Annotated in this window: 50 protein-coding genes (1 of these 50 running past the window's edge); 21 read left to right on the top strand and 29 right to left on the bottom strand. The window is 67.9% G+C overall.

The genetic code is table 11. The annotated features are described in order from the left end of the window. Positions 1–540 carry the 3' portion of a carbohydrate ABC transporter permease gene (locus tag E1261_RS06230; RefSeq protein ID WP_132403236.1) on the top strand. The gene continues 312 nt to the left of window position 1, outside the view, so the window shows 540 of its 852 coding nt (coding positions 313–852); its start codon lies beyond the left edge, outside the window; its stop codon occupies positions 538–540. Positions 541–600: 60 nt separating this feature from the next. Continuing rightward, positions 601–1,656: a GDSL-type esterase/lipase family protein gene (locus tag E1261_RS06225; protein WP_132403233.1), complete on the top strand. Its 1,056-nt coding sequence runs from the start codon at positions 601–603 to the stop codon at positions 1,654–1,656. Here E1261_RS06225 and E1261_RS06220 read toward each other — a convergent pair. Next, a complete protein-coding gene (locus E1261_RS06220) occupies positions 1,646–2,272 on the bottom strand; it encodes a class I SAM-dependent methyltransferase (RefSeq protein WP_238176034.1) in 627 nt (208 codons plus the stop codon). The two genes, E1261_RS06225 and E1261_RS06220, sit on opposite strands and share 11 nt — an antisense overlap. Continuing rightward, entirely contained in the window at positions 2,269–3,396 is a 1,128-nt protein-coding gene (locus tag E1261_RS06215; RefSeq protein ID WP_238176033.1) for an aminotransferase class V-fold PLP-dependent enzyme, read from the bottom strand. Before E1261_RS06215 ends, E1261_RS06220 begins: the two co-directional genes overlap by 4 nt. A 26-nt stretch (positions 3,397–3,422) precedes the next feature. Here E1261_RS06215 and E1261_RS06210 point away from each other — a divergent pair, with 26 nt between their 5' ends. From E1261_RS06210 to E1261_RS06190, 5 genes are all read left to right on the top strand, one after another. Then, the gene (locus E1261_RS06210) at positions 3,423–4,175 is read left to right on the top strand and encodes a glycerophosphodiester phosphodiesterase family protein (protein WP_202874348.1); all 753 of its coding nucleotides are present in this window, start codon (positions 3,423–3,425) and stop codon (positions 4,173–4,175) included. A 278-nt stretch (positions 4,176–4,453) separates the two neighbouring features. Further along, positions 4,454–5,131, top strand: coding sequence for a hypothetical protein (locus E1261_RS06205; protein ID WP_132403227.1), 678 nt, complete (start codon positions 4,454–4,456; stop codon positions 5,129–5,131). A 43-nt stretch (positions 5,132–5,174) separates the two neighbouring features. Beyond that, positions 5,175–6,548 (top strand): MFS transporter, encoded by a 1,374-nt coding sequence (locus tag E1261_RS06200; RefSeq protein WP_132403224.1) that lies wholly within the window; start codon positions 5,175–5,177, stop codon positions 6,546–6,548. 578 nt (positions 6,549–7,126) lie between these two features. Next, a complete protein-coding gene (locus tag E1261_RS06195; protein WP_132403221.1) occupies positions 7,127–7,531 on the top strand; it encodes a hypothetical protein in 405 nt (134 codons plus the stop codon). Positions 7,532–7,650: 119 nt separating this feature from the next. Continuing rightward, entirely contained in the window at positions 7,651–8,574 is a 924-nt protein-coding gene (locus E1261_RS06190; protein ID WP_132403218.1) for a DDE-type integrase/transposase/recombinase, read from the top strand. Between the two features lie 78 nt (positions 8,575–8,652). Here E1261_RS06190 and E1261_RS06185 read toward each other — a convergent pair whose 3' ends face one another. The 10 genes from E1261_RS06185 to E1261_RS06140 form a co-directional block, all read right to left on the bottom strand. Further along, positions 8,653–10,086 carry a polysaccharide lyase 6 family protein gene (locus E1261_RS06185; protein ID WP_132403215.1) on the bottom strand — a complete coding sequence of 478 codons (1,434 nt, stop codon included), beginning with the start codon at positions 10,084–10,086 and terminating at the stop codon, positions 8,653–8,655. Positions 10,087–10,097: 11 nt separating this feature from the next. Next, positions 10,098–10,976, bottom strand: coding sequence for an AraC family transcriptional regulator (locus E1261_RS06180; RefSeq protein ID WP_132403212.1), 879 nt, complete (start codon positions 10,974–10,976; stop codon positions 10,098–10,100). After that, positions 10,973–12,385: a polysaccharide lyase 6 family protein gene (locus tag E1261_RS06175; RefSeq protein ID WP_238176032.1), complete on the bottom strand. Its 1,413-nt coding sequence runs from the start codon at positions 12,383–12,385 to the stop codon at positions 10,973–10,975. Before E1261_RS06175 ends, E1261_RS06180 begins: the two co-directional genes overlap by 4 nt. 52 nt (positions 12,386–12,437) lie before the next feature. After that, positions 12,438–13,304: a carbohydrate ABC transporter permease gene (locus tag E1261_RS06170; protein WP_132403206.1), complete on the bottom strand. Its 867-nt coding sequence runs from the start codon at positions 13,302–13,304 to the stop codon at positions 12,438–12,440. Continuing rightward, positions 13,301–14,269, bottom strand: a complete 969-nt coding sequence (locus E1261_RS06165) for a carbohydrate ABC transporter permease (protein WP_132403203.1) — start codon at positions 14,267–14,269, stop codon at positions 13,301–13,303. Before E1261_RS06165 ends, E1261_RS06170 begins: the two co-directional genes overlap by 4 nt. Further along, entirely contained in the window at positions 14,266–15,630 is a 1,365-nt protein-coding gene (locus E1261_RS06160; protein WP_238176031.1) for a sugar ABC transporter substrate-binding protein, read from the bottom strand. Before E1261_RS06160 ends, E1261_RS06165 begins: the two co-directional genes overlap by 4 nt. Before the next feature lie 129 nt (positions 15,631–15,759). After that, a complete protein-coding gene (locus E1261_RS06155) occupies positions 15,760–16,296 on the bottom strand; it encodes a hypothetical protein (RefSeq protein WP_132403200.1) in 537 nt (178 codons plus the stop codon). Positions 16,297–16,309: 13 nt separating this feature from the next. Continuing rightward, a complete protein-coding gene (locus E1261_RS06150; protein ID WP_132403197.1) occupies positions 16,310–17,539 on the bottom strand; it encodes an ABC transporter permease in 1,230 nt (409 codons plus the stop codon). Beyond that, complete coding sequence (locus E1261_RS06145; protein WP_132403194.1) at positions 17,539–18,231, bottom strand: ABC transporter ATP-binding protein; 693 nt, start codon at positions 18,229–18,231, stop codon at positions 17,539–17,541. Before E1261_RS06145 ends, E1261_RS06150 begins: the two co-directional genes overlap by 1 nt. Then, a complete protein-coding gene (locus E1261_RS06140; RefSeq protein WP_132403191.1) occupies positions 18,228–19,565 on the bottom strand; it encodes an efflux RND transporter periplasmic adaptor subunit in 1,338 nt (445 codons plus the stop codon). Before E1261_RS06140 ends, E1261_RS06145 begins: the two co-directional genes overlap by 4 nt. A 246-nt stretch (positions 19,566–19,811) precedes the next feature. Between E1261_RS06140 and E1261_RS06135 the strand changes: the two genes are divergently transcribed. From E1261_RS06135 to E1261_RS06120, 4 genes are all read left to right on the top strand, one after another. Further along, positions 19,812–20,183 carry an RNA polymerase-binding protein RbpA gene (locus tag E1261_RS06135; protein WP_132403188.1) on the top strand — a complete coding sequence of 124 codons (372 nt, stop codon included), beginning with the start codon at positions 19,812–19,814 and terminating at the stop codon, positions 20,181–20,183. Between the two features lie 92 nt (positions 20,184–20,275). Continuing rightward, entirely contained in the window at positions 20,276–20,845 is a 570-nt protein-coding gene (locus E1261_RS06130) for a TetR/AcrR family transcriptional regulator (protein ID WP_132403185.1), read from the top strand. Next, the gene (locus tag E1261_RS06125) at positions 20,842–22,020 is read left to right on the top strand and encodes a GDSL-type esterase/lipase family protein (protein WP_132403182.1); all 1,179 of its coding nucleotides are present in this window, start codon (positions 20,842–20,844) and stop codon (positions 22,018–22,020) included. The genes E1261_RS06130 and E1261_RS06125 overlap by 4 nt, the downstream gene beginning before the upstream one ends. Positions 22,021–22,064: 44 nt before the next feature. After that, positions 22,065–22,631, top strand: a complete 567-nt coding sequence (locus E1261_RS06120; protein ID WP_132403179.1) for a Uma2 family endonuclease — start codon at positions 22,065–22,067, stop codon at positions 22,629–22,631. A 242-nt stretch (positions 22,632–22,873) separates the two neighbouring features. Here E1261_RS06120 and E1261_RS06115 read toward each other — a convergent pair whose 3' ends face one another. The 7 genes from E1261_RS06115 to kdd form a co-directional block, all read right to left on the bottom strand. Then, a complete protein-coding gene (locus E1261_RS06115) occupies positions 22,874–23,428 on the bottom strand; it encodes an FxsA family protein (protein ID WP_132403176.1) in 555 nt (184 codons plus the stop codon). Positions 23,429–23,473: 45 nt separating this feature from the next. Then, the gene (gene lnt / locus E1261_RS06110; RefSeq protein WP_132403173.1) at positions 23,474–25,036 is read right to left on the bottom strand and encodes an apolipoprotein N-acyltransferase; all 1,563 of its coding nucleotides are present in this window, start codon (positions 25,034–25,036) and stop codon (positions 23,474–23,476) included. Positions 25,037–25,475: 439 nt separating this feature from the next. Then, positions 25,476–25,865, bottom strand: a complete 390-nt coding sequence (kal, locus tag E1261_RS06105; protein ID WP_132403170.1) for a 3-aminobutyryl-CoA ammonia lyase — start codon at positions 25,863–25,865, stop codon at positions 25,476–25,478. 2 nt (positions 25,866–25,867) lie between these two features. After that, positions 25,868–26,620 (bottom strand): lysine 5,6-aminomutase subunit beta, encoded by a 753-nt coding sequence (gene kamE / locus E1261_RS06100; RefSeq protein WP_132403167.1) that lies wholly within the window; start codon positions 26,618–26,620, stop codon positions 25,868–25,870. Continuing rightward, complete coding sequence (gene kamD, locus E1261_RS06095) at positions 26,617–28,194, bottom strand: lysine 5,6-aminomutase subunit alpha (protein WP_238176030.1); 1,578 nt, start codon at positions 28,192–28,194, stop codon at positions 26,617–26,619. Before kamD ends, kamE begins: the two co-directional genes overlap by 4 nt. Then, on the bottom strand, positions 28,182–29,801 hold the full coding sequence (locus tag E1261_RS06090; protein WP_132403161.1) for an amidohydrolase: 1,620 nt from the start codon (positions 29,799–29,801) through the stop codon (positions 28,182–28,184). The genes kamD and E1261_RS06090 overlap by 13 nt, the downstream gene beginning before the upstream one ends. Positions 29,802–29,804: 3 nt before the next feature. Continuing rightward, positions 29,805–30,818: an L-erythro-3,5-diaminohexanoate dehydrogenase gene (kdd, locus tag E1261_RS06085; RefSeq protein ID WP_238176029.1), complete on the bottom strand. Its 1,014-nt coding sequence runs from the start codon at positions 30,816–30,818 to the stop codon at positions 29,805–29,807. 172 nt (positions 30,819–30,990) lie between these two features. Here kdd and E1261_RS06080 point away from each other — a divergent pair, with 172 nt between their 5' ends. Both E1261_RS06080 and E1261_RS06075 read left to right on the top strand, forming a co-directional pair. Beyond that, complete coding sequence (locus tag E1261_RS06080) at positions 30,991–32,469, top strand: KamA family radical SAM protein (RefSeq protein ID WP_420813959.1); 1,479 nt, start codon at positions 30,991–30,993, stop codon at positions 32,467–32,469. Positions 32,470–32,656: 187 nt separating this feature from the next. Beyond that, complete coding sequence (locus E1261_RS06075) at positions 32,657–34,285, top strand: DUF8094 domain-containing protein (RefSeq protein WP_132403156.1); 1,629 nt, start codon at positions 32,657–32,659, stop codon at positions 34,283–34,285. Here E1261_RS06075 and E1261_RS06070 read toward each other — a convergent pair. From E1261_RS06070 to E1261_RS06060, 3 genes are read right to left on the bottom strand one after another with little or no spacing between them, the layout of a single operon-like run. After that, positions 34,282–35,337, bottom strand: a complete 1,056-nt coding sequence (locus E1261_RS06070; protein ID WP_132403153.1) for a Gfo/Idh/MocA family protein — start codon at positions 35,335–35,337, stop codon at positions 34,282–34,284. The genes E1261_RS06075 and E1261_RS06070 overlap by 4 nt on opposite strands. Before the next feature lies 1 nt (position 35,338). After that, positions 35,339–36,184, bottom strand: coding sequence for a sugar phosphate isomerase/epimerase family protein (locus E1261_RS06065; RefSeq protein ID WP_132403151.1), 846 nt, complete (start codon positions 36,182–36,184; stop codon positions 35,339–35,341). Beyond that, positions 36,181–37,356: an ROK family transcriptional regulator gene (locus E1261_RS06060; RefSeq protein ID WP_132403148.1), complete on the bottom strand. Its 1,176-nt coding sequence runs from the start codon at positions 37,354–37,356 to the stop codon at positions 36,181–36,183. Before E1261_RS06060 ends, E1261_RS06065 begins: the two co-directional genes overlap by 4 nt. 319 nt (positions 37,357–37,675) lie before the next feature. Between E1261_RS06060 and E1261_RS06055 the strand changes: the two genes are divergently transcribed. Then, a complete protein-coding gene (locus E1261_RS06055) occupies positions 37,676–40,102 on the top strand; it encodes a YfhO family protein (RefSeq protein WP_165952393.1) in 2,427 nt (808 codons plus the stop codon). Positions 40,103–40,217: 115 nt separating this feature from the next. On the opposite strand, the gene E1261_RS06050 is transcribed toward E1261_RS06055, so the two are convergent. Next, on the bottom strand, positions 40,218–40,880 hold the full coding sequence (locus E1261_RS06050) for an HAD family hydrolase (RefSeq protein ID WP_132403142.1): 663 nt from the start codon (positions 40,878–40,880) through the stop codon (positions 40,218–40,220). An 86-nt stretch (positions 40,881–40,966) separates the two neighbouring features. On the opposite strand from E1261_RS06050, the gene E1261_RS06045 reads away from it, so the two are divergent. Continuing rightward, positions 40,967–41,875 (top strand): phosphotransferase family protein, encoded by a 909-nt coding sequence (locus E1261_RS06045; RefSeq protein ID WP_132403139.1) that lies wholly within the window; start codon positions 40,967–40,969, stop codon positions 41,873–41,875. 225 nt (positions 41,876–42,100) lie between these two features. Here the strand turns inward: E1261_RS06045 and E1261_RS06040 are convergent, their stop codons facing one another. Further along, complete coding sequence (locus E1261_RS06040; protein ID WP_132403136.1) at positions 42,101–42,541, bottom strand: Lrp/AsnC family transcriptional regulator; 441 nt, start codon at positions 42,539–42,541, stop codon at positions 42,101–42,103. An 83-nt stretch (positions 42,542–42,624) separates the two neighbouring features. Between E1261_RS06040 and E1261_RS06035 the strand changes: the two genes are divergently transcribed. From E1261_RS06035 to E1261_RS06025, 3 genes are read left to right on the top strand one after another with little or no spacing between them, the layout of a single operon-like run. Then, on the top strand, positions 42,625–43,545 hold the full coding sequence (locus E1261_RS06035) for a 5'-3' exonuclease (RefSeq protein ID WP_132403263.1): 921 nt from the start codon (positions 42,625–42,627) through the stop codon (positions 43,543–43,545). After that, positions 43,542–44,741, top strand: coding sequence for a M20 metallopeptidase family protein (locus E1261_RS06030; protein WP_132403133.1), 1,200 nt, complete (start codon positions 43,542–43,544; stop codon positions 44,739–44,741). The genes E1261_RS06035 and E1261_RS06030 overlap by 4 nt, the downstream gene beginning before the upstream one ends. Before the next feature lie 49 nt (positions 44,742–44,790). Next, entirely contained in the window at positions 44,791–45,621 is an 831-nt protein-coding gene (locus E1261_RS06025) for an alpha/beta fold hydrolase (protein WP_132403130.1), read from the top strand. Here E1261_RS06025 and E1261_RS06020 read toward each other — a convergent pair. From E1261_RS06020 to E1261_RS06000, 5 genes are all read right to left on the bottom strand, one after another. Continuing rightward, a complete protein-coding gene (locus E1261_RS06020; protein WP_132403127.1) occupies positions 45,612–46,454 on the bottom strand; it encodes a DUF4232 domain-containing protein in 843 nt (280 codons plus the stop codon). The genes E1261_RS06025 and E1261_RS06020 overlap by 10 nt on opposite strands. A 100-nt stretch (positions 46,455–46,554) precedes the next feature. Beyond that, positions 46,555–48,585: an ABC transporter ATP-binding protein gene (locus E1261_RS06015; RefSeq protein WP_132403124.1), complete on the bottom strand. Its 2,031-nt coding sequence runs from the start codon at positions 48,583–48,585 to the stop codon at positions 46,555–46,557. After that, positions 48,582–50,315, bottom strand: coding sequence for an ABC transporter ATP-binding protein (locus tag E1261_RS06010; protein ID WP_132403121.1), 1,734 nt, complete (start codon positions 50,313–50,315; stop codon positions 48,582–48,584). The genes E1261_RS06015 and E1261_RS06010 overlap by 4 nt, the downstream gene beginning before the upstream one ends. Beyond that, positions 50,315–50,917, bottom strand: a complete 603-nt coding sequence (locus tag E1261_RS06005) for a TetR/AcrR family transcriptional regulator (RefSeq protein ID WP_132403118.1) — start codon at positions 50,915–50,917, stop codon at positions 50,315–50,317. The genes E1261_RS06010 and E1261_RS06005 overlap by 1 nt, the downstream gene beginning before the upstream one ends. A 36-nt stretch (positions 50,918–50,953) precedes the next feature. Beyond that, the gene (locus E1261_RS06000) at positions 50,954–51,718 is read right to left on the bottom strand and encodes a TetR/AcrR family transcriptional regulator (RefSeq protein ID WP_132403115.1); all 765 of its coding nucleotides are present in this window, start codon (positions 51,716–51,718) and stop codon (positions 50,954–50,956) included. Between the two features lie 165 nt (positions 51,719–51,883). Here E1261_RS06000 and E1261_RS05995 point away from each other — a divergent pair, with 165 nt between their 5' ends. The 3 genes from E1261_RS05995 to E1261_RS05985 all read left to right on the top strand — a co-directional run. Further along, positions 51,884–53,770 (top strand): ABC transporter ATP-binding protein, encoded by a 1,887-nt coding sequence (locus tag E1261_RS05995; RefSeq protein WP_202874352.1) that lies wholly within the window; start codon positions 51,884–51,886, stop codon positions 53,768–53,770. A 44-nt stretch (positions 53,771–53,814) separates the two neighbouring features. Next, positions 53,815–56,559 (top strand): DEAD/DEAH box helicase, encoded by a 2,745-nt coding sequence (locus tag E1261_RS05990; protein WP_238176028.1) that lies wholly within the window; start codon positions 53,815–53,817, stop codon positions 56,557–56,559. Next, positions 56,556–57,671 (top strand): SWIM zinc finger family protein (locus E1261_RS05985; RefSeq protein ID WP_132403106.1); only part of this gene is annotated, 1,116 nt, incomplete at its 3' end. The genes E1261_RS05990 and E1261_RS05985, both read left to right, overlap by 4 nt.

Genomic DNA, 57,671 nt, shown 5'->3' with positions numbered 1-57,671 from the left:
CAGCGCCGGAAGAGCCGGTGGAACCCGTTCATCAACTTCCTGGTGCTGGCCGGACTCATCATCCCGCCGGCCGTCGTACCGACGATCTGGGTACTGCAGCAGTTCGGGCTGTTCCGGACCATGCCGGGGCTGATCCTGATCGAGATCGCGTACGGGTTGTCGTTCTGCATCCTGCTGTTCCGGGCGTTCGTGTCGACCATCCCGCGGGAGCTCGACGAGGCCGCGATCATCGACGGCGCCGGACCGTTGCGGCTGTTCTTCGGGGTGATCTTCCCGTTGCTGCGATCGGTCGTGGTGACGGTCGTGGTGGTTCAGTCGGTGGCGGTGTTCAACGACTTCGTGAACCCGCTGTACTTCCTGCCCGGCGACAAGAACGCGACCGTGCAGCTGACGCTCTACAACTTCTCCAGTCAGTACTCCACGCAGTACAACCTGCTCTTCATGAACATCCTGCTGATCACGATTCCGCCGCTGATCATGTTCCTCTTCTTCAACCGGCAGATCGTCGCCGGGATGACGTCCGGGGCGGTCAAGGGCTGACTCCCTTCGACGTCGATCGAAGGTGTACCGAGACCAGCGCCCGGCTGGGACAGTGCTCGCATGCGACGCTTCCTGGCCGGGCTGCTGATGCTGCCCGCACTCCTCCCGTTCACTGCCGCCGCTCCGCAGACTGCCGCCGCGGCTGACCCAGTCAAGGTGATGCCGATGGGGTCGTCGACGACCGCGGGCAGCATCCCGGGCGGCTACCGGACCGACCTGTACTGGATGCTCACGAGTTCGGGGCAGCCGGTCGACTTCGTCGGCTCGGTCACCGACAGCACGCCCGTGAATCTGCCGGACCGCAACCACGAGGGTCACGGCGGTTGGGTGATCGACCAGCTCACCCAGGTCGCGACCGAGCGGATGCAGACCTTCCAGCCGGACACCGTGCTGCTGCACGCCGGCGCCAACGACGTGCTGCAGAACCTCAACCTCGCGAGCGCACCGGCGCGGCTGGAGAACCTGATCCGGACCATGTACGCCGTACGGCCGGATCTGGCCGTCTACGTGTCGACCGTCGGGCCGATGGCTGATGCCGCGGCGAACGCGCGGGCGGCCTCGTTCAACAACCAGCTCCCGTTCGTGGTCGGCAAGCTCGCGGCCGAGGGCAAGAAGGTCCGGTTCGTCGACAGCCGCACGGCGCTCGCCGCGACCGACGTGATGACTGACGGGATCCACCTCACGCATAGCGGCAACACCAAGCTGGCTGCGCAGTGGTACGCCGCTCTGCAGGGCTCACCGATTGTCCGGTTCGAGGCGGAGACGGCCGTGTTCGCCGGGAAGGCGCACAGTGCGGTCACGCCGCAGGCGTCGAACAACGGGAAGGCTGGGTGGATCGACGACGCGACCAGTTCGGCGACCATCACCGTCAACGCTCCGTACGCCGGCAACTTCCGGGTGCTCGTTCGGGGTGGGAACGGGTCCGGCGCACTGTCCTCACACACGCTCACCGTGAACGGCGGAGCCGCGCGCGTGATCGAATACCCGGCGTACGGGTGGGAGGCGTGGACTCAGCAGGCGCTCGACGTCAGTTTGAAGGCAGGTGCGAACACCTTCAAGTTCAGCTTCCGGACAGGCTTCGCCGAACTCGACTCGATCGACCTGGTCACGGCGTGAGCGGTTTGCGGACGAGGGCGTAGGCCTGCGGCTGTTTCTCACCCCACTCCGGTGCGTGAGTCAGGGCGGCGACCTCCTCGAAACCAGCATCTGCAAGTAGGCCGGCCACTTCTGTGGGTTCCTGCAGATAGACGTCGAGGTTGATGTCATGCCCGTAGCCGGTGTCGAGGTGGTACGTGCCGGTCCCCGCTTTGTAGCCGTAGATGAGGTGGCCGCCGGGTTGGAGGACGCGGTGGACCTCGGCGAAGGCGGCCGGCAGTTGCTCTCGGGGTGTGTGGACGAGGGAGTACCAGAGCAGGGCGCCGGCCAGCTCGCCGTCTTTCAGGTCGAGGTCGAAGATCGAGCCGACCTCGAAACGCACACGGGGGTAGGCCTCGCGCGCGACGTCGATCATGCCGGGCGTGAGGTCGATGCCGAACACGTCCAGACCGGCCGCGGCCAGGTACGCCGTGATGCGACCAGTACCGCAGCCGAGGTCGCCGATCGGCCCGGGTTGGACCACCTCGGTGAAGTAGTTGAGCATCATCCGCTCGGCGACGCCTTGGCCGACCAGGTCCTTCAGCATGGCGTGGTAGTCGGCCGCGGCGGTGTTGTAGGAGCCCTCGATATCGTTCACGCCAGGACTCTAGGCAGGCCCTCCGACAGTTTCTCGTAGTCCGACGGCTGGTTGTAGGCGTGCGCCGACAGCCGGATGTAGCTGCGGCCCTCGAAACCCGTCAGCGTGATCTCGATCTGCAGCTCGTTGGACACGTGTTCCTTGAAGGGCTCTGCGTCAGCAACGACCATCGGCAGCTCGACCAGCCGCAGAGTCGGGGCCGGGTTCGCCACCTCACCGACCGAGGTACCGAGAGCCTTGGCCACCAGACGAGCACCCTCTTCGAGCATCGCGGTGACCTGCGGCCGCCGTACCGACCACTCGAGATCCGCTAGCACCCGGAGCGATTCCGGCGCCGCGATCCAGGTCGCGTAGTCCTGCGTGCCCTGCATGTCGAACCGCTCCGGCAGGCGTTCGTCATACTCCGACCACGAAGTGATCAGCGGGTACGACGCCTGCCGCCACCGCTCGGCCACCACCAGCCCGGCCGTCGCCCGCGGGGCCGCCGGCCATTTGTGGAAGTTGCCGGTCCAGAAGTCGGCGCCATCACCGGTCGGTGCATCGATCAGCGCGGGCGCGTGGGCACCGTCCACGATGACCGGTACGTCGCGATCGTGCGCGAGCTCGACCAGTCGTGCGATCGGCAGGATCGTGCCGGTCGCGGCGCTGATGTGGTCGAGGAGCAGCACCGAAGCGCCCACCAGGGCGGGTTCGATCAGCGCGACCACGGTGTCGTCGTCCGCCTGCATCGGCAGCTCGACCACCAGTAGCTCCGCACCCCGGGCCCGCGCCACGCGCTCCGCGGCGAACCGGGAGGCGCCGTACACATGGTTGGTCGTGACGATCCGGCTGCCGCTCGGGATGGGCACCGTGGCGAAGGCGGCGGTGATGCCCGCACTCGCGTTCGGTACCAGGGCGAAGCCTTCCGGATCGGCTTCCAGGAACGCGGCGAGTTCCAGGCGGGCGGCGGTCAGCCGGGCCGGGACGGAGCGGAACCACACCATCGGGTTCGCCTCGGCCTCGGCGCGCAGTGCGCTCAGGACCTCTTGGGTACGGCGCGGAACTGCACCCCACGAGCCGTGGTTGAGGTGCACCACATCCGGATCGAGGGTCCACAGGTCTGGGCGGGGGCTGAGTACCGTCACCAGCCAAACGGTACATAATTCCTGACGTGTACCCCTACCTCGACCACGACGGTCCGATCGCGATGGCCCACCGTGGCGGCGCGCTGCACCCGGACCTGATCGGCTACGAGAACTCGCTGTACGCCTTCGAGCACGCGGTCGGCCTCGGCTACCGCTACCTCGAAACCGACCTGCACGCCACCAGCGACGGCGTCGTGATCGCGTTCCACGACCACGTCCTCGACCGGGTCACCGACCGGACCGGCGTGATCGCCGAGCTGCCGTGGTCGGAAGTCAGCCAGGCCAAGATCAACGGTCACGAACCGATCCCGCGCCTCGACGACCTGCTCGAACATTTCCCCGACACCCGGTTCAACCTGGACATCAAAGCGGAGAACGGTCTCATCCCGGCGGCCGACGTACTGCGCGCCGCGAACGCGATCGACCGCGTCTGTGTGTCCTCGTTCTCCCAGTCCCGCGTCCGCCGGATCCGCAAGCTGCTGGGTCCGAGGCTGTGCACCGGGTACGGCGACCTCGAGATCGCGCTCCTCCGTTTCCTGCCGATCGCCCTCCCCTCAGCAGGCGCATGCCTCCAGATCCCCGAGAAGTACCGGTCCCTCCGAGTCCTCACCCCCGGCCTGATCGACCGCGCCCAGTCCGCCGGCAAACAGGTCCACGTCTGGACCGTCGACGACCCCACCACCATGCACCGCCTCCTCGACGCCGGCATCAACGGCATCATCACCGACCGCACCGACCACCTCCGCGACGTACTCACCGAACGCGGCCAATGGCCCTAACGTCCGAACGATCGGAGGGCCCGCCTCCGGTTCTTCGGACGTTGCGTCCGCCTCCCCGCTAACGTCCGAACGATCGGAGGGCCCGCCTCCGGTTCTTCGGACGTTGCGTCCGCCTCCCCGCTAACGTCCGAACGATCGGAGGGCCCGCCTCCGGTTCTTCGGACGTTGCGTCCGCCTCCCCGCTAACGTCCGAACGATCGGAGGCGGGCCCTCCGGTTCTTCGGACGTTGTGAAAACGGACGGCGGCATGCGGGGGTGGGTGGGTAGGGTCCGGCGGTATGACGCTGGACGAGGTCGACGCGCTGCTGGGGCCTGAGGCGGATCATCGGGTGGCTGAGCGGGTGTTCCTTGCCGAGGGGTGGACGCCCTGCGGGGCTGGTGATTGGGCGTCGGCGTTACGGTCGCCGGGCGGGGATCTCGCCGTACGGATCAGTCCGTTCGATCCGGCGGGGCCGTATGTGGCGGAGATCTATCGGGAGGCCGCGCACACTCGGCAGGTGCCGCGGTTGTTCGTCCATCGGCGGTTGGCCGGTGGTGGGGATTTGTCGGTGATGGAGTGGCTGGCCGCCGTACCGGAGGTGGAGGCGGTTGCGTTCCACCGGGCGATCGCCGAAGCCGCGCCCGAGGTTGCCGAGCTCGCGGACGTGATCCGCCGAGTCCACGAGCGCGCGCAGGTGGAGTTGCCGTGGTGCGGACCGATCGACGTGAACCCGGACAACGTGATGCGAGCTGCCGACGGCCGGCTCGTGATCGCAGACCTGTTCTCGGCGGCCGGACCCGAGCTGTACCGGACCGCCGCCGACGATCCCGCGCTCGTGGCAGCTCGGATCCCGGAGTGGGAGCGACGGTTCATGGTGGAGATTCCGTTGACGTCTTCGGGGCCGTGGGAACCCGGAGCGCAGGAGAAGCTGCGGGCCGGGCTCGCCGCGGCGGACGCGGCACGGTCACGTTCCTGACAAGACGCGCTTCTTGGTCCCGCGGAACTGACACACTCTGCGCATGGGACTTCTCTCCGCCCCCGCCGGTGTCGACAAGCGGGAGTACTGGGGCTTCAGCCTCTACGACTGGGCCAACTCCGGTTACGTCACCACGGTCGGCACGGTGCTGTTCGCGCCGTACCTGACGTCGGTCGCGGAAACCGCGGCGTGCGGGTACGTCGGTACGGCGGACAAGCCGTGTCACACCAATCTCGACGTACTCGGGCTCGGTATCTCCCCCGGATCACTCGCCTTCTACGTGGTCACGGTCGCGACACTGATCTCGGCGTTGTTCCTGCCGGTGGTCGGCGCGATCGCGGACCGGCTCGAGCGCAAGAAGCTGCTGATGTGCGGATTCGCGTGGGCGGGCGCGCTGGCGGCGTGCTGCATGGTCTTCGTCGACGGTGGTCGCTGGCAGCTCGGCGCGCTGCTGCTGTTCATCGGCAATCTGTGTCTGGGGTCGTCGATGGTGGTGTACGACTCGATCCTGATCGACATCGCGCCGCCGGACGATCGTGACGACGTCTCGTCGCGGGCCTGGGCGTTTGGGTACCTCGGTGGCTTCATCCTGCTCGCCATCAACCTCGGCGTCGTCACCGCCCACGAGGCGCTCGGCCTCAGCCAGGGCACAGCGGTCCGGCTCAGTCTGCTGAGTGCCGGCCTGTGGTGGGGCGCGTTCACGTTCTTCCCGTTCCTCAAGCTGCGCAACCGGCCGCCGACGAACGTCGTACCGGTTCGTAGCGGCAGCCTGATGAAGCAGAGCTTCGGACAGCTCGCCGCGACGATCACGCACATGCGCGCCTATCCGATGACGCTGCTGTTCCTGGTCGCCTACCTGTTCTTCAACGACGGCATCCAGACCGTCATCTCGGTCTCCTCGACGTACGGCGAGAAGCAGTTGGGGTTCGAGACGCAGATCCTGATCATGACCATCCTGCTGGTCCAGTTCGTCGCCTTCTTCGGAGCACTCGCCTTCGGCCGCTTCGCCCGGCGCTTCGGCACCCAGCGCACGATCATGGGCGGCCTCGTGCTCTGGATGGTCATCGTGGTCGCCGGCTTCATGCTCCCCGAGCGCCAGGTCGTGCCGTTCCTCGCCATGGGCGTCGCCATCGGCATCGTCCTCGGCGGCACCCAGGCACTGTCCCGCTCAGCCTTCAGCCAACTGATCCCGAAGGGCCGCGAAGCCGAATACTTCTCCCTCTACCAAGCCGGCGAACGCGGCACCTCCTGGCTGGGCACCCTCGTCTTCGGCCTCGTCCACCAGATCACCGGCTCCTACCGCCCCGCCATCGTCGCCCTCGGTCTCTTCTTCCTGATCGGCCTCATCCTCCTCAGCCGAGTAGACATGCGCCGAGGAATCACCGAAGCCGGCAACCCCCAACCCACCGTCGTCTGACCACCGACTGGAAGCACCGTGTCGCCGGACATCGATTTCTGACGACACAGTCCTTCCACTCGACGCCCCGGCCGCTGTTCCCCCACGGCGACCGGAGCCACCGTGCGCGCCGGTGCGGGAATGCACGGGATGCGGGAAGGGGCGGACCGCCAGCACTGCCCAACGCTGTGCAGCTCGGCCAATTCACGCTCAGCACGACCTCCGCGAGTGCCCGCGCGCGAGGTTGCACAGTGGTGGAGATCCGCCCTGGAGTCCAGTCGCCCGATCCCCCGGCGCACACCCCGTGGGACCTTCCGCCCGGGCCGCCCGCCGTTGCCGCGATGGTCGAACCCACCTTGAGCGCCCATCAACCACATCCCACCGGCACGCATGACCGAACCGTGCCCAAAGTCACCGCTACGCGGCACCTTGAGCACGCATCAACCACATCCGACCGGCACGCGTGACTGAACCGTGCTCAAGGTGATCGCGCTGCGCACAGCCACCCACAATTTCGACGGATATCCGTTGGTGTTGCCCCTTCCCCTCTGCGCCAGGCTGGTCGTGAGTCGGTTGGCGATTGGCGAAGGAGCAGGGTGATGACGGTCAGTGTGGGGTTTACGGCGGTGGAGATTCGGGAGTTGGTGCATGGGTATTACGTGCAGCCGCATGGGCAGAAGATGGCGTGGCTGGCTGCGCAGGGTGTGTCGTATGTGCGGTTCCGGGATTGGCGGGCGACGGTGTTCGAGGGTGATCTGGACCGGCGTCTGGTCCCGCGAGAAGGTAGTCCTATGACTGTGCCATCGCCCAAACGGACCGCGTTGGAGAAAGCGCGGGCGGCTGAGGCCGCGGCGCATGCGGCTGAGGTCGCGAAACTGACCGAGCGGATCCGTGAGCTGGAGGGCACCAACGACACGCTGGGAAAAGCTATCGGGCTCTTGCATGCGATGAACGAGCAAGAGCCCGGCGATGCCCCGGCGAGCAGCGATCCGTCGACTTCCTGATCGCCGAGAACGAGCTGATCCTCGACCTGACCGGCCAGTTGGGGTCTCAGCGCAGCGCGTTGGAGCTGGCCGGGGTGTCGCGGTCGACGTGGCATTACCGGACCTGCCCGCGGGAGCCGGTGGCTGATCCTGTGCTGCATAAGGACCGGGCTTACCGGTCGCGGATCTCGGCGGCTGATCGTGGCCTGATCGCGGACAAGATCACGCTGGCCTGGGCGGGTGGGAACTCTGTCGATCACGCGTTCGCGACCGCGTGGGACGCCGGTGTGATGCTGGCGTCGCGGCGGTCGTGGTGGCGGATCGCAGCCGGTATCCCTGACCAGTCCCAGCGGCCGGTCGCGCCCACCCGCAAGGGCAGCAAGACACCGCGTGAAACACCGGTACTGGAAGCGACCGGGCCCGGGCAGGTCTGGTCCTGGGACATCACCGACCTGCGGTCCCCCTGGCGCGGCAAAGCGTTCAAGGGCTACTCGATCATCGACATCTATTCGCGCAAGATCGTCGGCTGGAGAGTCGAGGAACGCGAGGTCGACGACCTGGCCGTGGAAATGTTCCAGCACGCGTTCGCCATGCACGGGACACCGCGGGCCGTGCACGCCGATTCCGGATCCTCGATGCGCTCCAACGTGCTCAAGGAGCTCCTCGCCGAGGCCGGCGTCGCGCAGACCCACAACCGGCCCCGGGTGTCCAACGACAACCCGTTCTCCGAATCAGAGTTCCGCACCATGAAATACCGGCCGAACTACCCCGGCACCTTCACCGACCTCGAGCACGCTCGTGCTCACCTGGCGACCTACGTGCCTTGGTACAACAGCCAGCACAAGCACTCCGGGATCGCGCTGTTCTCACCCGACCAGGTCCACAACGGCACCTGGCGCCACCTGTGGCACCAACGCGACCAGACCCACCAGGCCTACTACACCGCCCACCCCGAACGATTCCGGAACCGGCCCCACACCCCAGCACCCGCACAGACCGTCGGCATCAACCTCCCCCAAACCAACCACCCAGCAAAAACCACCCAACGACTCCAAGCAGCTTGACAACGCCCGTTCTCTGGTCATTTTTCGAGGGGAGGAGGGGCACATTCAGGGGTTATCCGTTCAAGTTGCCGTCGGGGGTCAGGTGGCGTTGGGGCCTACGTCTGCGGCGGTCAGGGGGCGGCGTACTGGGGTGGTGGTGGAGTACTCGTCGGCGCCTGTGTCGTATGGCGCGGTGCGGGGGTGGCCGTCGATGTCGTCGGTTGCGCGGGTGGAGTGGTTGGTGGTGGCGGCGTTGATGGCTGCGCTGCCGGAACCGAGGCGGTAGATGCCGTCGGAGGCGGCGGTGAGTTTCGGGTCGGCTCGGGTGAAGCCGGAGGACGGGATGGTGCCGTTGGAGGCGGAGCCCCAGAGGATGTTGCCGGAGAAGGTGACGCCGGACTGGTAGGGCAGGTCGGTCAGGTTGCCGCTGGTGCCGACGATGAGGTTGTCGCGGATCTGGCAGGCCAGCGGTGGGATGGTGCGGTTGCTTTCGCCGGCGATGCCCTTGGTGTTGTTGCGCAGGGTGTTGAGGACGATGACGACCCGGTCGGGGGCGTCGTTGCCTTTGCGGGCGGTCTCGGACTCGCCGGGGACGTGGTCGCGCGAGCTGCCGCTACCGAGGACGATGCCGGCACTGCTGGAGCCGTCGACGCCGTCGACGTAGTTGTTCACGATCAGGTGGTCGTTGCCGTAGATCCGGATGCCGTTGCGGCCGGACAGCACGTAGTTGCTCTCGACCCGGCTGCCGTTGCCGTGCCGCAGCACGATGCCGCCGAGGCTGTTGCGGATGGTGTTGTAGCGGATCGTGTTGCCGGACGACTTCACCGAGATCGCCTCGGGGTCGCCGTTCGCGCGCTCGAACAGGTTGTACTCGACCGTCGCGTCGGCGTCCGCGAGCGCGCGGCTGCTGACGCCGAGCCGGATCGCCTCGCCGCCGTTCTCGCCGCTGAAGGTGTGGTCGCGGAAGTGGTTGCGCAGGATGTAGGTGCGCAGCGCGATGGTCTCGTTCTCCGGGTCGTTGTTGGCCGGACCGTCGATCACCAGGTAACAGCCGACGGAGGTCTTGTCCCGGAAGATGTTCCGGTCGATCTTGACGTCGTTACCCCGTACGACGACCGAGTGGCTCGCCGCCGAGCCGAGGGCGAACTCGTTGCGGGTCAACCGGATCCGGCTCGAGTTGGCCACCAGGTCCAGCGAGCTGGTCTGTTTGAACACGAAGCCGCTGATGGTGATGTTCGACGAGTTCGAGAAGACGAAGCTCTTCGTGCCGGTCAGCGTCACCCCGCCCTTGGTCTCGGCCTGGATCGTGATCGGCGAACTGGTGGTGCCGTTGCGGCCGGAGATCGTGATGCCGCTGGACCCGACGGCGTACGAGCCGTTGGCCAGTGTGATCGTGGTCCCGGCGGTGGCCGAGTTGATGGCCGACTGCAGGGCGGCCAGCGAGGTCACTGTGGCGGCTTCGGCGGATCTGACCGCGATGGCCGTAGCGCCGATCGCGCCTACGGCGCCGGCCAGCAAAGTGCGACGTTTCATGACGATTCTCCTCAACTGCGTGGGCGGTACAGCTTTCGGTACGCACTCGGGGTGACCGAGCTGACTTGACGGAAGACCTTGGAGAAGTACGACTGGTCCATCCCGACGGCGGCGGCGATCTCCTCCATCGGGCGGTTCGTGGTGGTGAGTTCGCGCTGGGCCCATTCGATCCGGGTGCGCTTGATGTACTGCTTGGGCGACAGGCCGAACTCGGTCCGGAACCGCCGGACGAACGTCGCCAGGTCCTGCCCGAAATGGGCAGCCAGCACCTCGACCGTCAGCGGGTTGCTGAGGTTCTGCTGGATGTACTGCACGACGCTGGTCTCACTCGACTGCTGATGTGACAGCCGCACGGACCCAGCTGGCGCACTGTCCAGGTAGTGCGCGAACAGCGCGGTCAGAGCCGACCGCACCCGCAGCGGCGTCGCGAGACCTGGCGGATCCCGGTCCGCTGCGCCGACCTGCTCGAACAGGAGCGCGGCCTCGTCCGGTGACTTGCTCCGCACGATGTTCGGCAGTGTCAGCACCTCGCCGATGTCGCGGTCCCCGATCAGCGCCGAGAAGTGCAGCCAGTGCTTACGGAAGACGTTGTCGCTGATCGTCTCGTACGACACCGGTACGTCGGCCGGGAGGTAGCACAGCTCCCCCGGCTTCGGGAACAGCTCCTGGTCCCCCACCACGAGCCGGCCTTCGCCCTCGAGGATCAGGTAGAGCCGCGAGAACGGATCCGGCAGCAACGCCCGGGACCATTCCCGATGCACCTTGGTGATCCGGGCCGCGACGACGAGGTCGAGCCGGAGCCGATCCAGGTGGGTCCGGATCAGCTCCTCCTCCCGCTGCGACGTCGCCACGACATCAGGCGCCGTACTCATGTCGGGCGCCGTACTCATGCGGAGTGCGGTCCGACGTCGCTCGCGGTCAACGGCCGTCGGCAGTTCGGCCGCCGCGAGTACTCGTCGGCGCCGACATCGACCCGCCCGGTACGGCGGTCGCCGTCGAGGTCGGTGTCGATATCGGGGTAGCTGCGGGTGGCCGCGTTGATCGCCGGGCTCCCCTTCGCCAACCGCCGGACCCCGTCCGGACCGGCCACCAGCCGCGGATCGGCGCGTCGGAACCCACCGGCAGGCGCATTCCCGTCCGTGGCCGCGCCCCAGTGCAGGTTGCCCGACCAGGTGATCCCGTCCTGGAACGGCATGTTCATCAGTTGCCCACGATCGCCCATCAGGAGATTGTCGGTGATCGTGCAACCGAGCGGCGGGAGGGTCCGGTGACTCTCGCCGCTCACCGCGTTGTCGCAGTCCAGAACCGTGTTCAGCGCGATCTGGACGCCGTCGGGCGCGTCGTTCCCGGTCCGCGACGTCGGCGGCTCACCCGGGTAGTGGTCGCGGACGTTCCCGCTCCCGAGCACCACGCCAGTCCCGGCGATGTTCTCCAGATAGTTGTTCACGATCTGGTGATCGTTGCCGTAGATCCGGATCCCGTTCTTTCCGGAGAGCAGGTAGTTGCCTTCGACCCGGTTCCCGTTCCCGTGCCGCAGCACGATCCCGCCGAAGCTGTTCCGGATCGTGTTGTGCCGGATCAGGTTGCCCGACGACTTCACCGAGATCGCCTCGGGATCGCCGTTCGCCCGCTCGAACAGGTTCGACTCGATCACCGCACCCGCCGTCGAGAGCGCGCGCGGACTAACCCCCAGCCGAATCGGCTCACCGCCATTGTCACCAGGAAAGCTGTGGTCGCTGAAATGATTGCGGTAGACATGGACACCCTGCGCCATCTGGTCGGTCCCGGCGCCTTCGATGCCGAGGTAGATCCCGAGCGTCGTCTTCCCGTGGAAGGCGTTGTGGTCCAGCGTCGTGTGATCGGCCCGGACCATCACCCAATGCACACCGGCGATATCGGCCAGCTGGAAGTCGTTGCGGGTGAGCCGGATCCGGCGGCAGTCCGCCGGCACCTCGAAGCCTTTACTCTGCCGGAAAGCAAACCCTTCGAGCGTGATGTCCGACGATCCCGTGAGCACGAAGCTCTGCTCACCGGTCAGTACGGCGCCACCGGTCGACTCCGAGCGGATCACGATCGGCCGGTGCGGGCGGCCGCGCAGGCCGGTGATCGCGATCGGCTGCCCGGCCGGCACCTGGTAGATGCCGTCGGCAACGGTGATCACGGTGCCCGGACCCGCCGTACCGAGGGCTCGGCGTAGTTCGTCGAGCGAGCGGACGTGCCGGCGGTCCAGGCTCAACGCCGCGTCAGGGCGGTCAGCGGCGGTGCGGGCAGTGGCGGGACGGGCAGCGACGGTGCTCACAGCAACTCCAGCAGTGGCAGTGGCCAGAAATGTACGGCGGTTCATTGGAGCCTCACCCTTTCAACGCGCCCGCGGTCAGGCCGCGGGCGAAGGAACGCTGGAAGAACAGGAAGACCGTCACCGACGGCAGCAACGCCAGCAGCGAGGCGGCCATCACCACCCCCGGGGTGACCACCGGGTCGATCCGCAGCGTCCGCAGTGCCAGCGGCAGCGTGTACGAGTCGGAGTTCGTTGCCACCAGCAACGGCAGCAGGTACTGGTCCCAGATCATCGTGAAACCGAACACCCCGATCACGCCGAGGGCCGGCTTGCACAGCGGAAGGATGATCTGCCCGAAGATCCGGAACTCACCGGCCCCGTCGATCCGGGCCGCCTCCTCCAGCTCGCGCGGCACATCCTTCATGAACTCGGTCATCACCAGGATCGAGAACGCCCAGGCCCCGAGCGGCACGATCATCCCGGCCAGCGTGCCCATCAGGTTGAGATGCAGCAGCGGTACGTCGGCCAGTACCAAGGTCAGCGGCAGCGCCAGGATCTCCTCGGGCAGCATCATCGTGGCCAGGATCGCGACCATCACCAGCGTCATCCCGGGAAAGATCTTCCGGGCCAGTGCATACCCGGCCAGCACAGAGACCGCGACCTGGAGCAGCAGCCCGAAGCCGACCACGAAGAACGAGTTCAGCAGATACTTGAGAACGCCGTGATCGAACGCGATCTTGAAGTTCTCGAGCGTCGGGCTCTTCGGGATCACGCTCAGCTGAGTCGGATCTGACACGTGGTTGAACGAACTGACCAGCAGCGCGAGCAACGGTCCGGCGAACACGACGAATAGCCCGGCGTAGATCACGGTCCGCGCCACCCGCGCGGCAGGACTCTTGCTTTCAGTGAGACCTAATGCGGTCTCAGTGGCGGCGCTCACGCGACTCGCCTCCTTCGGAGCATTTGGACGCAGACCGTCAGAACGAGGGTCGCGAGGAATAGCAGTACGGCGCCCGCCGACGCGATCCCGAGCCGGTTCTGCTCGAAGCCGAGCTTGTAGATCAGCGTCATCAGTACTTCGGTCGAGCCGTTCGGCCCGCCGTTGGTCAGCAGGAAGACCTCGGTGAACGCCCGGAACCCACGCACGGCCGCAAGGATGAACAAGATCGCGAACACCGGACGCAACCCCGGCAGCGTGACATGCAGGATGCGCTGTTTGGTCGAGGCGCCGTCGACAACCGCCGCCTCGTACAGACCACGGTCGATCCCGGCCAGTCCGGCGAGGAAGATCATCATGTCGTACGGCGCTCCCCGCCAGATCCCCGTCACCACGATCGACGCCAGCGACGTGTCAGGGTCGTTGATGAACCCCGACGGACCGAGCCCGATCAGACCGAGCACCTGGTTCAGCAGACCATCGGCGGTCGGGTGGTACATGATCCGCCAGAGCTCGGCGACCACGGCGATCGGTACGACGACCGGCAGGAACGCGGCCGACCGGATAAACGTCAGCTTGCGGGTCTGGCCCTCCACCAGCAGTGCCAGTACGAACCCGAGCAGCATCGAACCGGCGGTCTGCCCGACGGCCAGCACGATCGTGTTCCAGGTCGCCGACCGGAAGCCCTCCGACGACAGGATCTCGCTGTAGTTCGCCGTACCGACCCACAGGTTGCCGAGGTAGGGCCGCACCTCCTGCACCGACATCGAGATGGCCTGCGCCATCGGGATGAACTTGAAGTACAGGAACAGGATGAGCGCCGGCGCCAGGAACAACCACGGGATCCACCAGGAGCCCGCCGTACGGCGATTGCGGCCGAGGCGGCGCGACGGGGTCCGCCGCGCCACCTCACCTGCCGCGCGCGGTTCCCGCCCCGCCGGTCGGGCCTCCGCCTCACGGACACTCACGACGCGCCGATGCCCTGCTGCTTGAGGGACTCGGCGAGCTTGCCGTCGAGCTTGGTCAGCTCGGCAGCGACATCCAGGCTGCAGTCGGCGATCAGCGCGTTGACAGTGTCGGCGCTCGCCTGCCGGACCGGCGTCCAGTTCGGGATGCTCGGCGCGTACCGGCTGTGCTCGCGGTAGACATCGGCGTACACCTTCCAGCGCGGGTCCTTGCGCACCGAGGTGACGTCGACGGTCTTGTTCACCGGCAGCTGCACGTTGAAGGCCTTCTCGCCTTCCATCCCGAGCTTCTGCGCCTCCGGCGAGATGATGTACGACGCCCACGCGTTCTGCCCGGCCTCGTTCGCCGACCCGGCCATCAGGTACGCGCTACCGCCCTCCGCGAGCACGGTCGCGTCCTTCGCACCCTTCGGCAGCGGGACCACCTCGTACTTGTCCTTGCCGAGACTCCCGTCGAAGCGGGGCATCAGGTACGGACCGACGACGTACATCCCGGCTTTGCCGGCCTCGAAGGTCTCGTTGGTGGGTGGCGTGTCCATCGTCGCCGCGCCCGGCTGGACGACCTTCTCCGTGCACGCGAGATCGCGGAACCACTTCGTCGCGGCCACCGATTCCGGCGTGGACATGGACGGCTTGTACTTGCCGTCGGCCTGCTTGGTGATGAAGTCGCCGCCGGCGCCCCAGAGGAAGTTCGAGAAGTACCAGGACGCGTAACCACGCTTGGTCGACCCCGGTACGGCGAGGCCGGCGGTGTCGTTCTTGCCGTTGCCGTCGGGGTCCTTCGTGGTGAACGCCTTGGCCAGCGCGACGAACTGCTCGCGGTCGGTCGGAGCCGGCAGACCGACCTTCGCGCGCCAGTCCTTGCGGATCAGCAGGGCCGAGGCCTGCGCGGAGTACGGAACGCCGTACATCTTGCCGTCGCCGGACTTGGCCGCCGCGAGGGCGGACTCGAGGAGCTGATCGCTGTGCTTGACGGCGGCCGGGTCGACCTCGCGGACGATTCCCTGGGTGACCATCGTGCCGAGCTGCGAGGAGTCGTTCATGACGATGTCCGGCAGATCCTTCTGCGCGGCTCGCTGGGACAGCTTGGTCTCGAAGTCGTCGAAGATCGCGGTCACCTCGATCTTCTGGCCGGTCGCCTGCTCGAACGCGGCGGCCAGCTTCTTCATCCCCTTCTCGCCGTCACCACCGGGCGTCGTCCGCGTCCACAGCTCCAGCGTGGCCTTCGGATCCTGCTCGGCCTTCGCCGCTCCGGTGCTCCCGCAACCCCCGACGGCCAAGGCTGCCCCAAGCCCGACCGCAACCCACTTCAACGACGACTTCGCCATCCCGCCCACCTCAGATTTGTACTTTTTGGACCTCATTTCGTCGGAAGATAGCGCTTTCCCGGCTGGGCGGTCAATGATTCATCCGATGTCTGTTGCCGGGCCGTGACATGGGTGAGCGCCCGGCCGGGGTGCAGGCCGGGCGCTCGGAATGTGCGCAGCTGGCGGTTAGCGCGAAGGGGTCGCGCCTGGGGTGCGGCCGCCGCCAGCCGGGAAAGTGCCGCCCTGACGGACGCTGCTGGCCGTCACCGAGCCGTCGGTGTTCTGTCCGGTGACGACCACCTGCTCACCGGCTTTGAGGTCGCCGGCCGTGCCCTTGGCCGTGATCTCGAAAGATGTCTCACCGGTGAGCTTCACGGTGACGTCGCCGCTCTGCGTCTTCACGACCAGCTGAGAGTCGGTCGCGGACACCACAGTGCCGACCGTGGCCGCAGCTCCCCCGGTTCCCTGACCACCTTGGCCACGGAACCCGCCGTTGTACCCACCAGCAGGCCCGCGACCCGCCGCGGTCTGCTGCGGCGTGCTGTCCGACGCGAAGGCCGCATGCAGACCTGCGCCACCGGCCAGGCCGATCGCGAGAACCACCACACCAGCCAGTACGGCGGTCGCGGTCGGCAGGCTGAGTGTCTTCTTCGGCTTCAATGCCTCGTCGACCTCGTCATCGGACCCGATCTGGGCGAACTCATCGGGCGTTTGGTTACTCATCGGGTGTTGCCTTTCACTCGTGACGTAGGGCGTCGATGGGACGAAGACCGGCGGCTCGGTGCGCCGGCATGCTGCCGAAGAACAGGCCGACCGCGGCGGACACCCCGAGGGCGAGCGCGATCGACGACGGGACCAGGACCGGTGTGACCCCGGCCAGCTGGAACTGGGTCATGATCAGCGCAGCCGCGACTCCGACGGCACCGCCGATCAGGCTGAGGAGGGTCGCCTCGATCAGGAACTGGCCGAGGATCGTCCGCCGCCGGGCTCCGAGTGCCTTCCGGATTCCGATCTCGCGGGTCCGCTCGGTGACCGTGACGAGCATGATGTTCGTGACCCCGATCCCGCCGACCACGAGACTGATCGCGGCAACCGTGGCCAGCAGTGCGGTGAAGGTCGCTGCGGTGTCCTGGCTGGTCTGCAGAATCTGGGCCGAGTTGGTGATCCGGAACGGCGAGGTCGTGGTGGCCGGCACCTGATGCCGTGCGGTCAGCAACTGGGTGACCTCGGCCTGGGCCAGGTCGACCCGATCCTTGTCGGCGGCCTGGACGACGATCTGACTCAGAGCGCCGTACCCGGCCTGAGTGGCGCGCAGCGTGCTGATCGGCACGATCGCGGTCGCATTCGGGTCGTTGAACCCGGTGCTGTCCTTACTGGCAAGGACGCCTCGTACGACGAAATCGACCGCGCCGAGCTTGACCGTCTGCCCGACCGCGGTCTGGGCGCGGCCGAACAGTTCAGTCGCGGTGGTCTGTCCGAGCACGATCACACGCTCGGCCGAGTCGACGTCCTGCTGGGTGAACGACTGCCCGGTTCCGACCGGGGTATTGGTGGCCGGGAGGTACGCCGGCGTCGTACCAATCACCTGGTTGATCGTGTAACTCGTGTCGCCGTTGGTCGCCGTACCGGAGCTTGTCATGACCGGGGCGACCGAGGCCACGTCCGGCGCGAGACGGCGGTCGGCGAGCGCGGCCACGTCGTCGAGGGTGAGCGCGTACTGCTGCGCCGACGGTCCGGCCTGGCCGCGGGCGAACCCGCCGCCGCCACCGGTGGTCGAGACCGTGAGCAGGTTTGTGCCCATCGCCTCCAGACGGCTCTGCACGGCCTTCCCAGAGCCGTTGCCCACCGCAACCAGCACGATGACCGCGCCGACTCCGATCGAGACTCCGAGCACAGTGAGCAGGGATCGCAGCTTGTTGGCACTGAGCCCGCGCAAGGCGGCCCCGAACAGATCGCGGGGTGACATCAGCGCGTCACCTCGTCGAGAACGATCCGGCCGTCGGCCACCTGGATCAGCCGGCGGGCCCGCGCGGCCACGTCGTTCTCGTGGGTGATCACCACGACCGTCCGGCCTTCGGCGTTCAGCTCGTCGAACATGCCGAGAACCTCGTCGGTCGAGTGCACGTCGAGGTTGCCGGTCGGCTCGTCGGCCAGCAGGATCCGCGGGCCGGTGGCCAGGGCACGGGCGATCGCGACCCGTTGCTGCTGACCGCCGGACAGCTGGTTGGGCCGGTGGTCGGCTCGGTCCGAGAGGCCGACCAGCTCGAGAGCACGATTCGCTCGAGTACGGCGTTCAGCGCGGCGCAGGTGGGCATACGTCAGCGGGAGCTCGACGTTGGCCAATGCGGTGGTGCGCGGGATGAGGTTGAAGGACTGGAAGATGAAGCCGATCTTGCGGCCGCGCACGAGGGCCTGCTGGTCCTCGGACAGCCCGGCGACATTGCTGCCGTCCAGGAAGTACTCACCGCGGGTCGGTACGTCGAGGCAGCCGAGGATGTTCATCAACGTCGACTTGCCGGAACCGGACGAGCCCATCACGGCGACGTACTCGCCGGCCTCGACCCGCAGCGAGACACCCCGAAGCGCGTGTACGGCGGTCTCCCCCGCGCCGTACGTCTTGGTGACACCGCGGATGTCGATCAGGGCGTCAGCGCTCACCGGTTGCCACCGGCATTGCGCTGAACCGGAAGCTGACCGCCACCGCCACCGGCAGGGAACTGGCCGCCACCTGGCGCCTGCCCGGTGCGGCCCTGGCCGGTCTGGCCTGCGCCGGTGCCACCGATCGCGCCCTGCAGGAGTTCGACCTGGTCGCCCTCGTTCAGCCCGGTCTTGATCTGGGTGAAGCTGCCGCCCTTGATGCCGATCTCGACCTCGCGGCTGGTTCCGTCGGCCATCGTCACGGTGTTCGTCGTACCGGTCGTGACGACCGCCGTACTCGGGACGTAGAGGACGTTGGCCGCCTTGGCGGTCTGAACCGTGACGTTCGCGGTCTGGCCCATCCGGGCGTTCGCCGGGAGTTTGGCCAGCGAGAAGGTGGCCGAGTACGACACCACCCCGTTGGTGGTGGTCGGGGTCGGCGAGACCGAGGCCAGGGTCGCGGTGAGGTTGGCGCCGGGCTCGGCGTTCAGGGTGACGGTGGCGGACTGGCCGGCCTTGATCTTGATCGCGTCGGCCTCGGGGAAGGCGGCCGAGACCTGGAGTGCCTTCAGGTCGGAGATGTCGGCAAAGCCCGTGCCGGCGGCGGACGTCGTACTGGTGGAGGTTGACCCTTGAGCTGAGGTCGAGCCGGAACCACTGCTGGTCCCTGAGCCTGTACTGCTGCTCGACCCCGCGACCGAGCCGACCGAGCCGTTGATCGCGGTGATAGTTCCGGCGATCGGCGCCTTCAGCGTGGTCGCGGCGACCGCCGACTTGGCGGCTACGACATCCTGGTCAGCCTGCTCCTTGTCCGCCTTCGCCCGGGCCAGCGACGCCTCGGCGTTGCTGACGGCAACTTCCGGGTTCTGCGTTTGAGTCTGACCCTGTGCCTGAGCTTGACCTGTCGGCGTGGGCGAGGCTGAAGCCTCCTCGGCCGCCTCCCTCGCGTCCACGGCGTCGTCGAGCGACTCATCGGCCGCCGTCACGGAGTTCGCCGCGGCGATCTGGTTCTGTTCGGCGATCCGCAGTTGCCGCTCGGCCGCGGCCGGGTCGACCTTGGCGATCGCGGCGCCCTTGGCGACCACCTGGCCGACCTTGACCAGGATCTGGGTGACTGTGCCGGAGGTCTCGAACTGTGGCGAGGCTGTCTGGGAGCTGGCCAGCGTCCCACTGGAGCTGACGCTCGCGACCACGTCGCCGCGGGTCACCGCGACACTTGGACGGGTCGCCGCGGCGGATGGTTCATCCGCCCGGAAGAACAGGAAGTACGCCGTCACGGCGATCGCGGCGACGACGGCCACCAGGGACACGTTGAGCAGACTGAGGCCACGGAGTTTGTGGCGGGGTAGCACCATGGGACCTGAAGCTAGAGACGGTTGCTGAGGAAGTGGTGCCTGATTCCTGGCAACTGACTGTGAACTTCGCGCGTCTGTAGTACGGCTGCTGTTGAGCGATCCGCGACACACCGTGATCTGTGTACGCCTGATGACAGGGCGTCATGACGGTGCTGTCAGGTGCGTACATATCGCTCGGGCATGCCAAAATGGGAATGATCCGGGCCGACCGACCGTTGGCACGGATGACGATCTCGGAGGTTTGACATGTCTAATCGCGTACTGCGTGGTTCGGGGCTGGGTGGGGTCAGCTTCGAGGATGACCGTGGTGTCGAGTTCGCGCCGCGCCAGATGATCACGTACGACTGCCCCCGCGGTCACGTGGTCGAGGTGACGATGGCGCACGACGCCGAGGTGCCCGCAATCTGGGAGTGCCCGCACTGCGGCAGCGAGGCCGCTCGCTCGACCGGTGAGAAGCCGGAGCCGAAGCAGGAGAAGCCGGCCCGGACGCACTGGGACATGCTGCGTGAGCGCCGGAGCATCTCGGAGCTCGAGGAGCTGCTCGCCGAGCGCGTGGACCTGCTCCGCAAGGGTCAGATCGGCCCAGCGCACCTGCACCGGACCAAGCGCCCCGCCTGACGTAATTTCTGGAGCCCGGATCGCAATGGCGCGATCCGGGTTTCTTCATGTGCTCGGTTGCCTAAAGCCTTTAGGTTTGTGCATAATAAGTTATGGCACGAGTGGGATTGACTCCGGACCGGCTGGCCCGGGCCGGTGCTGAACTCGCCGATGAGATCGGCTTCGACCAGGTCAGCGCGTCGGCGCTGGCCCGGCGCTTCGGCGTACAGGTCGCCAGCCTGTATGCGCACGTTCGCGGCGCGCACGACCTCAGGTCGCGGATCGCTCAGGTTGCCCTCGACGAGATGGCCGATCGGGCCGCCGAAGCGCTGGCCGGGCGGGCTGGCCACGATGCGCTCGTGGCGCTGGCCACGGTCTACCGCGACTACGCGCGTGAACACCCCGGTCGGTACGCCGCTTCGCAGTACCGGGTCGATCCCGGCTCGCCTGCCGTGGACGCCGGGCGGCGGCATACGGAGCTGACCCGGGCGGTTCTGCGTGGCTACAACCTGGACGAGCCGGCTCAGACGGATGCGATCCGGCTGCTCGGCAGCGTCTTCAACGGCTACATCGGCCTCGAGCTCGGCGGCTCGTTCGCCCACTCCTCCCCTGCCAGCGACGAGAGCTGGCCGCGCATCCTCGACGCCCTCGACTCACTACTCCGGAGCTGGACCAAGTCATGATCACCACACCCATCACCATCGACCTCGTTCGCGGCGCGCTGGAGCTGGAGCCCACAGAGCGTGGTCTGGTGCCGCACCGGCTTCCCGCCTGGGCCCGCCGCCAGTACGACGACGCCCAGCTCGCCGGCGCGGAGGCGCAGCCATCGGGCGTACGGCTGGTCTTCCGCAGTCGTGCGAGTGTCGTCGAGCTCGACGTGGTCGCCACCAAGCGCGACTACCTGGGCGCTCCGCCGCGACCGGACGGCGTCTACGACCTCGTGGTGGACGGCGTGCTCGCGGGGCAGGCGACCACCACGGCGGGCGACGTGATGACGATCGACCTGATGGCGGGGACTGCCGACGTACGGCGTGGTGCGTCTACGACCGTCCGCTTCGCCGATCTGGGTGGCGGCTCCGGGGAGAGGGTGGTCGAGATCTGGCTGCCGCATGACGAGAGCACCGAGCTGGTCGCGCTGCGCACCGACGCTCCGATCGCACCCGTCGCGACTGGCGGCCGCCGTACCTGGGTTCATCACGGCAGCTCGATCAGCCACGGCTCGAACGCGCTCAGTCCGACCGGGACCTGGCCGGCGCTGGCCGCCGCGCAGGGTGACGTCGAGCTGATCAATCTCGGGTTCAGTGGCAGTGCGGTTGTCCAGCCGTTCGTCGCGCGCACGATCCGCGATCTGCCTGCCGACCTGATCAGCGTGAAGCTCGGTATCAACGTCGTGAACAGTGACTCGCTGCGGCTGCGTACCTTCGTCCCGGCCGTGCACGGCTTCCTGGACACCATCCGCGACGGGCACCCGACCACGCCGATCCTGGTGATCTCGCCGATCCTCTGCCCGATCCATGAGGACACGCCCGGGCCTACCGGTTGGGATCTCGCTGCGCTCGCCGAAGGCCGGTTGTCGTTCATCGCAGACGGCGACCCGGCCGACGTACCGGCCGGCAAGCTCACGCTCACCACCATCCGCACCGCCCTGGCTCAGCTCACGGCTCAGCGCGCTGCTCTCGACCCCAATCTGCACTACCTCGATGGCCGAGCGCTCTACGGTGAGGCGGACAGTCCGGCGCATCCGCTCCCTGACGACCTGCACCCTGACGCCGACTCCCACCGACTGATGGCCGAGCGTTTCAGCACCCTCGCCTTCACCGGGAAAGGCCCCTTCGCGGCACCGCCCCAGGTACGCTAAGAGCGGTAGTGCTGTTTCCGTCGCGGATCTGAGGGAGGTGCGCCGTGGCTTTGGACATGGTCGCTCCGGCGTGGATGCACACGCAGATCACAGCCGAGCAGTACGACTCGTGGACCGCCGAGCAGTGCGCCGGCATCGAGATCGTGGACGGGATAGTCGCTGTGGCGCCGAGTGCCTCCAAACGTCACAACCGGATCGCTCGGCTGCTGGCCAACGCACTGGACCAGGCAGCCGGCCCGGAGTGGAACGCCGACACCGACTTCGACGTCCGCCTCCGCGACAGCCCGCTGACGAACCGCCGCCCCGACGTCGTCGTCTACCGGGCCGACACGATCGACATCTCCCCCACCCGCCCCGAGCACGTCCTGCTGGTCGTCGAGGTCGTCTCCCCCGGCTCCGAAACCACTGACCGGATCGTCAAGGTCGACCAGTACGCGAAGGCCGGCATCGGCTTCTACTGGCGGATCGAGCAGGCAGCCACCGGCCTCCCGATCGTCTACACCTACGTGCTGGACCCGGCAAGCCAGACCTACCGAGACACCGAAGTCTTCGCCGGCGAAGTCAAAGCCGCCGTACCCTTCCACATCTCGGTCGACCTCGCCGTCCTCTGAACCAACCCCGCGCCAGGTGGGTCTGCCCCTAACGGTGCGCTTTCGCGCGGCCTCATGCTGCACAGTGGGTTCAGTCGCGCGGGGTTGGGTGACTGGCGGGGCGGACCTGCGCCACTGATTAACCTGCCGCCGAGCCGTCCCGGCAGGACCTGCTGAGCGTGAACCTCGGCAGCCGCGCGCAGTTGGACAGTGCTGGCGGTCCGCCCTGCCCCGCTCGCCGGGGTGCGTCCCTGGGGAGCTGGTTATTTGGGGGGCTCGGGGTCGATGACTTCGCCTTGTACGACGTTGTCGGCCGACGAGCGTGGTCCGGTGGGGCCGGAGGTGGGGCCGAAGCCGGTGAAGCCTGGGCCGTTGGAGCCGGGGGTTCCGGGGCCGAAGCCTCCGCCAAGACCACCACCCAGGCCCGAGCCGCCTAGGCCGTTGGTGCTGAGCTGGGTTACTCGGCGGCCTAGGAAGGCGGTGAGGGTTCGGCGGGCCAGCGGGCGGGTGAAGGGGAGGACGAAGAAGAAGCCGAAGATGTCGGTGACGAAGCCTGGGGTGAGCAGCAGGGTGCCGCCGATCAGGACGAGGGCACCGTCGGCCAGCTCGCGGCCGGGCATCTTGCCGGTCTCGAAGGAGGACTGGAGGGCGGCCCAGGCGCGGCGGCCCTCCCGCTTGATGAGCCAGGCGCCGAAGGCGCTCTCGGCGATGAGGAGGGCGACGGTGGGCCAGCCACCGATCACCTGGCCGACCTGGATGATCACGTAGATCTCCACGATCGGCACCAAGAGCAGCGCGAGCGCTACCAACCAGCCCATGTCGTACCCCTCTCCTTCAGCCCAGGATACGGAGTCGGCCAAGCTCTAGACGGGAACCTTCTGCCGCACGGGCTTAGCGGCCGGCGGCTCCTGCGGGCGGGCCGGACGTCGCGTCGCCAGGGCGAGCACGATGCCGAGCAGGCCGAGGCCTGTGAGGATCCACTGCGGCCACGCGCCGAGGCGAATGGCCAGGGTCTTGCCGTCGCGGACGGGGACCTTCGCCACGTAGACATCCGCCACGAACTGGCCGGACTTGTGCTCGACCTTGCCGTTCGGCTGGATGACGCCGGAGATACCGCTGGTCGAGGCGATCAGCACGGTACGGCCGGTCTCGATCGCGCGCATCCGCGTGATGGCGAACTGCTGTTCGGGCTGACCGGTGCCGCCGTACGTCGCGTTGTTCGTCTGCACGACCAGGATCTGGGCACCGCCGTTGAGGACGTCGGCGATGACGTTGTCGTAGGCGAGCTCGAAGCAGATCACGTCGCCGTAGGTGACGCCGCGGATCGGCACGATGCCGGGGACCTTCCCGGGTGCGGTCTGCCGGCCGACCATCTCCAGCCGCTTGATGTAGGGCAGCAACTGCTCGCGGAACGGGATGTACTCACCGAACGGCACCGGGTGCCGCTTGGCGTAGACCTGGCCAGGGCCGGTCTGCGGGTCCCAGACGACGCCGGTGGTCTGCCGCTCGTTCGGGCCGGGCCCTTCGAGGACCGCGCCGACCAGGATCGGTACGCCGACGGCCTTCACGGCCTGCTCGATGTCCGCGCGGGTCTCGTCGTCCTTGAACGGGTCGATGTCGGTCGAGTTCTCCGGCCAGATGACGACATCGGGCTTCGCCTCGGTGCCGGCCTGGACGCGCTTCTCCAGGTCGAGGGTCGCGGTCAGGTGGTTCTTGGTCACGGTCCGGGCCCGGCCGAGGAACTCGAGTCCCTTCCCGGGGACGTTGCCCTGGACCATCGCCGCGGTCACGGTCTTGCCGTTGCCGTCGGTGGACAGGTTGATCAACGCGCTGCCACCGAAGATCGCCACCCCGGCGACCACGGCCAGGACCCGCATCCGGAACCGCGAGGCCTGCCGGAATACGACGTACACAAGAACACCCAGTACGGCGATGACGAAGCTCAGGCCGGGGATTCCGACGTACGCCGCGAGTCTGCCCAAGGGGGAATCCGAGAAGGCCCAGGCGAGCCGGCCCCAGGGGAAGCCGCCGAACGGGACCGAGGCGGTCGCGAACTCGGTCGCTACCCACAGGCACGGGATCCACAGCGCCCACAGCTTGTGCCGGAACACGCGTACGGCGAAGGCTCCGAAGACCGCGTAGAACAGGCCCTCCAGGATCGCCAGCGCGATCGCGGCGTCGCCGCCGATCACGCTCAGCCAGGGCACCAGCGTCGCGTAGTACGCGATCCCGAAGCCGGCTCCGATCAGGAAGCCTGCCTTCGAGGAGAGAGTCGTGCCGTTCAGGGCCGCGAAGAAGAGCGGCAGGGCGATGAATGCGAGCCAGGGATATGTGTGGGGTTCGAAGGCGTACCCGAGCGCGATACCCGCCGCCACAGCCACCACGACACGCGGCAGCAGCCGCCCCAGAGCCTTCAACCGGTCCACGCCGTCTCCCTAGTCCTCACCACCGGCACCACCGGCCGTGACAACTCTATCGGGCAGCGAAGAAGGTCGTGTGAACGGAAAGGGGCTCGGCGCCCTTCGGACCAACCGCCGGATCACTGGATGCGAACCGCGCGGCTGTTGTCTACTGGGCGCCGAGCCTCTTCACCTCTGCCCCGCGGGGGGCTAACCACCGGCGATCTCAGCCCCCGTCGACTCAAGCCTGGCACTGGCCTGGTCAGCGTCGCGGGATCATCCGGTGGCCGAACTCTGTGTGACCGTTGGTCAAACACGTTCTGACGACTCCCAAAACGATGCTCGCTGCCGACGACGGTGTCAACCTCTCCATCGGCCTCTTAGGGTCGTTGTAACACTTTCGTCTGTGCTACCAGAAGTTACACCTGTGTCACTCCATGTGACTGTTACCTAGGGCAACTATTCGTCACCCAACCGGTACGACGACAGTGCCCTTCGCGCGTGTGATCACAAGGGGTTCGGCGAGGACCTCGGCCGCCGATTCGGACTGGTCCGGCCGGCCGCGGCAGACGACGTACGCGCTGAAGTCGAGCTCGCGGCTGCGGTTGCCGACCCGGGTGATCGTTGCCTTCACCTCGACCACGTCACCGGCCCGCAGCGGCTGCAGGAACTGGACGTCGGAGTACGACGCGAACAGGCCTTCGTCGCCGTCGGCCTGGATGCACACCTCGGTCGCCACATCACCGAAGAGAGCGAGCACGTAGGCGCCATCGACCAGGTTCCCCGCATAGTGCGCGTGGCTGTACGGCACGTAACGGCGATGCGTGACACTCAGACCGATAGTTGCCTTTGACACCTTTATGCACTCCGCTTCACAGGTTGACGTTTGGTGACGAGAGCGTCGACCAGGTAGCTGGCCACCTCGCCCGGGGTGGTGCCGCGTCCGAACACCCGGTCGACGCCGAGTTCGTCGGCCATCTGCTCGGTGAAACGGGGGCCTCCGGCAACCAACACCGGTCGCGCGTTCTCGGCGTACGCCTCCCGGAACGCCGCGGACATCTCCTTGGTGTTCAGCACGTGCGCCTCGCGCTGGGTGACGACCTGCGAGACCAGGATCGCGTCGGCCTTCTCGGCCTTGGCCCGCCGGACCAGTTCCGGTACGGCGACCTGGGCGCCGAGGTTGACCACCTTCAGCTCGCGGTAGTACTCCAGGCCCTTCTCCCCCGCGAACCCTTTGATGTTCATGATCGCGTCGATGCCGACCGTGTGCGCGTCGGTACCGATGCAGGCGCCGACGATGGTGAGCCGCCGGCGCAGGTGTTTGCGGACCGACAGGTTCACTTCCTTGGGCGTGAGCAGCGGGTAGTCGCGCTCGATCACCTCGACCTTGTCGGTGTCGACCAGGTGGTTCACCGGGCCGTAGACGACGAAGAAGGTGAAGTCCGGTCCCATCGGCTTGGCGTGTACGACGAGCGCCGGGTCCATGCCCATCTTGTTCGCGAGCTGGATCGCCGCGCCCTCGGCGCGTTTGTCGTGCGCGATCGGGAGCGTGAACGACATCTGCACCATCCCGTCGCCGGTGGTGTCTCCGTACGGCCGGATGATGCTCACTGTGCCTCCTCGAGCAGTTCGATGGCTGGGTTGTAGTACTCGCCCGAGCGGCGTGCGACACCTTCGAGGCCGCGACCGGCGTCCTGCGGGCGCTTCATCAGCCCGAAGGTCCCGTCGCCGATCGCGTTCAGCAGGCCCTCGTCGACGATCCGGTCCAGCAGGTCGATCGACTCCCCCAGCACCTGCCGTGCACGGTTGGCGATGAAGCCGTCCGGCGCCGGGTGGAAGTCCTCATGAAGGTTGCCTGCGGCACCCAATACGTAACGAACATTCTGCAGGGCCAGGTCGCGGTCGGAGATCCACGGCGTCACGACCGCCTCGGTCATCATGCCGACCAGCAGGATGCCCTGTCCGGTCATCGCGCCGACCAGGTTGAAGAAGCCGTCGAGCAGGTAGCCGCGGAACACGTCGCCGGTCATGTGCCGGGTCGGCGGCATCCACTTCAGCGGCGCGTCCGGGAACAGCTGCCGGGCGAGCATCGCGTGCGCGAGCTCCATCCGGAAGGAGTCCGGGATCTCGGGCGTGATCTCGAACGCGTGCCCGAGGCCGAGCTGCCAGTCCTCGAGCCCGGCCTCCTTGGCGAAGTACTCGTTCAGCAACTGCGAGACCGTCACTGTGTGCGCGGCGTCGACCGCGTCGGCGGTGGTCAGGTAGTTGTCCTCGCCGGTGTTGATGATGATCCCGGCGCGGGCGTGGATCTGCCGGCTGAACCGCTGGTCGACGAAGGTGCGGATCGGGTTGATGTCGCGGAACAGGATCCCGTACATCGAGTCGTTCAGCATCATGTCGAGCCGCTGCAGACCGGCCAGCGTCGCGATCTCCGGCATGCAGAGACCGGAGGCGTAGTTGGTCAGCCGGATGTAGCGGCCGAGTTCGCGTGACGACTCGTCGAGTGCGGCCCGCATCAGCCGGAAGTTCTCCTGGGTCGCGTACGTCCCGGCGAACCCTTCCCGGGTCGCGCCCTCGGGTACGTAGTCCAGCAGCGACTGCCCGGTCGAGCGGATCACGGCGATGATGTCCGCGCCGGCCCGGGCTGCGGCCTGGGCCTGCGGGATGTCTTCGTAGATGTCGCCGGTGGCAACGATCAGGTAGATCCACGGCCGCTGCTCGGGATCACCGTGCTTCTTGATCAGCCGGTCGCGCTCACGCCGTCTGCCGTCGATCAGTTTCAGACCGCCCGCCGCGGCCTTGCGAGCCGCCGTACGGGCTCGTTGTGCGTCGCGTCCTTCGGGGAGCCGGAAGGTGACCGAGCCCGAGGCGGCCTTCTGCGCGAGCACGTTCAGGTCCTCGGCCTCGCCGCGTAGCAGCGCGTCCCAGACGGGCAGCGCGAACCCGTGCTCCAGCCCGACATCGGCCCGGACGGTGTCCGCCAGCCGGTTCACCCAGGGGATGCCTTCCGAGTCCGCGCCGGCCAATCCGGCCAGTCGCAGTACGGCGCGCTCGACCGAGACCGTCGTGTGCTGCTTGGCCAGGTTGACGATCGGCCGCCCGGCCTTGCGGGCCAGGCTGCGCGCCTTCCGGACGGTGACCGGATCGAGGTCGAGCTTCTTCACCGCACGAGTCACTGCGACCATCCTTCGGAGTCGTACACGATGCGACCGCCAACGGCGGTCCGCAAACAAGTGGGCACCGGCGAGCCCTCGGACAGGTCAGGCAGCACCGGTACGCCGGCCCGCGGGTCGGTCGACCAGGCCGCGACCCGCTGATCCGGGGTCTGGACGACGAGGTCGGCCTCGCTCTGCCAGATCGCGTACGTCGCTGGCAGGTTCGGCGCGAGCACGCCCGCATCGTCGATCCCGGCTGCCCGCCAACCGCCACGGGTATGCGCCTGGAACGCGGCCCGGACCGTGATGCGCTCATCGGGATTGCGGTGGAACGCCGCCGCCCGCACCGCTTCCCACGGACCGAGCTCGGTCACCGGCGCGTCCGAACCGAACGCCAGTACGACGCCCGCCCGGGCCAGCGACGCGAACGGGTTCATCCCCTGCCAACGGTCGCCGAGACGTTCGGCGTACATGTCGTCCGGGCCGCCCCACAGTCCGTCGAACATCGGCTGCACGCTGGCAGCGACGCCGTACCGGGCGAAGGTCGCGATCGCTTCTGGGCTCGGCATCTCCACGTGCTCCAGGCGGTGCCGGACGGCGACGAGTGCCTGGGCGCCGACCTTCTCAGCCGCCAGCTCGAAGCCGCGCGCGATGTTGTCGAGCGCCTGGTCGCCGATGCAGTGGAAACCGGCCTGGATGTCGCGCTCGGTGCAGGCGATGACGTGTTCGGCGATCTGCTCGGGTGTCAGGTAGGCGTGCCCGCGGTGGTCGGTCTGGTCTGCGTACGCCTCGCGCAGAGCTGCAGTCCGGGAACCGAGGGCCCCGTCGGCGTTCAAGTCACCGGCCAGCCCGGCCACGCCGTACTCGTCGAGGACCTCGAAGACGCCGGGCTCACCCCAGTACAGAGTGGAGTGCAGTCCGAACTCCTCCGCGGCCTGCCGGACGATCGACAGCTCCCAGCGCGGCCCGATATGCGGCGCTGCCATCTCGTGGAACGCCCCGATCCCCCGGGAAGCCATTGCCTGTACGGCGGTCCGCGCGTTCTCGAGCGCGCGACTCTGCGCGGCACCGCCCGCAGCGGCCAGGTCGTCCGACAACGCGTCCCGGACCGCGTGATTCGCAGCCCGTTCCACGCGACCGCTCTCGTCGTACCCCTCCCGCGAGGTCAGCCCCGGCACCGCCGCGACCAGCGCTGACGACACCACACCGGAGTGACCGTCGACGCGGGACAGGTAGACCGGCCGGCCACCAGAGGCCCGGTCCAACTCGGCAGCGGTTGGCGGGCGGTGCTCGGGCCAGCGGGTCTCGTCCCAGTTCGACCCCTCGATCACCGCGCCGGCCGGAAGATCAGCAGCGTGAGCCGCGAGCCGGTCGAGCGCCTCGTTGAGCGTGCGGGTACCGGTCAGGTCGAGGCCGTTGAGCAGGAGGCCCGTCCCGATCGTGTGGACGTGGGCGTCGACGAAGGCCGGGGTGACGAGCTTCCCGTCGAGGTCGATCACCTCGTCCGCGCCGTCGGCGTACAAGGTGGCTCCGGTGTCGTCGCCGAGCCACGTCACCACCCCGTCGTCGAAGGCGATCGCGGTGGCATGCGGGTCGGCGGGTGAGTAGACGGAACCGTTCGTCAGAAGTGTGCGCACGGCCTAATCCTCCGCCAGCCTGCTCTCGAACAGACCGCGGACACCCGGCTCGTTCCGCAACAGCTGGATGGCGTAGTCCGCGTGACCGGGCACGTACCCGTTCCCGACGAGCATTGTCACGTCCGCGGCGAGCCCCTCCGCGCCGAGCGCGGCGGCCGAGAACGAGGTCGCCATCGAGAAGAAGATCACCGTGCCACCGGCAGCGGTCGACAGTACGGCGCCATGCTCGCAACCAGGCACGTCGACGCAGACGACGGTGATGTCGGCCGGTCCCCCAGCCTGCTCGACCGCCGCGTTGAGCGCGACCGGATCGCGGGCATCGGCGAGGGCGACGATGTCGGCCAAACCGGCCGCGTTCAGGGTGTCGGCCTCGTGCTGGACCGGGACGATGCCGATGGTCCGGGCGGCACCGGCGTCGCGAGCAGCAGCCAGTGACAGCGAGCCGGATTTACCTGCGCCGCCAATTACTGACACGACAGGCTTAATGCCTTTGTCGACATATGAGCGGACCACGCGAGCGGTCAGCGCGGGCGCTCCGCACACGTCCATCACGGCCAGCGACAGCTCCGGCCGCAGGTCGTCCGGCAGCTTCGCGACGATCGAGCGAGCGAAAAGAATCGCGTGGCCGGCGGCCGGGACCTGCTCGCCCTGCCCATCCCAGCTCTGCAGCCCGTCGGTGATCTCCAGCGGGGTCAGCGTCAGTGAGACCAGCGTCGCGACCCGATCACCGACCGTGAGCCCGAGCGGTGATTCCGGGCCGACCTCGTCGACGACGCCGACCAGCATTCCGCCGGAGCCGGTCACCGGGTTCTGCATCTTGCCGCGCGTCGCGACGATCTCCAGCACCTCGCGGCGGATGGCGTCGCCGTCACCGCCATGGACACCGGCCAGCTGCCGGTACGACGCTGCGTCCAGATTCAGCCGCTCGATCGCGATCCGGACCTCGTCCGGCCAGATCTCGGCGCGGGCGTCCAACCGCTCCGCGGCCTGCGGCAACACGCCCGACGGCGTGATCACGCGGTGTAGTCCTACCGGGCTCGACGGCACCTGTCCTCCTCTGAACGGTCGGGCAAAATACTACTGAAAGATCAGTGTGACGAGAATTCTTGCGGCGTACTGTTGGATCTAGGGGAAGTTCTATCGCTATCCTCACATCTGACCACATCGCACGGAAACCCCCGGAGGACTCGTGACCGACCTGATCAGCCCGGCTGACCTGATCGACCCCACTGAGGGCGCTGGCAGCGCTGCGGGTCAGCCGTACGCCTACCGGCGGACCGAGCTCGTGGAGCCGGACTGGACCAGGATCCCCGGCTGGAAGGACGTGACGGCCGAGGAATGGCGCTCGGTCCAGTGGCAGCGTTCGCACTGCGTGAAGAACGTCAAGCAACTGCGCGACGTGATGGGCGACCTGGTCGACGAGCGGTTCTACGAGGACCTCACCCGGGACCAGGCCGAGCGCGCGACGATGTCGATGCTACTCCCGCCGCAGATGCTGAACACGATCGTCCCGCACGGTGCCGCCGACTACACCGAGGCTTTCTACGCCGACCCCGTGCGTCGCTACATGCTGCCGGTCTTCACCGACCGCCGCAGCGACTGGCCGTCGCACCCGCACGCGACGCGGGACTCACTGCACGAGCACGAGATGTGGGCCACGGAGGGGTTGACCCACCGCTACCCGACCAAGGTGCTGGCCGAGCTGCTGCCGACCTGTCCGCAGTACTGCGGCCACTGCACCCGGATGGACCTGGTCGGGAACTCGACGCCGGTCATCGAGAAGCTGAAGTTCGTCACCAAGCCGAACGCCCGGGTCGAGGACATGCTCGACTACCTGCGCCGTACGCCGGGTGTGCGGGACGTCGTGGTCTCCGGCGGCGACGTGGCGAACATGCCCTGGCCGCGGCTGGAGTCGTTCCTGACCAGCCTGCTCGAGATCGAGAACATCCGCGACATCCGGCTGGCCACCAAGGCGCTGATGGGCATGCCGCAGCACTGGCTGTCCGACGACGTCCGGGCCGGCGTCGAGCGTGTCGCCCAGCTGGGCCGCCAGCGCGGCGTCATGATCGCGATGCACACCCACGTGAACGCGGCCCAGTCCGTCACCCCGCTGGTGGCCGAGGCGACCAAGGCGATGTTCGAGGCCGGTCTGCGCGACGTCCGCAACCAGGGCGTCCTGATGCGGGGCGTGAACGACTCCATCCCCGAGCTGCTGGACCTCTGCTTCGCACTGCTCGACGGAGCCACCATCACGCCGTACTACTTCTACATGTGCGACATGATCCCGTTCTCCGAGCACTGGCGGGTCTCGGTCAAGGAAGCCCAGCACCTGCAGCACGGCATCCTCGGCTACCTCCCCGGCTTCGCCACCCCGCGCATCGTCTGCGACGTCCCGTACGTCGGCAAGCGCTGGGTGCACCAGCTGTCGGAGTACGACGAGGTCCGCGGCATCTCGTACTGGAAGAAGAACTACCGCACCGGCATCGAGCAGCAGGACCCGGAAGCGTTGAACCGCACCTACGAGTACTACGACCCGATCGACAGCCTCCCCGCCGAGGGCCAGGCCTGGTGGACCCAGCACGCCGGCAACTCCCTGGCCGAAGCCGAGTCCCGAGCCGCCGCCTCCCGCCAAGCCGCCGAAGCCCAGAAACTCCTCCCCCTGATCTGACCGCTTCCCCCAATCAGCCTTCGGTGCCACCAATGCAGGGGGTGGCACCGGAGGCGTTCCGTTTGCAGCTTCGTGCAATCACCCGGTTTTCGGGTCTGTTGAGCCGTGGTCGGCCGTTACGATCTGGGACCGGTTGGTTGCGGTTTCGGTCTCGGGTCTCGGGGAGTTGTTCGTGCGGGTTGTTCGGGTGTCTGTTGGTGTTCTGCTGGGCCTTGTCGGTCTGTTGCTGGCGATCGGTGGTGGAGTCGCCGCGTTCTTCGTGATCGGGCCGGACAACACCGTCACGTCCGGCGAGCAACACCTGGTGAGCAAGGGACTGGCGTTCGCCAGTCCGCCGGAGATGCTCGATCGGCACGGACCGATCCTGCATGTCCAGGCGCGCACGAGCAGCGGGAAGCCGGTGTTCGTCGGTGTCGGGCGCGACTTCGACGTTGCCAGCTATCTGAAGGAGACAGCGCACACGTCCCTTGTGCAGGTGACGTATCCGATCGCCCTGGTCACACAGGAGGTGGAAGGCGCGGCCGGAGTTCCCAAGCCTCTGGCGGCGCCGGACGGTCTCGACTGGTGGGTGGTGAAGTCGGCCGGGGCCGGGTCGCAGGCGATCCGTTGGCCGATCGCCGACGGGCCGTACGACGTGGTCGTCATGTCGGCCGACGGCAAGACGCCTCCCGATGTGCAGGTGCGGCTCGGGATCGAGGTCCCGCACGCGTTCGTCGTTGCCCTCGGCATCTTGGCTGCCGGACTGCTGATCCTTGCTCTCGGCATCCTCCTGATCGTGCTGCGGCGGCGTCCGGCCACCCCGGCGCCCGTCGTACAGGTCACGCCACCTGCACCGTCTGCACCGCCTTCGCCGTGGGGTGGTACCGCGCAGCGGGTCGTGGCGGGGACGGTGGTGCTGGGGCTGTTGACGGGGTGTTCCGCGGTGCCTCAGCCCGACACCGTCACCACGCTCACCCGCCCGGCGATCAGCAACGAGGCCGCGCTGGCGGTGGTCAAGCGCTACAACGAGGTGAGTACCGCGGCCGGCCGTGCGCGCAACTCGGTCCAGATCGGTCAGGTGGAGAGCGGCGACCTGCTGCGGCAGACCAGGGCCGGCTACATCATCGGTCGCGAGTTCAAGCTGGCGATCCCCAAGCCGCTGACCTACGACAAGCCCACCTTCGCCGTACCGGAGTACGGCGGCTATCCGATGCGGTTCGTGGCCACGGCCGGACCGAATGTCGGGCTGTGGCAGCGCGAAACTGCCGGGAGCCCGTGGCTGCAGACCTACGGGACCACGCTCGTGAAGTCGGCCAAGCTGCCGGACCTCAAAGGACTGCGCCCGGCGACCGCGGCCGACGCCAAGAACCTGAAGGTGGCGCCACAGGCGGCCGTCGAGGCACTGACCAAGTACCTCACCGCGGAAGGCAAGTCCCCGCACGGTGCCTCGTTCGCCGTCCTGCCGCAGTTCGCCGAGGGCTTCAAGACCCTTGCCCGCTGGCGGCAGGAGTACCACAAGGGCGCCGCCGGGTCGGTCCGGTCGCTCGGCCGCTCCTACAGCCTGGCCAGTCCGCCTACGGCGTTCGTGACGAGCACCGGTGAGGCGGTGGTGCTCGCCACGATCAACAACCAGTACGACCTGGTCGTCGGGCCGAACCGCTACTTCTACTGGGACGGCGGCGCGGAGACCGCGTTCAGTCCGAAGGAAGCCCACTACGAGTCGACGCTGACCTCCACCAGACTTCACGACGTCGTTCTGGTCGTGCCCCGCAAGGGCAACGACAAGATCAAGATCCTCGCCTTCGGGTCGCAGCTGGTCAGCGCCGGCGGCTACTAGTGGGTGATCTTCACCTCTGAGCCGGTGGTGGCGGATTCGTAGATGGCGGTGAGCATGCGGGCCATTTCGAGGCCGTGTTCGGCGGGGGCGTCGGCGGGGATCTCGCGGCGGCAGATGCGGAGGAAGTTCTCGATCTGGTTGGCGAAACCGACGGTGAAGTCGAAGCCGAGGGAGTCGATCTGCGGCTCGATGTGCAGCAGGGTGTCGTGGCGTTCGGTGACCATGTGCAGGGCCGGCTCGATCTCCACGCCGCCCTTCTCGCCGAACAGCTGGACCGCGGTCTCGTTGCGGGTGTGCAGCGAGTAGGAGACGTCGACGTTCAGTACGGCGCCGCCGTCGAACCGGATCTGGGCGGTGGCGTAGTCCTCGACGTTGTTGACCCGGGTGGGCGAGGCGGCGCGGTAGCGGGACAGGTTCTGGATGTTGTCCCGGGCACCGATCGGGTCGAAGGTCGCGCCGGAGACGGCGACAGCGGCCGGCTGGCCCATCAGGTACCAGCAGAGGTCGACGACGTGCACGCCCAGGTCGATGAGCGGTCCGCCGCCGGCGACGTCCTTGTCCCCGAACCAGCCGCCGGGGTTACCGGCAGTGCGCAGGATCGTCGTACGGGCGGCGTAGATCCGGCCGAACTCGTCCTCGTCCAGGAACCGCTTCGCGACCAGGGCGTTCGGCGCGTACCGCCGTACGTAGCCGATCTGGAGCGCCTGCCCGGTCTCGGTGGTGGCCTTGACCAGCGCCTCGGCCTCGGCGACCGACGTGCTCATCGGCTTCTCGACGAGCACGTCCTTGCCTGCGCGCAGGGCCGCCTCGGCGATCTCGGCGTGCAGGTTGTTCGGGACACAGATGCTGACGGCATCGATCTCGGAGTCCGACAGGATCTCCGCGACGTCACCGGTCGCCCGCTGGACGCCGAACTGTTCGGCGCGCTGCTTGACCCGCTCGATGTCGATGTCGCAGAGCGCGACCACCTCGGCGCCGGGGTTCTGCTGGTAGGCCTTGATGTGTTCCTGGGCGATCGTGCCCACGCCGATCACGGCAATTCTGGTGGTCATGTCAGGAGGCTCCTTCGGCCAGTGCGAGAACGTTCTTGAGGCCGAGCTCGACCGCGCCGGGAGCCGCTTCGAGCCCCTCGAACTCGAGCGTCACGGGCAGGTCGGGCTTGGTGGCGACGAGCGCGAGCAGTGCCCGCAGGTCGAGGTCGCCGTGGCCTGGGATCGTGCCGAGCAGGTAGTCACCGGCCAGCGTCTTCAGCCATCCGTCGCTGGGGATCGAGCGGCGGATGTGGAAGTCCTTGACGTGCGCGGCGGCCGCGACGTCGAGGAGACCGGACACCGTGCGACCCGGGACCTCGCCGACGCAGAGGCCGTTGCCGAGGTCGAGGGTGACGCGGAAGTTCGGGCGGTCGACGGCGTGGACCAGGCGGGCGACCCGCTCGTGACCGTTCATGGACATGCCGTGGTTCTCGACCGTGGTCGTGATGCCGAGCTCGGCGGCGTGGTCCGCGACCACCTGCGCGCCCTCGACCAAGCGCGGGAAGACCGCCTCGAACTCAGCCTGGTTCGCCTCGCGCCAGCCCCACGGCAGCACGTCGTGGCGGAACAGCCGGGCGCCGAGCCGGTGCCCGACGTCCACGTGCCGGCGGACGCGGTCGATTTCCTCGGTGCTGCCTTCGCGGAAGTCGGCGCCGATCAGGTAGTTCAGGATCGGCACGCCGCGGTCGCCCGCGGCCTTCACCACGGTCTCGACCAGCTTGTCGTCGGTCAGCAGGTCGTCGCCGAGCGCGGCGATCTCCAGGTGCTCGGCCGGTGAGTCCGCCACCCAGTCCACGACCCCGACCAGGTCCATCTCGCCGCGGGCCATGAGCTTGCTGAAGCTGTACGAACTGACTCCCAGTTTCACTGGTAGTTCCTCCCTAGGGTGACGGTTGGCGCAGTGTCATGCGTGAGCTTGTGCCAGGGACTCGGGTAGTTCCGGACGCCGTACACGGTGGGACCGAACCGGTCGAACGCATGACCGGCCGCCCCCAGAACCGCTGCCTCACGCCCCAAGGCAGCGGCAACGAAAGGCGATCGCTCCGGAACGACGAGTTCCTTCGCGACGGCTGCTTCCAGCGGGCGGAGCAGCGCCGTACTCTCGGCTGCGCCGCCGCAGCGCACGACGACGACATCGGGGTCGACGACCAGGAGAACGGTCGCGATCCGGCCCGCGATCTGCCCGCAGAAATCTTTGATCTCGGCCTTGGCCTCCGCATCACCGGCGGCGGCTGCCTGCAGCACGGCCTCTCCGGTCGGGTGCGACGTCCAGACGAGTTGGCCGCGTTGCGCGTTGCGGGTCCAGCGCATGCCGCGCTGGGCGCCGAGCTCGCCGGCCAGGCGATGGCTTCCTTGCCGGATCTCCTCGTCGAGAACGATCGACAGTGAGAGGCGGTTGCCGACCTGCAGATAGAGAACGTCGGAGTGCCCGCGGCCGGCGCCACCGCGCTGCTCGGCCAGCGCCGCGAGCTTGATGTCGTTGTCCACGGTGACCAGGCAGCCGAGCTCCGCCGCGACGGTCTCGGCGATCGGCTCACCGACCACCTCGGGCAGCACCAGGCTCGCTCGCAGCCGGCCGCTCTCCTCGACGACACCGGGCAGCGCGACTCCGACCGCCCGTAGGCGCTCGAGATCGGTCCCGGCCTCCTTGGCCGCGGCCTCGACCGCGTTCCGCACGACGTCGACTGTGCTGCCGTCGCGGGCGAGTTCGGCGTACCCGAGTCGCTCCCCTGCCAGATCGCAGAGCACCGCGCGCACGCCCCGCGGGCCGATGTCCACGCCGGCGACCAGACCGGCTTCGCGCACGAACCGGAACGACCTCGCCGGCCGCCCGGGCCCGGCCGACGCGGCATTGCTCGGCTCGACGAGGCCCGCCTCGACCAGATCGTCGAGTACGGCGTGCACCGTCGGACGGGACAACCCCGTCTCGGCGGCGATCACGCCGACCGTCTGCGCGACCCCGGCCTCAGCCAGCCACCGCAGGCAGGCGACCTGGTTCGCGGACCGCTCTGCATGAGCAGCCCCAGGAGCAGTCTCCATCGACCCCAACCAATTATCCAACCGGCTTTAATAACCACGCTAGTCGACGACCGCTCGTCCTGACAAGCAACTTCCCAAGCTCACGCAGAGCGATCTCCCCCGCACCGCACGACACCCTCAACCGAGTCGTCGCTCTCACTTCCGCAGCCCGCGCAACCTCGCGGCCCTCCGAGCGCCTTTATCTGCTAGGAACGCAACCAATCGCAGTGCCATGCAATGCAGTGCAGTGCGTTGATCTCGCAGGAACGCAACCGCGGCCGAACGAGGGGGACCTTTCAGGATGCAGGCCCGGCGCTACTGGCCAGCCATGGTTGCGGGTATGGCCGCTTCCGCCGCCTTCGTCCTCAGCGGGATCATCCGCGGCACCTACCCGTTCGGTGACCGGACCCGCAGCACCAACGACCTCGGTCAGCAGTTCATCCCGATGGCCGCACATCTGCGCGACGTCGGCACCGGCCAGGCCGCGGGCGATCTGGTGTTCAACTGGCAGAGCGGTTTCGGCGTCCCGTTCCTCGGCGACTTCATGGCGTACGTCGGCTCCACGCTGTCCTGGATCGCGTTCGTCCTGCCGCGGGACCGGATCGACCTCGCCCTGTTCCTGATCGCCACGGCCGCGATCGGCCTCGGGGCCGGCACCATGACGGCGTACCTGCGGATGATCCGGCCGAGCGGGCCGGTCTGGATCGCCGTCACGGCCGGAACGTCGTACGGCGCCTGTTCGTGGTCGATCGACGATGCGGCGTACATGACCATCTGGCTGAGTGGGATGGTCGCGTTCCCGGTGCTGTGCCTGCTCTGCGAGTGGATCCTGCAGAAGCGATCGATCACCGCGATGGTCGTGACGCCGATCGTTGTCGCGCTGCTGTGGACCTCGCACTTCTACACGGTGTACATGGCAACGATCGGGGCCGGAATCGTCACGGTGGCCCGGATCCTGACGGCTGATGCGACCGAGCCTTGGCGACAGCGGCTGAGCGGTGGGCTGCGGTGCGTTCTGGCCGTTGCTCTCGGCATCGGTCTGACGGCGCCGTTGCTGGTTCCGACGTTCGCTCTGGTGAAGGCCGCGACTCCGAGTCCGCCGCAGGAGTTCCAGCGGACCGGGACGCGGGAGTTCTTGTCCCGGCTGCTGGCCGGCAGCGAGGGCGTCGGCACGAGTCCGAGTTTCGCTGTCGGCACTCTGCTGCTGCTCCTGGCGTTGAGCTTCCCGTTCAACCGCGCGATCGCAGCGCGGCAGCGGCTGATCTGGACGCTGACGGTGGGACTGACCGTGGTCAGCATGCAGGTGACGTTCACGCACCGGGCCTGGCACGGGTTCGACACGCCCCAAGGCAGTTCGTACCGGCAGGCCTTCGTGATCGCGGGGATGCTCGTGATCCTCGGCTGGATGTCGGTGAGCGCGTTCCCGAGATCGCGCTCTCTCCTGATCGCGCTCTCTCCAGTGCTGCTCGTTCTCGGGCTGTATCTGTGGACGCGAGATGTCCCGCACATCACGCCGACCACGCGCATCGCCGTACCGGTGCTGATCGGTGTCGCACTGCTTGCCTGGGCGTTCACTCGCTCACCCGGCCGGGTACGTCGAGGCGCGGTTGCGGTCCTGATCAGCGCCGCACTGGCTGAGGTGACGGCGTCCTCCGTGGCCATCGACGCGGCTCGATACGAGAGCCTGTCGAACACGGCGTACTGGGGCGCCGAGCATGAGCAGGTGCGGTCGCTGGTGCAGTCGATGGACGACTGGCCGCGGTACCGGACCGCACCGGGCCAACTGGTCACGTTCAACGATCCGATGCTGCTGGGTGGGCAGGGACCTCAGTACTACTCGAGCACCATCCCGGAGACGACCTCCCGAGCGCTGATCGGGCTCGGATTCGGCTACACGTCGTTCGGGCGCGCTCTTTACGATCCCGAGAATCCCGTCGTGGACGCCGTGTTCGCGATCCGCGGTCGGGTGACCCGGGACAGTGCGGCCCGGGATGGCGTGCCCCTGAGCGGCGGGCCGAAGCTCGTGACGCATGACGCTGTCGCGCCGCTGGTCACCATCCGCCCTGCCATTCCATGGAGATCGTCCGATCCAGGACCGTACGGCGTGCAGGAGACCGCTCTTGGAGCCGACGTCTACACCGTGCCGAAGCTTTCCCCCGTGATGATTGCAACGGATGCCACCGGGAGTGTCGTCGCCTCCTGCCGGCCCGGGTCCGAGGTCTACCTCACTGTCCCCCAGTACGTCGATCTGCTCATCGACGGCGAATGGACGCCGACTCTGCGCGACAAGCGTCCGGGGATCTACAGCAACGCTCCCCTGACCCGAGTCGGTACCGCCGACGCCGACGGCAACGTCCGCGTCGAGATCCGGGCTCATCGGCAGATCACGATCAGGAGCGGTGCCCTGGCCTGCCTGGATCGCACTCGCCTGGCCGCCGCCGTCCGCGACCTCACCGAATCCGCGCCGGCCGTGGTGAAGGTCGGCGGTCACAGCATCCGCATCCAGCGCCTCCCGGGACGCGCCGCAACGGTCACCGTCGCAGTCATCAACATCGAGGGCTGGCGCTGCGCGGTGGACGGCACACCAACCGTCCCGATCGACCACGCCGGTCTCCTCAGCATCGCGGTCGGACCCAACGCGTCCACGGTCGCCTGCACCTACCAACCACCCGGCACCCGCCTCGGCCTGGCCGCCGGCGCCGCTTCCCTCGCCGCCCTCCTACTCCTGACCTCGCTCCTCACCTGGCACCGACGACTGCTGCCGTAGGTTTCCGGCCGCATTCGAGCGATGCGCGTACACCAACTGGGGACTGCGGACATGCCATCAGGTGTCCGCACTCCCCATCACCTGACCGCAGTACCGCGAAAGCCCGCAGACTGCGCTACACGAGCAGGCCTGGTAGTTCGGCGAAGGTGTTGATGGAGGCGCCGGGCCAGGCGGGGTGGCTGTTGGAGTGCTCAAGGGTGCGGATGGTGTGCATGCCGAGGGCGGCTGCGGCGGGGAGTTCGTTGTCGTGACCGTCGCCGATGTAGACGCATTCGGACGGGGTGACGCCCAGGGCGGAGCAGGCGGCGAGGTAGATGGCCGCCTCGGGTTTCGCGGCACCGAGCTCGGAGGAGAAGGCTGTGGTGTCGAAGTACGGCGAGAGCGGGCTGTCTCGCCACTGGAGCTGGGTCTCGGTGGTGATGTTGCTGACCAGGCCGATCCGCCAGCCGTCGGCACGGAGTTTGGCCAGCGTCCCGAGAGTTGCGGCGGGGGGTGCTTGCAGCAGACGGCGGGCGAGCGCACGGCGGAGGTTGGTTGCCTCGAGCACCTGGTCGTCGGTCGGGTTACCGCCGGCCCGCTCGGCGATCAGGCGCACGGTGGTCTGCAGGTCGCCGTACACGCCGGTGAATCGCTCGTAGGCCGCGTCGTCGAATTCCCGGATGAAGCGCGCGGTGTCGACGCCGAGGAGGCGGGCCATCGCCTCGTTCAGCAGTCCGCGTTCGGCGTCGCCGCCGGGGATCAACGTGCTGAACAGGTCACTCAGGAGCACTCGACGCATCTCAAGACCCTACGTCACGCCGCTCGTTCGGGTGCTGGGAAAGGTGCGGCGTGGACGAAGTAGCCTCGCGCTCAGGAGGTGCGGTTGTGCGGTGGTTGGAGGACGGTTCGCCTGCGGCGGTCGCCGCGGCGTTGCGGGAGGTTGCGCCTGAGCTGGGTGATCAGGCGATCGCGTTTCGGGCGGGGCGGGTTGAGGAAGACCCCGTGTGGTGGATGGCCAGCGGGGTTGCTGGGGAGCGGTTCGTGGTGAAGTTCGCGTGGTCGGAGCCGGCGGCGTCCCGGTTGGCGCACGAGATCGCCGTACTCGAGGCGCTGGAGATTCCGCATCTTCCCGAGGTCGTTGCGAGTAGCACCGATCCGCTGCTGCTGGTGACCGCGCTCGCGCCGGGGCAGGCGTTGTTCGACGTCGTGGACACGCTGGACCAGGACGAGGTGGGCCGGCAGCTCGCGGAGTTCCTGGGTGCGTTGCATGATCCCGGGACGGCGCGGCGGGTCGAAGCTGCGCTCGGTGGGCTCCCGTCGGCGTCGATGCAGCCAGCTTCGACCAACGTACTGCGTGATCGCTTCCCAAGGTGGATTCGCGCGGACCAGCAGGACGCCGTACGGCGGTGGTGTGACTGGGCGGACGACGTACTGACGGCCCCGCGCCGGGGTGTGCTGGTGCACGGCGATCTGCACGGTGGGAACCAGGTCTGGGCCGATGGTCAGCTGAGCGTGATCGTCGACTTCGAGACGGCTGGTTTGGCCGAGCCTGAATACGACCTGCGCCTGTTCCCGAGCACCGGCCCAGGCGTCGAACTGCTGACCGCAACCCTTCGCCACTACCCCGGTCCCCCGCTTGACCTCGACCGCATCATGGCGTGGCACGTCCGCACGGCCCTCGCCGACGCCCTCTGGCGCTCCGAAGCCGGCGTCCCGCTCCCCGACCACCGAACCCCCGAGGCGTGGGTGGACGACCTCACCAACCGCTTCACCGCCCTCGGCATCACCCCGTAGCCGGACCGCCACCACCCATTAACGGGGCGCGGCGCCCACGATTCACGCTCAGCACCCGATGTCGGGCCAGGCCGCAGCGGGGTTGGTGGGTGATGCACGTCCGCCCCGCGACAGGCGGACCGCCCCCACTGACCAACTCTGCGCGCGGGGTGCCGTTCACGCTCAGCACCTGCTGCCGGACCGTGTCACAGGAAGGTTGGTCAGTGGCGCAGGTCCGCCCTCGCGCTACAGAGCTGGGGGGCGGTGTTCGTAGGGGGTGCTGAGGACGATGGTTGTGGTGGTCGAGACGTTGGCTCGGGCGCGGATGACGGCCAGGAGGTTCTCCAGGGCGGCAGGTGAGGCGACCCGGACGATCAGGACGTAGCTGGAGTCGCCGGCGACGGAGTAGCAGGACTCGATCTCGCGGACGTCGCGGAGCCGCTCGGGGTAGTCGTCGGGCTGAGAGGGGTCGATCGGGCGGACCGCGATCAGGGCGCTGAGCGGGAGGTCGAGGGCGGTGTGGTCGATCAGGGCGGCGTACCCCTGGATGATGCCGCGCTGCTCGAGGCGTTTCACCCGCTGGTGCACCGCGGAAGTGGACAGGCCGGTGGCCTTGCCCAGGTCGGTGAAACTCATCCTGCCGTCGGATGCGAGCAGGCCGACGATCTTGCGGTCCAGGTCCTCCATCCTGGTGACCCTACTGCCGCGAGACCCCGGCATGAAAGCATCCCCTCATGGCTGAGATGGATCCTGGGACAGGACAGCGGCTGATGCTGCTCGACACCGCGTCGTTGTACTTCCGCGCGTTCTTCGGCGTGCCGGACACGATGAAGGCCGCCGACGGTACGCCGACCAACGCGATCCGCGGGCTGCTGGACTTCATCGCCCGCCTGGTCGAGAACCACCGGCCGACCCATCTGGTCGCCTGCTGGGACGACAACTGGCGTCCGTCCTGGCGGGTCGCGCTGATCCCGTCGTACAAGGCGCAGCGGGTGGAGTACGTGACACCGAAGGGTGAGCAGGTGGAGGAGGTGCCGGACCGGCTCGAGGTGCAGGTGCCGTACATCCGCGCCTGCCTGGACGCGCTCGGGATCGCGATCGTGGGCGCGGCCGACCACGAGGCGGACGACGTGATCGGCACGCTGTCGCACCAGGCGCAGATGCCGGTCGATGTCGTGACCGGCGACCGGGACCTGTTCCAGCTCATCGACGACAGCCGCGCTGTCCGGGTCATCTACACCGCGGCCAAGGGCGTCGGCCGGGCCGAGGTGTACGACGAAAAGGCGCTGCTCGCGAAGTACGAGATCCCCGCGAACCGGTACGCCGATTTCGCCACCCTGCGCGGGGATGCCTCCGACGGCCTGCCCGGCGTGAAGGGGGTCGGCGACAAGACGGCCGCCTCCCTCATCACGGCGTACGGCGATCTGGCCAGCATCCGCGCGGCCGCGGCCGACGCCAGTACGCCGATGTCGGCGTCGGTGAAGCGGAAGATCCTGGATGCGTCCGACTACCTCGATGTCGCCCCGAAGGTGGTCGCGGTTGCGAAGGACGCGCCGGTCACCGTGGCCAACTTCGCGATGCCGCGGCAGGTGCTGGATCCCGAGCGCTGGCTGGACCTGGTCGAGCTGCTCGAGCTCGGCAGCAGCGCCCAGCGGGTGATGACCGCCCTGAACCTCGGACCCAAGGCATGAGCGCCACGATCGATCTTGCCCGGAAGTTCGGGGAGGACATCATCACGCTGCGGAGGGCCCTGCACCAGGTCCCCGAATTCGACCTCGACCTGCCCAAGTCCCAGCAGCTCATCCTCGACGCGCTCGTCGGTCTGCCGCTGGAGATCACGCTCGGCAAGGAGCTCTCCTCGGTCACCGCCGTACTGCGGGGAGGCGGCGGACCGGGGCCGGTCGTCCTGCTCCGCGGTGACATGGACGCGTTGCCGGTCACCGAGCGCGTCGACGTACCGTATGCATCGCAGCACCCCGGCATGATGCATGCCTGCGGCCACGACCTGCATGTGGCCGGCCTGGTCGGCGCCGCGAAGGTTTTGTCGGCGATGCAGGCCGAGCTGCCCGGTGACGTGGTCTTCATGTTCCAGCCGGGTGAGGAGACGACCGGCGGCGCGCCGATCATGATCCGTGAGGGCGTCCTCGATGCCGCGGGACGCCGGGCGGATGCCGCGTACGGTCTGCATGTCGGTTCCGCCGTGCAGCCACTCGGGATGTGGAGCAGCCGGCCCGGTTCGTTCATGGCCGCGGCCGATCAACTCCATGTGCGCGTCATCGGCGCCGGAACGCACGGGTCGACGCCGTTCCGCGGCAAGGACCCGATCCCGGTCGCCTGCGAGATGGTGACCGCTCTGCAGACGATGATCACGCGGCAGTTCGACGTGTTCGACCCGGTTGTGCTGACCGTTGGGCGGATCGCGGGTGGCACCAAGGAGAACATCATCCCGGACGACGCGTTCTTCGACGCGACCGTGCGGACGTTCTCGGAGGAGACCCGGGCCAAGGTCCAGCAGACTTCGGTCCAGCTGGTCGAGGCGATGGCGGCCGCGCACGGGCTGGTCGCCGAGGTCGAGTACCTGATCGGCTACCCCGTCACCGTGAACAACCCCGACGAGTTCGTCTTCGCCCGGGACACGATCATCGACCTCTTCGGCGCCGACCGGTTCCGCGAACGCGCCAACCCACGCTGCGGCGCGGAGGACATGTCGTACGTGCTGAACGAGGTCCCCGGCGTCTATCTCAACCTCAGCGCCTGCCGGGCCGCCGACCCCGAGAAGGCCGCCGACAACCACTCCCCCTTGGCCGACTTCGACGACTCCGTCCTCCCCGACGCGGCCGCCCTGCTGGCAGAGCTCGCCGTACGGCGTCTGGCCCGCGGGATCTAGGGAATCTTCCCGATGCGCGCATGCCCTGCGGTCGTCCACACTGCGGGGCATGCGCGGACACTTCGTCGACGTACCTGAGGGGTACCTCTACTTCGAACAGCACGGCGACGGACCCGACGTCGTCCTCCTGAACGGCGGCCTGGCCGACACCCGGATGTGGGATTCGACCGTCGCCTGGCTGGCCAAGTTCGCCCGGGTCACCACCTGGGACTACCGCGACAACGGCCTGTCGTCGGCGTCCTTCGGCCCGTACGACGAGATCGCGGACCTGCTCGCCGTACTGGACGCGGCCGGCGTCTCGCGTGCTGTCCTGGTTGGCTCGTCCGACGGCGGCCGCCGCGCGCTCGGCTTCGCCCATCGGCACCCTGATCGGGTGGCGAGCGTGTGTGTCGTCGCGGGTTCGTTCGGCGAGTTCCCCGACCCGACACCGGAGGAGGAGGCTGCGCGCGTCGTCATGCGAACCCACTTCGCCGAGATCGCCGACCTCCTCGAGACCGAAGGCATCCCCGCCGCGGCCGGCCACGACGTCGACGGCTGGTGTCCTCAGGTCACCGAAGCCGACCGCCGTCTACTGACCGGGCTGGCTGTCGCGAACTCGCGCATCCTGACCATGCCCGAAGCCCACGGCCAGGAACTCGACCCACCCGTCAAGACCCGCTTCGCCGAACTCGAACCACCGATCCACGTCATCGTCGGCAAACATGACTTCCAAGGCACACAGCTGTGGGCCCGCCGCATCGCCGACCAGGCTCCGACCACCACCTTGTCCGTGCTCCCCCATGCGGATCACATGCCGATGTTCTCCGCTCCTGCGGCATTCCGCGAGTGGTTGACTCACCATGCGCAGGCTGCGTCGTACCAGGCTGTGAGCTACGGCTGATCCTTCTTCCAGGGGCCGACGCCGAGCTTGCCGGTGGTGCCCAGGTCGAGCTCGGGTGTCAGCATGATCGGAGCGGCGCCGGGCTCGGCCCAGACTCTGACGTAGGGGCTGCTGATGTTGGCGCCGCCGGCCTCGACGGTGTTCCGCCAGACCAGGTGGGCTGAGGCGCGTTCGCCCGGTTTCAAGACCACTGGGCGAGCCGGGCCGTCCGCGCCGGTCGGTGAGCTGGTGATTGCGTTGCCGCCGTGAAGGATCTTCACCGTGCGGATCGCCTTGTGCTTCTCGTCCAGGAGCTCAAGCTTCGGATAGCCCTTGAGCTGGCGGGCTCGCGGGCCGCAGTTCTCGAGGTGGATACCCAGGACGCGGAGTCCCATGGCTGCCTCGGCATCGTCATCGGCGTACAGGCGTAGCCCGGAGCTCGGACACTCGGCGCTGGGAGCCTCAGCGGCCGGCACGCTCCGCACCTTGACGATCTTCACCCGCGCAAGCTCCGACCGAAGCTCGCCCACCCGGACGATGTCCTTCACGGTCCGGCCAGGTCCGACTACCGGCACTGTCCGCTGCGGGGTCACCAACGCCTCCCCGGAACTCGCCAGGAAAGCGAAGGTGACGGTGTAGACGGCAGCTCGACTCCCGGAGTTGGTCACCTCGAACTCAGCGCAGTGTTTGGCGACGAGGTTCACACCGATGATCCTGACTCCGGACTCCGCCTTCTCTCCACCGGGCTGCGTCTCGCAGGCCGTATCGGTGGGATGCCCAGCTGGAGCCGGCTGCGCCCCGCACCCCGCGACCAACAGAACGCCGACCAGTACGACGAGAAGTCTGTTGCGCATCCACCGAGTCAACCAGACGACCGAGCCACCGCAGGTGCTTCGCCGTTCATGACTCCGGTTGGTCATGAACGGCGAAGCGTTTCAGCTGCGAAGTGCTGTTTCAGCTGCGCAGGGCTGGGGCTCCGGCCGGGCCGGCAACGACCGGCTCGGCGTCGATGTCGGCTACGGCGCCGCTGAACTGCGCGTTGTAGAGGCGGGCGTAGGCGCCGTCGATGGCCAGGAGCTCGCGGTGGTTGCCCTGTTCGACGATGGCGCCGTTCTCCATCACCAGGATCAGGTTCGCGTCCCGGATAGTGGAGAGGCGGTGGGCGATGACGAAGCTGGTTCGGTCGGAGCGCAGCGCGGCCATGGCTCGTTGGACCAGGACCTCGGTGCGAGTGTCGACCGAGCTGGTGGCCTCGTCGAGGATCAGCAGCTGAGGGTCGGCCAGGAACGCACGGGCGATGGTGAGGAGCTGCTTCTCACCGGCACTGACGTTGCTGCCTTCCTCGTCGATGACCGTGTCGTACCCGTCGGGCAGGCTGTGCACGAAGCGATCGACGTACGTCGCCTTGGCCGCGGCCAGCATGTCTTCCTCGGTCGCGTTCAGGTTGCCGTAGAGGATGTTGTCGCGGATGGTGCCGCCGAACAGCCAGGTGTCCTGCAGGACCATGCCGATCCGCGAGCGCAGGTCGTACCGGGTCAGCTCGGTGATGTCGACACCGTCGAGCGTGATCCGGCCGCCGTTCAGCTCGTAGAAGCGCATGATCAGGTTGACCAGGGTGGTCTTGCCGGCGCCGGTCGGGCCGACGATCGCGACCGTCATCCCGGGTTCGGCGACCAGGCTCAGGTCGGTGATCAACGGCTTGTCCGGGTTGTACGAGAACGAGACGTGCTCGAACTCGACCCGGCCCCGGGCCTGCGTGACGGTCTCCGGGGTCGCGTCCTCCGGCACCTGCTCCTCGGCATCCAGTACCTCGAAGACCCGCTCGGCCGAGGCCACACCCGACTGCAGCAGGTTCGCCATCGAGGCGACCTGGGTAAGCGGCTGGGTGAACTGGCGCGAGTACTGGATGAACGCCTGCACGTCACCCAGCGACAGCTGGCCGGAGGCGACCCGCAGACCACCGACGACCGCGATCACCACGTAGTTCAGGTTCCCGACGAACATCATCAGCGGCATGATCAGCCCGGAGATGAACTGCGCCCCGAACGCGGCCTGGTACAGCTCGTCGTTCTTCTTCGCGAACGACGCCTCGATCTCCTTCTGCCGGCCGAAGACCTTCACCAGCTCGTGCCCGGTGAACGCCTCCTCGATCTGACCGTTCAGCGCACCCGTGTGCCGCCACTGGGCCACGAACTTCGCCTGCGACCGCTTCGCGATCACCGCGGTCACGATCATCGAGATCGGGATCGACACCAGCGCGATCAGCGCCAGCAACGGCGAGACCACGAACATCATGGTCAGTACGCCGATCACCGTCAGCAGCGAGGTGAGCAACTGGCTCAGTGTCTGCTGCAGGCTGGTCGAGATGTTGTCGATGTCGTTGGTGACCCGGCTCAGCAGCTCACCGCGCGGCGCACCGTCGAAGTACCTAAGCGGTAGCCGGTTGAGCTTGTCCTCGACCTCGGACCGCAGGTCGTACACGGTTCGCTGGACGACGCCGTTCAGGATGTAGCCCTGCATCCAGGACAGGAAGAAGGCACCGATGTACAGCGCGAACACCAGCATCAACACGTTACGCAGGGCATCGAAGTCGATCCCCGTCCCCGGGATCAGGTCGACACCCTGCAACAGGTCGGCGAGCCGGCCGTTGCCGGAGGCGCGGGTCTGCTCGATGACCTGCTCCTTGGACAGTCCGCTCGGGAACCTCTTGCCGATGTAGCCGGCGAAGATGATGTCGGTCGCCCGACCGAGGATCTTCGGCCCCAGCACCGACAGACCGACGCTGAAGATCGCCAGTACGATCACGCCCGACACCTTCACGCGGTGCGGACGCAGCCGCTTCAGCAGCCGCTTGGCCGACGGACCGAAGTTCATCGACTTGTCCCCCGGAATACCACCCGGAGGCCCGAACGCCCGGCCCGTGTTCGGCCGGTCGGTCGCCTTCACCGTCTGCTCGCCCTCAGGAGCAGCCACTTCCTCACTCATGCTGCCTCCTCCGCAGAACGCTGGGACTCGACGATCTCGACGTACGTCGGGCAGTTCTCGAGCAGCTCGTCATGCCGCCCCTTGCCGACGATCGCGCCGTCCTCGATCACGATGATCTGGTCGGCGTCGATGATCGTGGAGACGCGTTGCGCCACGATCACCACACACGCCTCGCGCGTCACCGGCCGCAGCGCCGCCCGCAGCCGGGCATCGGTGGCCAGGTCGAGTGCCGAGAACGAGTCGTCGAACAGATAGATCTCGGGTTTTCGGACCAGCGCCCGCGCGATCGCGAGCCGCTGCCGCTGACCGCCGGACACGTTCGTCCCGCCCTGGGAGATCGGGGACTCCAGTCCCTCCGGCATCGCCTCGACGAAGTCCTTGCCCTGGGCAATCTCCAGCGCGGTCCACAGCTCCTCGTCGGTCGCCTCCGGATTGCCGTAGCGCAGGTTGCTCGCCACGGTCCCGGAGAACAGGTACGGACGCTGGGGAACCAGACCGATGCGCTCCCAGAGCGCCTCCGGCTCGATCTCCCGTACGTCGATCCCGTCGACCAGCACGCGCCCTTCGGTGGCATCCATCAACCGCGGCACCAGCGAGAGCAGCGTCGTCTTACCGGCACCGGTGCTCCCGATGATCGCGGTCGTCTGCCCCGGCGACGCCACGAAGCTGACGTCGCGCAGTACCGGCTCGGCAGCTCCCGGGAACTTGAACGAGGCGTGCTCGAGACTCAGCTGACCGCGCCCGGTGAAGGACTTGATCGGCGTGGCCGGCGGCCGCACCGACGAGTCGGTGTTCAGCACCTCGCTGATCCGGTCCGCGCAGACCGCGGCCCGCGGGACCATGATCATCACGAAGGTCGCCATCATCACCGAGAACAAGATCTGGATCAGGTAGCTCAGGAAGGCCGTCAGTTCGCCGACCTCCATCGCACCGCTCTCCACGCGGGAGGCGCCGAACCACAGCACCGCGATGCTTGAGACGTTCAGGATCAGCATCACCACCGGGAAGACCAGCGCCATCAGCCGCCCGGCCCGTGTCGCGGAGTCGGTCAGATCGGCGTTGGCGCCGGCGAACCGCTTGGTCTCGTGCGGTTCGCGGACGAACGCCCGGACCACCCGGATACCGGTGATCTGCTCACGCAGCACCCGGTTCACGTTGTCGACGTACTTCTGCATCCGCTGGAACTGCGGCACCATCCGGCCCGCGATCAGCCCGATCGACGCGGCCAGCAGCGGCACCGCGACAGCGACCAGCCAAGCCAGACCGGCCTCCTCACGGATGGCCATGAACAGTCCACCGACCATCGTGATCGGGGCGGCGACCAGCATGGTGCACGTGGTGACGACGAGCATCTGCACCTGGGTGACGTCGTTCGTGCTGCGCGAGATCAGTGTCGGCGCGCCGAACTGGTTCACCTCACGGGCCGAGAACTCGCCGACCCGGTGGAACACCGCGGCCCGCACGTCACGCCCGAACAGGGCGGCCGTCGTGGCGCCGTAGTACACCGCGACGACCGTGCACAGAATCTGAACCAGGCTGACACCGAGCATCCAGCCGCCGGTGCTCATGATGTAACCGGTGTCGCCCTTGGCCACGCCGTTGTCGATGATGTCGGCGTTGAGGCTGGGAAGGTAGAGGGAGGCGATCGTCCCGACCAGTTGCAGGACGACCACCAGGGTCAGGTATCCCGCGTACGGACGCAGGTGCGTACGCAAGAGTCGAACTAACATCAATCATCCCCTGGGTGTGTGCGGACACCGTCGAAGGCGAAGTCGACGATCTCCTCGGCGGTCAGCACCTGGCCGCCGGAAATCATTGGGTGGGTCGCGGAGAACGTGACCATCTGCAGCCGCCGCACGACCTCTTCGGGCGAGAACCGCAACTTGTCGGCATCCGGACGCAGCAGATCGGCGAACGCCGAGTTGACCTCGTCCGACTGGCGCTTCCGCCGGGCTTCGTCCATCGCAGTCTGGTTCTTCAGGTCCGGCGGCCGCGGCACCCGCATCGCGAACAACAGCCGGAAGACGCCCCGGAGGCGGCGCTGGCCGACCTCGACCGCGGCGATCGTGCGCTCGCGCAGCGGCAGCGCCGGATCGACCGCCAGCAGCTCGGTCAGCAGGTCGCTGGCGTCGAAGGCCTTGGCCAGCGCGGCGTCGATCAACGCCTCCTTGCTGCCGAAGGCCCGGAAGATCGTCCCCTCGGCGATCCCGGCCGCCTCGGCGATCTGCTTGGTACTCACCTCCGGCCCGTGCTCCTCGAACAACGGCAGCGCGGCCGCGATGATCGCGGCGCGCCGTTCGTCCGGCGGTAGTGGCGTGGCTCGTGGTGTCACGCGACCGAGGCTAACTGAGTGAGTACTCACTCACAACTATATTTCCGCGCGATCCTTCACGAGTGCGGCAACCCCGTCCAGCAGCCGCCCGAGTCCGTACTCGAAGGCGTGATCGGAGTCGTACGGCGCGTCGAACTCCTGCCCGACCGTCGTACCGACCCGCGTCGACAGCGGGAAGCTATCGATATCCGCGATCCGGTCCAGATGAGGCACATGAGCCAGCCACCACTGCTTGTCGGTCATCCCCGAGTGCTGAATGACCTGCCGAGCCTCCACCGCCGCCCGGACCGCGCCGTGGACGTAACCGTTGACCAGCGTGACCGTCGCATCCATCTCGACATCGGTCAGCCCGATCCCCTCGACCGCGGCCAGCTCGTACTCGTACTTCGCCATCACCTGCGGACCCAGCGGCGGCCGGCTGACAGCCACATGCAGCATCCACGGGTGCTTCAGATAGAGCTCGCGATTCTCCCGAGCCACCTCGTCGAGCTTGGCTCGCCAGTCCCCCGGTACGACGCGCTTCGGCAGCTCGCCGTACACGGTGTCGAGCATGACGTCGAGGAGCTCGGCCTTGCCGGGGACGTAGCGGTACAGCGTCATCGCGCCCGAGCCGAGCTCATCGGCGACCCGGCGCATCGACATCGCGGTGATCCCCTCCGTGTCGGCGACCCGGAGCGCGGCCTCGACGATGCCCTCGACGGTCAGCGCCGGCTTCGGGCCGCGGGTGGGCTGCGGCCGTTTGCGCCAGAGCAGCTCGAGGCTCTTGGCCGGGTCTCCGCTGCCGCTGTACTCCTGGGTCATGTGCGCGATTCTGCCGGATCGGATATTCTTCGTACACTGTACCCAGTTCGATCGTCGCTTGACCTGAAGTTTCCTTGAGGTCTTACGGTCGGAAATTGTCGGTGAGGTAAGGAATCATCGACTTCCCGATCGACCGACGCCGTGGAGCCCGCTGTGAGTATGGAAATGACCGCGTGGAACTCGCTGTACCACGCGATGCACGCCTCAGACGACAGACGCCCGTTCTCCAAGGCGACCCTGCTACGCATCCTCGCGTTCGCGCGCCCGCACAAACGACAACTGATCGCTTTCCTCGTGCTCAGCATCGCCGCGGCGGTGCTGGCGGTGGCGACCCCGGTGCTGGCCGGCCGCGTCGTCGACGCCATCGTCGGCAACAAGGCCGTCGAGACCGTGCTGCGCCTGGCCGTGCTGATCGCGGTGATCGCGGTCGCGGAGGCCGGGATCAGCATGCTCACCCGGTGGCTCTCGTCGCGGATCGGCGAAGGGCTGATCCTCGACCTGCGGACGGCGGTCTTCGACCACATCCAGAAGATGCCGATCGCCTTCTTCACCCGGACCCGGACGGGCGCGCTCGTCTCCCGGCTGAACAACGACGTCATCGGCGCGCAGCGCGCGTTCAGCGACACCCTCTCCGGAGTGGTGAGCAACCTGGTGATGCTGGCGCTGACCCTCGTCGTGATGCTGCGTGTCTCGTGGCAGATCACGCTCCTCGCGCTGGTGATCCTGCCGATCTTCGTCATCCCCGCCCGCCGAGTGGGGAGCCGACTGGCTGCGCTCGAGCGTGAGGCGGCCAACTACAACGCCACCATGAGCACCCAGATGACCGAGCGATTCTCGGCGCCCGGCGCGACACTGGTGAAGCTCTTCGGGCGACCGGCGCGGGAGTCGGCGGAGTTCGCGTCGCGAGCTCGCCGGGTGCGCGACATCGGTGTGCGGACCGCGATGGTGCAGTGGATCTTCGTCACCTCGTTGACCCTGGTGTCGGCGCTTGCGCTGGCCGTCGTCTACGGACTCGGCGGCTTCTACGCGCTGCGCGACCAGTTGGACGCCGGCGCCGTCGTCTCGATGGCCCTCCTGCTCACCCGCCTCTACGCGCCGCTCACCGCACTGGCGAGCGCGCGACTCGAGGTGATGACCGCGCTGGTCAGCTTCGAGCGGGTCTTCGAGGTGCTCGACCTCAAACCGCTCATCGAGGACAAGCCGGACGCCGGCAAGGTCCCCGAGGGCCCGGTCTCGGTCGAGTTCAAGAACGTGCACTTCGCCTACCCGTCCGCCGACAAGGTCTCGCTCGCCTCCCTGGAGGAGGTCGCGAAGCTCGACACGCGCGGCGGGGTCGAGGTCCTGCACGACATGACGTTCCGGGCCGAGCCTGGTCAGATGGTCGCACTGGTCGGTTCCTCCGGGGCTGGGAAGTCGACGATCGCCCAGCTCATCCCCCGCCTGTACGACGTGGATTCGGGGTCGGTGCAGCTCGCGGGCGTCGACGTACGAGATGTCACGGCCGAGTCGTTGCGGGAGACCCTCGGCATGGTCACCCAGGACGGCCACCTGTTCCACGACTCGATCCGGGAGAACCTGCTGCTCGCGCGGCCCGAGGCGACCGAGGACGAGCTGTGGGATTCGCTGCGGCGGGCCCGGCTCGAGGATCTGATCCGGTCACTACCGGATGACCTCGACACCGTTGTGGGTGAGCGTGGCTACCGGCTGTCCGGTGGTGAGCGGCAGCGGTTGACGATCGCGCGCCTGCTGCTAGCTCAACCGCGGGTCGTCATCCTCGACGAGGCGACCGCCGCGCTGGACTCCACCAACGAAGCGGCTGTGCAGGCTGCACTGACCGAGGCACTTGCCGGCCGGACGGCGGTTGTCATCGCGCACCGCCTGTCGACCATCCGCGCCGCCGACCAGATCCTCGTCATCGAGGACGGCCGCATCGTCGAGCAGGGCACGCACACGAGCCTGCTGGCAGCCAGCGGCCGGTACGAAGAGCTCTACCGAACTCAGTTCGCCGACCCGGGCGCCGGGCCGACCGACGCGGAGGTGCTCACGGTCTGACGTAGCTGCGGTGACGGGGTCGAGGTCGGTCGGGACTGTTGGGAGTGCGGTTGTCTGAGCTGTCGGGGTGTGCGGTCGGGTTCGAGCCTGCGGATCCACCGCGGGACGGGCGGGTGGTGTTCTGGGATCCCGAGGGCGGCGAGCTGCCACTCGGGATCGGTGAGCAGGTCCGGCTCGACGTAACAGGCGGGTCGAGTGAACGTTCGGTGCGTGCGATCAGCGTGCGGGTGGCGGACGCCGTACCGATGCTCGGACGGATGCGGCGTGAGCCTGGCGCGCATCCGTCGGCGGCGTTCTGGGGCTCGGCGGCCGTGGCCGCGCTGCAGTTGGTTGCCCGGGGCAAGTTGTTGCCCGGGGTCTCACCCGATGGGTACGACGCCTGGCGGATGGGACCGCTGGAGCCGGCCGACGTCACCCGGCTCGTCGCGCTCGCCGAGGCAATGCCACTGACCGAGCTCCCCGGCGACCTCGCGGCCGAAGGACTGGTGCGGGCATTCTGGGATGCGGTGGCGGATGGGATGCCACGCTCCCCCGCTGCCGCGAAGGCACAGGGCGGCGGACTGTTCGCGGCGAAGGCACCGCAGCGCGCCGAAGGTCTGCGGCGCTGGGCCGATGAGGTGTCAGTCGGGCTCGACAGCGGCGTGCGAGTCTCCCTGCGGATCGAGATGTCGGAGTCGCAGGCCTTCCACGCCGTCGTCCAGCTGCACAGCCTCAAGGATCCGACGCTCGTGCGCGATGCGGACGACGTCTGGGCGACCGAGGTGCCTGGATTCGGGCCGCGGGCACGGATCGACGCGACCCTGGCGATCCGCCGGGCCGGGCGGGTCTGGTTGCCGCTCGCACGGTTGCTGGACACCGCCGTACCGGATCAACTCGAGCTGGCCGACGAAGAGGTTGCAGATTTGCTGGCCGGTTCCGGGCAGCGGTTGACCGCCGCCGGGATCGACCTGCACTGGCCGCGCAGTCTCGGCCGCGATCTCAAGGCGCGGGCGGCAATTACCGCGCCGGAGCGCCGGCCGAGCGATCTGCCGAGCTTCTTCGGCGGCGACGCAACCCTGGACTTCCGGTGGCAGGTTGCCCTGGGCGATGATCCGCTGACCGAGGACGAGCTCGACAAGCTCGCCGAGGCGACCCGGCCTGTCGTGCGGTTGCGCGACCAGTGGATGCTGATCGACCCCGAGCTGGCCCGCAAGGCTCGGGAGCGCATTCTCAAACCGGTCACTCCGATCGACGCGCTCAGCGCCGCACTCACCGGCACCACCGAGGTGGACGGCCAGCAGATCAAGGTCGAGCCGACCGCCTGGCTGTCCGAGCTGCGGACCCGGATCGCTGATCCCGAGCGCGCCGACGAGCTGATCGACGTACCGGCCGGGTTGCAGGCAACGCTGCGCGACTACCAGCTGCGCGGTCTGCGCTGGCTCGCGCGGATGACGTCACTCGGCCTCGGCGGCTGCCTTGCCGACGACATGGGCCTCGGCAAGACGATCACGCTGATCTCGCTGCACCTGCATCGACAAGAGTCCACCGGGACCGCCGGTCCGACCCTCGTCGTCTGCCCGGCGTCACTGCTCGGGAACTGGGAGCGCGAGGTCAACCGGTTCGCGCCCGGGACTGCGGTGCGGCGCTTCCACGGGTCGGCGCGATCGCTTGAAGGGGCCGAGGACGGGTTCGTGCTGACGACGTACGGGACCCTGCGGCGCGATGCGGCCCGGCTGGGCGCACATCGATGGGGTCTCGTGGTCGCTGACGAAGCACAGCATGTGAAGAACCCCTCGTCCGGTACGGCGAAGGCGCTGCGGACCGTTCCATCGCAGGCGCGCGTCGCTCTCACCGGTACACCGGTCGAGAACAACCTGTCCGAGCTCTGGGCGATCCTCGACTGGACGACGCCCGGGCTGCTCGGGCGGCTGAGCACCTTCCGGACCCAATGGGCGACGCCGATCGAGGCCGACAAGGACGAGGAGGTCGCGGACCGGCTGGCGAAGCTCGTCCGGCCGTTCCTGCTCCGGCGGAAGAAGTCCGATCCGGGGATCGCGCCGGAGCTGCCACCGAAGACCGAGACGGATCAGACCGTTTCGCTGACGCGGGAGCAGGCTGTCCTCTACGAGGCGACCGTGCGCGAGCTGATGGCGGCGATCGCGGCCAGCGACCAGATGGCACGCCGCGGCGCGATCGTGAAGCTGCTGACCGGACTCAAGCAGATCTGCAACCACCCGGCGCAGTATCTGAAGGAAGGCGAGGACGCACGGCTGACCGGGCGTTCCGGCAAACTCGAACTGCTCGACGAACTACTCGAGACGATCGTCGCGGAGGACGGCGCCGTGCTCGTCTTCACCCAGTACGTCGCGATGGCGCGCCTGCTCGAACGTCATCTTGCCGGGCGCGGGATCGGCACCCAGTTGCTGCACGGTGGGACACCGGTGCGGAAGCGTGAGGAGATGGTCGAGCGGTTCCAGGCCGGCGACGTACCGGTGTTCTTGCTGTCGTTGAAGGCGGCCGGGACGGGGCTCAACCTCACGCGGGCCGATCATGTCGTGCACTACGACCGGTGGTGGAATCCGGCCGTCGAGGACCAGGCGACCGACCGGGCGTACCGCATCGGCCAGACCAAGCCGGTGCAGGTGCACCGCTTCATTGCCGAAGGCACCATCGAGGATCGGATCGCAGCGATGCTCGCCGCCAAACGCGAGCTGGCCGATGCCGTGCTCGCCGGTGGTGAGGCGGCGCTCACCGAGCTTTCGGACACCGAACTGGCTGATCTCGTCGAGCTGCGGGGAGGTCTGCGATGAGCACGGCACAGGGTTATCCGGCCTTCCCGGCGCAGCGGCGGAGTACGCGCGGGCGTTCGTGGTGGGCGCGGGCTTGGGTGCAGGCGCTCGAGGACACGTCGCTGGACACGATGCAGCTGCGGAAGGGGCGGCGGTACGCGAACTCCGGCCACGTCGGGACGATCACGATCAGCCCGGGCCGGATCGGTGCGACGGTCTACTCGCCCGACGACACCTATGAGGTCGTCGTTCGGGTGGATGAGCTGAGCGATGCGGAGTGGGCGGAGTTCCTGGAGCAGGTCGTGGCGAGGGCCGGTCACATCGCGGCGCTGCTCGACGGGGAGATGCCGCACGACTTGGTCGAGGCGGCTGAGGCCGTCGGGATCGCATTGCTGCCTGGAATCGGCGACCTCGACCCGAGCTGCACCTGTGATGAGTGGGAGCTGCCGTGCCAGCACGCTGCGGGATTGGCGTACCAGGTTGCTTGGTTGCTCGACTCCGATCCGTTCGTGCTGCTGCATCTGCGGGGGCGATCGCGCGAGCTGCTCCTTGATCAGCTGGTCGCTCGCACGGCCGGTCCGGAGGCTCAGGCTGAAGTTGAGGGTGAGGTCAGAGCCGGGTCGAGGGTTAGGGGTGAGGTCCGCTCGGCTGGCGCGGATGACCGTGCGGTCGGGGCGCTGCCCGAGCTCCCGTCGGTGCCGCGGAAGGTGCTGGCCGAGGAGCTGGCGGTCAGCGGGATCGAACCGCCGCCGGGGATGACGGCCGGCGTACTGCCTCTGCTTGTACTGGATGCGTCCCGGCGCGCACGCGCGTTGCTCATCGCCCTGCTCAACGGCACGCCGGAGCCCCAACCGCTCGACGAGTGGCAGGACGCCGTACGGCTCGCAGCTGATTTCCCCGAGCTGCTCGCACCCCTTGCCGAGGCGACTGGGCGGTCGGGCGACCTCGGGACGGGTGTCCAGGCGTGGCGGTACGGCGGGGTTGCCGGCCTCGACGTACTCGAACACCCCTGGGAGCCGACCTCCGCGGAGCTGGCGAGAGCCCGGACCGATCTCGTGCTGGAGGAGATCGAGAACATCGTTGTCACCGGCAACCGCCTGACCATCCACCCCGACACCCAGCTGCGGCTGGAC

The sequence above is a fragment of the Kribbella albertanoniae genome, assembly GCF_004348455.1.
Taxonomy (GTDB): domain Bacteria; phylum Actinomycetota; class Actinomycetes; order Propionibacteriales; family Kribbellaceae; genus Kribbella; species Kribbella albertanoniae.
Note: the sequence above shows the minus strand (reverse complement) of the source record. Positions and strands in the feature narration are given on the sequence as shown.

Coding starts and splice junctions, on each gene's coding strand:
- E1261_RS06225 (WP_132403233.1), top strand. CDS start 601: ATGCGACGCTTCCTGGCCGGGCTGCTGATGCTGCCCGCACTCCTCCCG.
- E1261_RS06205 (WP_132403227.1), top strand. CDS start 4,454: ATGACGCTGGACGAGGTCGACGCGCTGCTGGGGCCTGAGGCGGATCAT.
- E1261_RS06200 (WP_132403224.1), top strand. CDS start 5,175: ATGGGACTTCTCTCCGCCCCCGCCGGTGTCGACAAGCGGGAGTACTGG.
- E1261_RS06195 (WP_132403221.1), top strand. CDS start 7,127: ATGACGGTCAGTGTGGGGTTTACGGCGGTGGAGATTCGGGAGTTGGTG.
- E1261_RS06185 (WP_132403215.1), bottom strand. CDS start 10,086: ATGAAACGTCGCACTTTGCTGGCCGGCGCCGTAGGCGCGATCGGCGCT.
- E1261_RS06180 (WP_132403212.1), bottom strand. CDS start 10,976: ATGAGTACGGCGCCCGACATGAGTACGGCGCCTGATGTCGTGGCGACG.
- E1261_RS06160 (WP_238176031.1), bottom strand. CDS start 15,630: ATGAGGTCCAAAAAGTACAAATCTGAGGTGGGCGGGATGGCGAAGTCG.
- E1261_RS06155 (WP_132403200.1), bottom strand. CDS start 16,296: ATGAGTAACCAAACGCCCGATGAGTTCGCCCAGATCGGGTCCGATGAC.
- E1261_RS06150 (WP_132403197.1), bottom strand. CDS start 17,539: ATGTCACCCCGCGATCTGTTCGGGGCCGCCTTGCGCGGGCTCAGTGCC.
- E1261_RS06140 (WP_132403191.1), bottom strand. CDS start 19,565: ATGGTGCTACCCCGCCACAAACTCCGTGGCCTCAGTCTGCTCAACGTG.
- E1261_RS06135 (WP_132403188.1), top strand. CDS start 19,812: ATGTCTAATCGCGTACTGCGTGGTTCGGGGCTGGGTGGGGTCAGCTTC.
- E1261_RS06130 (WP_132403185.1), top strand. CDS start 20,276: ATGGCACGAGTGGGATTGACTCCGGACCGGCTGGCCCGGGCCGGTGCT.
- E1261_RS06125 (WP_132403182.1), top strand. CDS start 20,842: ATGATCACCACACCCATCACCATCGACCTCGTTCGCGGCGCGCTGGAG.
- E1261_RS06115 (WP_132403176.1), bottom strand. CDS start 23,428: ATGGGCTGGTTGGTAGCGCTCGCGCTGCTCTTGGTGCCGATCGTGGAG.
- kamD (WP_238176030.1), bottom strand. CDS start 28,194: ATGGTCGCAGTGACTCGTGCGGTGAAGAAGCTCGACCTCGATCCGGTC.
- E1261_RS06070 (WP_132403153.1), bottom strand. CDS start 35,337: ATGACCACCAGAATTGCCGTGATCGGCGTGGGCACGATCGCCCAGGAA.
- E1261_RS06060 (WP_132403148.1), bottom strand. CDS start 37,356: ATGGAGACTGCTCCTGGGGCTGCTCATGCAGAGCGGTCCGCGAACCAG.
- E1261_RS06055 (WP_165952393.1), top strand. CDS start 37,676: ATGGCCGCTTCCGCCGCCTTCGTCCTCAGCGGGATCATCCGCGGCACC.
- E1261_RS06050 (WP_132403142.1), bottom strand. CDS start 40,880: ATGCGTCGAGTGCTCCTGAGTGACCTGTTCAGCACGTTGATCCCCGGC.
- E1261_RS06040 (WP_132403136.1), bottom strand. CDS start 42,541: ATGGAGGACCTGGACCGCAAGATCGTCGGCCTGCTCGCATCCGACGGC.
- E1261_RS06035 (WP_132403263.1), top strand. CDS start 42,625: ATGCTGCTCGACACCGCGTCGTTGTACTTCCGCGCGTTCTTCGGCGTG.
- E1261_RS06030 (WP_132403133.1), top strand. CDS start 43,542: ATGAGCGCCACGATCGATCTTGCCCGGAAGTTCGGGGAGGACATCATC.
- E1261_RS06025 (WP_132403130.1), top strand. CDS start 44,791: ATGCGCGGACACTTCGTCGACGTACCTGAGGGGTACCTCTACTTCGAA.
- E1261_RS06020 (WP_132403127.1), bottom strand. CDS start 46,454: ATGCGCAACAGACTTCTCGTCGTACTGGTCGGCGTTCTGTTGGTCGCG.
- E1261_RS06015 (WP_132403124.1), bottom strand. CDS start 48,585: ATGAGTGAGGAAGTGGCTGCTCCTGAGGGCGAGCAGACGGTGAAGGCG.
- E1261_RS06010 (WP_132403121.1), bottom strand. CDS start 50,315: ATGTTAGTTCGACTCTTGCGTACGCACCTGCGTCCGTACGCGGGATAC.
- E1261_RS06000 (WP_132403115.1), bottom strand. CDS start 51,718: ATGACCCAGGAGTACAGCGGCAGCGGAGACCCGGCCAAGAGCCTCGAG.
- E1261_RS05995 (WP_202874352.1), top strand. CDS start 51,884: ATGACCGCGTGGAACTCGCTGTACCACGCGATGCACGCCTCAGACGAC.